This window comes from Proteiniphilum sp. X52 (genome assembly GCF_003712195.1).
Taxonomy (GTDB): Bacteria; Bacteroidota; Bacteroidia; order Bacteroidales; family Dysgonomonadaceae; genus Proteiniphilum.
In genome coordinates this window covers 1-57,671 of sequence record NZ_RDSD01000021.1, presented here as the reverse complement: position 1 = coordinate 57,671, position 57,671 = coordinate 1, and the positions used below count along the sequence as shown (strand labels likewise).

Below are 57,671 nucleotides of genomic sequence, written 5' to 3'. Positions count from 1 at the left end.
ATTCGAACATGCCACCAATATCAATGTGGAGGAGGTGGACCTGCGCACTTTCCTGAATGTCCTCTTTACCGGAACAAACGTCACATGGCGGATCGACAATGGCGTCTATATCATAGGAAGCCATACCGAAGGGGAGCCCTTATCCACTGTCCAGGTTTTTCCGATGAAATACCGGACGGTAGACAAGGTGTCGGAATATATACCTGCCGAACTAAAAGCAAATGTGGAAATCATTACTTTTCCCGATTTAAACAGTCTGGTCATCAACGGAGACCAGCGCTCGGTGATAAGGATCATGAATTTCCTGAATGAAATCGACAGGAGTGTCCCCTTGATTTCCTTTGACGTAATCATTGTAGACGCCACCGATAAAACATCGCAGTCCATCGGTTTATCCATGGGGGTTGGAAATGAACCATCGGTGGGCAGGGGAACAATAAGCCCCGGGATTGATTTCTCGATGAGCGCGTCCTCCGTGAACAGGATCATCAACTCGTTTAACGGTTTCGGATCGATCAATCTGGGTAGGGTCACTCCCAATTTCTATGCGGACCTGAAATTCCTGGAGGATGCCGGGAAGATTGTTTTAAGGTCAACTCCCAGATTATCGACCTTGAACGGGCATAAAGCGGTGTTGAAAAGCGGGGAAGTCAAATACTATAAAGAGAGCCAGATCAACATCATAGGCACACAAAACCCGCTCCAGTCGGAGTCATACCTGTGGAAAAATGTGGAAGCCAATTTTGTGCTGGAAATCACACCCTATGTCAGCCTTGACAGTGTAATCACCCTTCAAATCAATTTAGACCAGGCCGAATTTACCGTCCGTGAGAGCAGTGATGAAAACGCTCCTCCCGGGATGACAAAGAGAGGGTTTAATTCCATTATAAAAGTAAGAGATCAAGAGATGGTGTTGTTGGGGGGAATTGAGAAAAACCTTACCGACACCTCAACTCGAGGATTACCTTTCCTTGCACGGGTTCCGGTTTTACGGCTGCTTTTTGGCAACACCACCAAAGTCAGGTCATCGGAGAAACTGAACGTTTTTATCAGACCCATAATCATTCAATAGCATGAACTTACTTACCCCCATATTGAGTGAAATTTTAGTCTTTGAACTCAATGCAAGCGGTGGCGTTACCTCTGCTAAAACAAGCACGGCCAGATATTCATTAAAGGATTCCGCGATTATCCTGCGGGAAATCGACAAAGAAAAATTCGACTGGACGAAGAAAAAAAATGGGATTGCCCTAGTTTTTATTACCGGGAGTGACGTGGGTTCAAAGGAGTATGAAGCTTCCGGTAACGATGCCATCTCAAAAATAGTTGAAAATGAAAATCTCTTATGGACGACACATGAGGTAGGGGGAAATAGAAGAATTGATTTCATACGTAAATCAACACTGGGGGGCGACCTTGACGAGACGGAAGCCAAAGGCCTTTATATTGCCGGCACTACAGTTTCGAGGCAAACGGATATCGATATGTATGTCGCGCTGCAGGAATTCTATGAAAAGAAAGTGAGTTTTGACCTCATAAAGAAGTCAAGAGAATTCCGGGCATTTTTCTTTGACAGCCTATTCGAGAAGATCAAACTGCCAATGTTGCTCTTTTTCTTCGCGCTCCTTTTTGCCAATTATGTGGTATTTTCCAATATAAAGGAAAAATATGACATCAGCGAAACAACTTATAATATCCGGCTTCAGAAAAATAAGATAGAGACGGAAAACCGTGAAAAGACCAACCGTTTGTTCAGTGAGTACAATAAGATCCAGTCATATCCCCTCGCATTGATATCAGACCGGATTGCGTCCTATATGCCAAAGGATATCCGTTTGTCGTCGATGGTCTTTTTCCCTGAAAAGACACCTGCGGCGAGAGGAAAAACCGGGAGTAACACCACCAATGTGATTGTCATCAGGGGGAAAGCGGGAATCGCCGGCACGGTTCTGCTGTTCGCGCAATATTTGCAGGAAGACAAGCTGTTCAGTAAAGTTGACATCATCAATATCAACAACCTGAAGGATACCGGATCGTATGATTTTGAAATAGATATAATACTATGAAATACTACATCGGAATAATCAAGGTGGCGGCATTGATCATACTTTTGCCCATCATACTGGGGAAAAGTACATTTTCCAAAACCATCCAATTGCATAAAGATTACAAACACATCCAGACTCTGGAAGAACAACTGGAACAGGCCGCGTCGGAAAAACCGGTGTCAACACCGGCGCCGGTGCATAATCAAAACCTTGTCAGCAATGGACGGTTGGTTGAATTGATCAGCCGGGCATGTGAAGGGAACAATGTCTCGGTAAAACAGTATGAGCCCGCACTGTTGGATATGGAGGGAGATTATAAGCTATATGCGGCTATCTTGATCTTATCGGGGAATTATGTCGACCTGGTGAAAACCCTGAAATACTGCGAAGACAACATACCATCAGTTAAAATATCAACCATTCAATATGAATATGATGAAAAGAAGATGAAAGACAGAAAAGTGGAGATGTCGTTGTCGATCAGACAAATTGAGGAGTAATTGATTCTCGCTTTATAATATAAAAGCCTGAATTACAAGTTGATCTTTTGCTACATTGCGAATATACCGAAATAAAATAATCATATCAAAATATCAACTGTACCGGACAATACAAACAAACTCTATGATACGATAAGCCAAATCTTCGAAGAAACGCAATACCGTTTGCCGATGGGAAGGATTTGTTCGCGGGGCATTTCCCTATTTGAATATTCTTTTCTTTAAGAGCTTGATCAGGTTGACAATCATCGATTTCTCTTCTTGTGCCATGGTGACATATACTATAATGACAAATGAAATGGTGGTCATTCCGGTGACAAACAGTAAACGGGGAAAGGATTCTTGCAACCAATAAACAAGTGTGGCTCCTGTCATCAACATGCCTATGGTGGGAATCACAGAGGGATAGAACACCTTATGCATGAAATCGGAAATCTTAAGCCCGCATTTCAGCTTCGCAAAATAAACGCAAACGCCGCCACTTATGACGCCTCCTACCAAAATCCAGATAACATATAAGTAGTACGGTGGAAAACCAAGAGAGAAAAACAGATATGTTAAGACAATGGGCAATATATTCAGGAACGATTGCAACGCGAAATAAACTTTTATGTCTCCTTGCACCTCCACGGATCTGCCAACCATGAGCGTTAGCTGCTCGACCAATAAAAGAATTAATTGTAGCCTGACAAACAGCACAGCCCAATCAGGAACTTCCTCCAGCCATATATCGAGGATATAGGGGGTCTCCAATAAAAAGGGCACGGCGAAAATGGCGAATAATAAATAACCGTATTTGGCAGATAGCAACGACGCATTCAGCATTTTATCTCTCTCTCCCGCACCCTCGCTTTTTGCAATGGCAGGGGAGACTGCCTTTATCATCGTGTTGGAAAAGGCCATCAACTGACCGGATATCTGATTGGCAATACCTTGCGCTGCATTAAGAATGGCCCCGAAAAAATTGTTTAACACAACACTTAGCCCGTATTGCGAAATCATCCTGCTGGCATTGTTCAACAGATTCCACCCGGCAAATCGGGTCATTTGTCTCATGAGAAACCTGTCCCAATAGCGTTGGGGCGCAATGGTGCATTCCTCATAGTTTCGGTGACAGTAGATGCACATGACCGCCATGATCAGCAGCGAAATTACCGTCATCAACACACCGTATACGATCAGCTTGTCCTGGAGGGCATACACTACGACAAAAGCCACCGCCAGCTTTAAAAAGGATTCTATGACACCTATGATGGCATAATAGAGCATGTTCTCATGAGAGTTCAGCACGGCCTCATAGGGAACGGTCATCACGGTAAACATTGTGCTGACAACCATACTGGCATACACTACCTTGGCAGCAAACACCCTGTCGTCGGGAATATTTAAGATGCCATTGAAGAAAAAGTAGCCTGCTATCAGTAGTATTATTCCAAGTAGAATGGCAATAAGCACATGCAATACCACGCTGAGATTGAAAATAATTTTCTTTTTCTCCGGCTTGCCTTCTCCTTCGGCAATGCTCATGAAGCGTTGGGTCGCGCCGGCCATGGCCGCATTCAAAAAACCCAACATGGCAATGGCACCACCCACCACATTAAAAATACCGAAGTCGGAAGCTCCCAATGAACTGAGTAATAACCGTGTGGTATAGAGTGACACAAACATGGTTATCCCCATCTTGGCATACAGGAAACCGGTATTTTTTATGACCCTGTTGGCAGCATCCACTCTTTTATTGAATTAATATATCGCACTTTCCAGAAATGTCTGAAAAGAGCTAGAAGGGAAAAGTAATGTTTTTAAGTCTCTGTGATTTTATACTATATTGGCATCCACCAAGGTTTTGTCATTGTTCCGGATTGTTGTCCCACCAGGATTCGAACCTAGACTGGCTGAACCAAAATCAGATGTGCTACCATTACACCATGGGACAATCCTTAACTGCTTCGTGAAAAGCAGTGCAAAAGTAGTATATTATTTGGAACGTTCCAAATAATTCCGGCTATTTTTCAATTGAATCGGTAATCACTTTGTCGGTTTATAGAGAACGTTTTCTCTAAATCACCTTGCCTTCAACGACTCACCTTTCAGAGAACCCGCACACCGGCACTATTCCGCAATCAACAGGAAGTAGTTCTTTTTTCCCCGTTGGGCAAGAATATATCTGTCACCGATAAGGTGGGAGAGATCGATAGTTTCGTCGAATGATTCCAACTTCTCCTTATTGATCATCACACCTCCCGACTGTACGGTCTTGCGCATCTCGCCTTTAGAGGGAAAAACAGCGGCTTCTTCGGTAAGCAGATCCACTGCTTTGATCCCTTGTGCCAGTTTCTCATGTGAAAGAATGAATTGGGGGACTCCTTCAAATACCTGTAAGAAGGTCTCTTCATCGATGGCACGGAGCGTTTGTGAAGTAGATCTGCCGAACAGTATCTCCGAAGCATTGACAGCCATCTCATAATCTTCGCGCGAATGGACCATCACAGTGATCTCTTCGGCCAACCGTTTTTGTAATGGACGAAGATGGGGGGTTGTTTGCTGTGCTGCCACCAATGCCTCTATTTCCTCCTTCGGGAGGGAAGTGAAGATCTTGATATATTTTTCCGCGTCGGCATCGCTTACATTAAGCCAGAACTGGTAGAATTTATAAGGTGAAGTATAACGACGGTCGAGCCACACATTGCCACTCTCGGTCTTGCCGAACTTACCCCCGTCGGCCTTGGTGATAAGCGGACATACCAATGCATAGGCCTCACCCCCCTCTACACGGCGGATCAACTCCGTGCCGGTAGTGATATTGCCCCACTGGTCCGAACCTCCCAACTGGAGGCGGCATCCCTTCTCCCGGTAGAGATGGAGGTAGTCGTATCCTTGCAGCAGCTGATAAGAGAACTCGGTGAACGACATGCCCTCGCTCGATTCTCCGCTCAGCCTCTTCTTGACAGAGTCTTTGGCCATCATATAATTGACGGTGAGATGCTTGCCGATATCACGGATGAAATTCAGAAAAGAATAGTCTTTCATCCAGTCGTAGTTATTCACCAAGATGGCTCTGTTGGGGATTTCACTTTCGAAGTCGAGGAATTTCGCCAGTTGTTTTTTTATGGCTTCCTGGTTATGGCGCAATGTCGCTTCGTCCAGCAGATTACGTTCGGCCGATTTCATCGATGGATCGCCGATCATTCCGGTGGCACCGCCCACCAGTGCGATAGGAGTGTGGCCTGCGCGTTGAAAATGCTTCAGCATCATTACGCCCACCAAGTGGCCGATATGTAACGAATCGGCTGTGGGGTCGATCCCCAGGTATCCCGCTGTCCGCTCTCTCAATAACTGTTCTTCCGTTCCGGGCATTATTTCGTGTATCATGCCACGCCAACGGAGTTCTTCCACAAAATTCATCATTTGATTAAGTCTATATATATCGATTTTTTAAGTACGCAAAGGTACTATTTTTTATTCAACTTTATTGCTATTCGCTCATTGAGCGAGTGTGATTTGGCTACGCCGTTATTACCGAATAACTGCTGAATAACTATCTCATAGAATCTTATGTCTTGTGTCTTGTGTCTTGGTTCTTGGTTCTAATCTTTCCTGCACAGCAATAAGAAAAGAGCGAATACGTTCATAATTTCCAGACGTCCCAACAACATGTTGACTGAAAGTATGTATTTGGCCGCGTCAGGGAGCAGGCCGTAATTGCCGAATGAACCCACATCCCCGAAACCCGGACCCACGTTTCCGATGGTGGCGATGGAAGCCGACAAAGAAGTCATTCCATCTATGCCCATGGTTGTAAGCAGCAGGATTGTGGTCATCATCGTGATAAGATAAGCGACGATAAAGATCATAACCTGTAACTCAAGGTTGTGATCGATGATTTTTTTATCCATTTTCACGACATACATTCCTTCGGGATGAATGATCGATTTGAATTGCTTTTTCGCGGATGCGAAGAAGAGATAGATCCGGTCGAATTTAATACCGCCGGCTGTAGAGCCCACCATCCCACACTGTATGGAATAATACAGAAGCAGGATGATAGAGAACAAGGGCCATTTCGCCGTATCCACAGTCGAAAGACCGGTAGTGCTTACCAGTGAAATCACCTGGAAAGACGCGTACCGAAGGGATTCCCCCAGTCCATATACTTTTTCCTGTGCCAGTTGAAAAGTTATCAGAAGAATGCCGATGAATATGACAACCATATATATGCGTGTGGGACGGGAAGTGAAAATAGTTGTCTTCCGGTTCGTCATGGTACCATACACCAGACCGAAATGCATACTGCTGATCAACATGAAAAACATCACGACCAGTTCTATCCAGATATTGTCATAAGCGGCAATACTCAGGTTTTTCGTGGAAAAACCTGCTGTCGCCACCGTGGAAAATGAATGACAAATGGCATCGAAAAAAGGCATGCCCAGCAGTTTCAACAGGATTGTCTCCACCACGATTAACGTGAAATAGACGGTGGCTATCATGCGGATGATATATCGGGAGCGGGCCCGGAAATTCATTTTCGACAGGTCCGATACTTCCGAGCGATAAAAGCTGGCTTGTACCCCTTTCTTTTCCGGTAGAACCAGCAGCACAAAAAGAATAATACCCACACCCCCGATAAATGTGGTGGAAGAACGCCAGAATAACAATCCTTTCGGAAGCGCCTCCACATCACTCAAGATGCTTGCCCCGGTTGTGGTATAGCCTGAGACGCTCTCGAAAAGCGCATTCACCAGGCTGAATTCCCCTCCCCAGATGTAATAGGGGATCATGCCGACGATACAGGTAATGATCCAACCCATCACACTGATGGCCAATCCCTCGTGAAAAGATATCTCTTCTATCTTTTCGACAAAAATTTGCGGGAAAGCTCCCAACACCGCGGTTAACAAGGCGCTGAAAAGGAGCGCGCTCGCCGAGTCCTCATCATTGGCAAAGGAAATCACTGCCGAAATGGACAGGAATAAAGCATTGAACAGTAGTATGTAACCCAGATATTTGATGATTACCCTTGTTCGTATCATTGATCTAATGCTTATGTTGAGTTTTTAGTCCGCCGCAGACGGTATATCAACAGGTTGATTTCTTCTTCCAGTTTCTTAAACTCATCCTCGGATACTATTCCGGTGGACAATCGGCCTTTCTCCGGATAGTATTCCCTTATACTGTTGATCAGTTGTCTGACGGGCCGGATAAAATAAGTGCCGATAAAAAAGTAAAGCAATAGCGCGAAGATGATGGCGGCCGCGATAGAGACGATGGCAGGCATCATGGCCCGGCGCGATTGCTCTTTCACGATCGCCGACTGCCGGTACATCTGATCTTGATTCAACACCATCAGTCTGTTAATGGCCTCTTTTGTTTTGAAGAAAAGCGAATCCGTTCTGCCATAGTATATCAGTTTGGACTCTTCGGTATCATATCCGCCTTTCAATATTGTCATTACGGACGAATAATATTGCTCATACTCGTCCATAATAGCCCTTGCATACTGTGCCTCGTTGGTTTCGGTGATGTTTTCCTCTATATCCACGATTGCTTTCCTGATTATGGAGTCGGAGCACGAAACGGTTTCGATTCCCGAATCTTTATTCCCTATCAGCCATAACAATATACCACTATCTTCCCTTTCCACAGCATCGAGCATCTTCTTCGCTGATTCAATGGATTGGTAATTGTTTTTCAACACCACATCTACTGAATTTCCTATTTTTTTGAAATCCAGAATAGATATGACGCCGGCGGCCATCAACATAAGGATCAGCAGGGAGAGGCTGAGCACAATCTTTATTTTGAGTGATTTTATCATCTTGATTTCATTTCATGATGGGAGATCATTTACTGTTCGGCAAAGTTAGGTGTTTTTAGCTTCGTTCATTTCATTTGAATGGGGTTTTCACAAAAAAGAGAGACTGCCTCTTTGAAGTCAATCTTCATTTTGAGACGGCCTCTCTGTCTTATAAACCTTGTAAGGGGTAATGAGAACTATTCTTTCAGTGGTGGGATTTTATCTGACGATTGACATAAATTCCTGGTTAGCGCGATACTTCGCGAATTCCAGATCGTTCAGAGCCTTGGCGGCGACACTTCTGTCCCTGCCGATGGCGGTACGCAGATTGGATGCCACCTCGTTGAAGTTATTGGTTCTGGAGGCGATCACGGCAAGCAGGTAAGCCGTTGTCGCGTCGGGATTTTCCACTGCCTCAAGCGTTTGTTTTGCCCTGTTATAGTCTCTCACCAATAATTGCGCCAAGCCTGCATTGTTGCTTTTGCTTTGTCCATAAGCACCCACAGCCTGGTTGTAATTCCCCTGAAACAGGTTGAGGAGCCCCATGGCCTCATCAAGTCCGGCGGCACCGGCAGACCGTCCCAACAGTTCGTTGGCGGAGTTCAGGTCATTGTCCATTATAGCCAACAGGGCTTTGTTCATATTTACTTCCGGGGCGGAAGGATTCACCTGCGCCGCATGATCGAATGATTGTTTAGCTTTGGCATAATCCCCGCGTTTAAAGAACATGGTTCCGATATTGTTCCATCCCCTGTAGTCGTTGGAGAAATTCGCAGTCGCATATTGATAAATACTCTCTTTCAGGGTCTCGTCGCTGGTGAGCGTGGAGGCGTACAATAATTCTTCCACCGATAGTTCTTTCGGGTTTTGCTTCCATGCGGTCATGATTTCATCATCCGACTTGCCGATGATCTCGATATTGGCGATGATCCGTGAACGGCGCAGTTGAGGCAGGATGGTGCCTGCCAGCTCCTCGAACACATAAGAGATATTCTTGATTTCCCTTTCGCGGGTCTCGGAATCGGGATACATCTCCAGTACACGCAGGATCAGTTCTTTGTCCTGCAGATTGGAGGCGGAAACCAGTTGACGGAATCCTTCCCAGTCCTGGGCTGTGTAATGCGCATAGACATCGGTGTCGATTTTCCTTCTGCCCAGTTCACTTTCCAGATATTGGGATGTGTTGCGTTCCCGCTCAGCGGCCAGTCTTTCGTTAAGGGAGAGGCCTCCATCGGGTGACGCGTAGGCGGACACCTCCACGTTCACCTTCTGGCGGGGATCGTTGAACGCTTCTTCCACACGACGTTTCCATTCTGCCATATCCCGTTTGTTCAACTCACTCTGGCGCAAATTGGCTTGCTGGATGACGAACATGATATTGGCTTCCTGGGCGTCCTGAATGATACGCTGAAATCCATCAGGCGCCACGGAAGGGGTGGTGGTTGCCACATCGGCAAGGGCTGATGTGGCGATCACTCCGTCAGCCACTTTCAGATCAGGCAGATTCGCGCGTTTGTGCTTAATTCTTCCGTCGAACCTGAGGTAGAGCTCTGAGGATTGCATCTCGGGGGTGTAAGGGAATGAGCTGTTCATCGAGAAATTACCCCCCCTGTTTTGAGAAATGGTGATCCTGTTACCGGAGATATTCTCTCCCTGATAACTGTAAGGAGTGCCGGCAATTTCACCGCCGGCATACTTCAGAATGGGGGTGATGGTCACCGTGGCATTCTTGTTAAACCATTTTTCGGGGAAGGTGCCATTGATGGTCACAGGGATTTGGTTCCCTACTGTTTCGAGCGGGGAAGGTGTCACGTTGAAGTTGTTCTGCGTGAGCGGCTTTAATTTGCTGCTGCACGAAGTCGAGAAAATGGCGACTCCGACAATGAGCAGAAGGGACAAAATGGAAGATTTTCTTTTCATGTGTGAAATTTATTAATTTGTTTGCATTGATCAATTTTCCAAGAGTTCGCGAAAGACAAAAATACCCAATTCTACCCAATTAAAAAACAGGTTAATCTATATTTTTGCTATTTTATCAATCTTTTTGTATTGGGTTTATACACATCTCTGCCCCGATCGTCTTACATTATACTTTTTCAGCATATTGAGAAACTGTTTTGAATTTTACGAGTAATTATTTCACGCTTATTTTTCCACTCTTTCATATTGTTTTTTGCCCTTTTTCGCGCCTTTGAACTTTCATTTCTTTTAAGTGGCCCGCCACATTTCAATCAATGAAAATCCAAATCCATCAAAAAATGGCTAAAAAACAATGGATGAAAAAATTCAAAACAGCTTCTTAAAAAGTAAAGAGCAACTCCAGGGTGAATTTATCGGAATCCATCTCGTCATTTGCTGAAAAGATATCCATTCCATGCTTCACCATATACCATTCATAATCGAGCCGGAGAATAGAGGAAAAACGCTCATTATTAAATCCGAAACCGACACCTGTTGTCAACCGGTTGACGTCGGAACCGCCTACGTCGGGTTGCCCGTCAATGGCATCCCATCGAAGGGCTGGCCTGACAAATTCAAACATCTTCGTCCGCAGGGGTATCGTGTAGGCACCTTGCAGGTAATAAGAAAGCAAATCGCCATGAAACTCAGTTTTACTCTCTCTCTTCATGACTTCAGTCTCTACTTTCCAGTTACTTTGCTCGTAACGCAGGTCGGCACCATAGAAAAGAAAATGGGTGGTTTCGTCATTGGGATAGTCGTATATTTTTGCGGTCATGCGAAACCCCTGCATATTACCCAATTCCATTCTTCCTCCGTAAGACATGTTTTTTTTCCAGACCGGATGGTTGATCGCATTTCCATTAAACAGGCCAAACTCAAACTTCGAGGGAATGGTGCCGAGAAGAAAATCATATTTAGCCACAAAACCCAAATCACGGGTACTTAAAAAATATTTCCCCAGGAAAGCGCGGTTGGCAAACATCATTGAACCGGGAGTGACAATATAACTGTTGAATAAAGGTATACTGGTTTGTCCTAATGTGAGAGACAGGCCTTCGACAGGTTCCAGTGTCCCGCTCAGGTCCAGTACACTGAATTTGCCTTCGTTGCTGAGTTCCAGTTGTACCCTGTAGGCCGAATAGGAATTGATGTTCCCTGCCACACCGATACGGGAGTTACGGACAGAGAAACGGAACATGCCAGTCTCGGAGGCATGCTCGAATTTGTTTTTCAATGTTCCATCGATTTTAAAATTGGGGTATGCAGGTGTCCTGGCTTCTTGGGCAGGAAGAGAAAAAGAAGAGAATATAAGCCATATCGATAATGCTATGGATAGCTTTCCATTCTTTTTTAGTGCAGGCATTTTATTACACATCATCTTTTTTCACAAAAAACTGTTCAAAACCTTCAGAATGCTCTATGCCGAATGATCCGTCGGGTTTTTCATAAATGAAATAATAGTGCAACCCAGGTATTTGTTTGGCTGTTTCCACCGATTGCTTTAACCCCATGGCCATAAAAGCGGTGGCGTAAGCGTCGGCGCTCATACAATCGTCGGCAATTACGGTGGCTCCCAAAATATCGAGTTCCGCGGGATATCCGGTATGTGGATCGATGGTATGGGCGTATTTCTTACCTTCTTTTACATAGTAGTTGCGGTAATTCCCCGATGTGGCGAGTGATTTATTGCAGAGCGAAAGTATTGCTTGCAGGCTGTGTAACACGCCTGTGACATCGTCGATGGGTTTATCTATCCCGATACGCCAGCAGTTTCCCTTGTCGTTCACCCCTTTGGCCGCAATCTCTCCGCCAATTTCCACCATATAATTCTCTATGCCATAGCTTTCCAGCAGGTGGGCAATTACGTCGCACGCATATCCTTTGGCTATGGCGGAAGTGTTTATCTGCACCCGCGGGTCGGTTTTGACGATATTTCCCGCGGCATCGACCGATATTTTTTCATAGCCCACAAAATCTTTCAGGCTATCGATAATTTCCGGGGTGATGGTGTCCATATTCTGAAAACCGAAACCCCATGCATTGATAAGCGGAGAGACGGTTATGTCGAATTTCCCGCCTGTCGCGCGCGAGATCTCTTCCGATTTACGGAACACCTTCAGGAAGAAAGAGTCGAGTTCCACCGGTTCATTTCGATTTACTTTCGTAATGATAGAGTTCTCTTTGAAAGGGTTCAACGACCTATCAAACCTGTTGAGTTCCGCCACGATCTCCTCCTTCAGTGAGCGGTTGTAGGCATACTTGATATTATACCCGGTCGTGAATATCTCTCCCTGATCCTGAAAATAAAGGTCGTCGCGCTTGCTTCCCGAGGTGCTGCAGGACAGCACAAGAACCAAGAACAGGAAGAGATTGTATTGATGTTTCATTTGCATATATTTTAGAACTTAGAACTTAGAACTTGGAACTTGGAACTTAGAACTTAGAACTGGGAACTGGGAACTGGGAACTGAGAAGTGAAAGTTAGTTGCGGTTTAGCAGGTTGACCATCACATTGTTCGATTATTAAATCAACCAATTCTCAAAACTCCTCGTCTATCCGATAATGATTTCTTTCAGGCGCATTCCTTGATACCAGTTCACCCAGGAATCCGGCTAGGAAGAGCAGGGTACCCAGGATCATCATGGTAAGGGAAATATAGAAATAGGGTGATTCCGTCACCAACCGGTAAGGATTCCCGTGATGCATGTCATACAGTTTAATGACTCCCACAAGAATGATGGCAATCAACCCCAGCAGGAACATCAGGCTGCCCCATAGTCCGAAGATATGCATCGGTTTCTTGCCGAACCGGCTTAAAAACCAAAGCGTCATCAGATCGAGATAACCATTGACAAAACGGTTTGCCCCGAATTTGCTTTTGCCGTATTTCCTCGGACTGTGACGGACCACTTTCTCGCCTATACGGGTAAAACCGGCATTCTTGGCTAACACGGGGATCCAACGGTGCATGTCATTATAGACCTCGATACTTTTGGCCAGCGACTTACGGTAGGCTTTCAGTCCACAGTTAAAATCGTGGAGTTTGATGCCTGAAACCTTTCTGGCGGTAGCGTTGAAGAGTTTCGAAGGTAAGTTTTTGGTCAGTTTGTCATCATATCTTTTCTTTTTCCAGCCTGAAACCAGATCGTATTCCTCTTCCTTGATCATCCGGTAAAGTTCGGGTATCTCATCAGGGCTATCCTGAAGGTCGGCGTCCATAGTGATGATTACGTCACCTCGCGCTTTCTGGAAAGCACAATGCAAGGCCGGCGATTTCCCGTAATTCCGGCGGAATTTAATCGCCTTTACAGTATCATCTCTGTTTTTCAACTCTTTAATGATTTCCCATGACCCGTCGTTACTCCCATCATCCACGAAAATAACCTCGTATGATAGCTGGTGTTCGAGCATCACGCGCCGGATCCAATCGTGCAATTCCGTGAGCGACTCCTCCTCGTTGTAAAGCGGTATGACAACAGATATATCCATGTTTTCGTTTTATGGTGCAAATATACGAGATAAAAGTGAGATTTTATGCGCAAAAAAGAGACTAACGAGACTGAAAAGATAATCATCTATATGGAATGGCATGCATAAAAATAGAGGATCCATAAAAAATTTCGATGGGGAGATGTATGTCATTTGTTCAGGAATGGTTGAGGCATCACACGGAAAATTCACAGTAGAAGGATGTTTTGTTAAAAATTATTTGTATCATTGCAGCATGAAATCTTCTTTCAGGTTATTACTGCATCTTGGGGGTGCATTGAATGGTTTAATATATAGTTTTTTATTGCTTTCTCTCTTGGGTGTGGATGATTCAATCTGAAGTTTCTACGATATAACAGTATTTGCAAAAATCGACTTTCAAATGAATAAAAAAAGAAGAATACTTTGGTTTAGCTCCTTGCAATTTGCCACCGAAAAAATCAAAACCACAGGCACGTGGTTAATTGCCATGGGAAACGCTCTCGCAAAAAGTCCGGGCATTGAACTTTATAATGTAAGCTACGGAGATGTGAAGTCCATTACGCAAAATAACGTCAGTAATATAACTCAATGGATTATACCGGAGAAAGAAAGGGAAAAGTGCCATGAGGGTACCCGAGAGGTAATCTCGTTCATTAGAGAAATCAATCAGGAAATAAAGCCCGATTTAATTCAGGTTTGGGGAACGGAAAGCGGTTTGGGCTTTTCAATAATTAAGGCGAAACTTCAGACGCCCATAGTATTGGATATACAGGGTTTGTTATTCACTATTCCAAAAAATTATTACGGAGGACTATCCCGGAATGATCTGCTGGGATGTATCGGCCTGAAAGAAATACTTCGACCTCAAAATCATCCTTATTTCATCCGCAAAGAATTTGAAAAAAATGGAAAAGATGAATGGCGCTTGATTCAACAGATGGAGAATATATCTGTGCAATCGGATTGGGTAAACTCAATTGTTCAGCACGTAAGTCCCAAAAGCCATATCTTCCACACCGGGATCATGCTAAGGGCGGAATTTTACGAAACGCCTATTTGGGAATATCAAAATAACAGCGAAACGATAAACATCTTCACATCATGCTCCGGCGCTATCCCTTATAAGGGTTTGCAAGTTCTTTTTGAAGCGATTGTCCTGCTTAAAGATAAGTATCCCAATATAAAACTGAATATCGGTGGCGATATTCAAATTAATAAAAAACATTTTGGATTGATTCGGGATGGTTATACCAGTTGGTTGCTTAAGAGAGTGAAGAAGTTAGGTATTGCAGATTCAATTTCCTGGTTGGGAAAGATGGACGTAGATGCGATGATAGCTGAAATACACAGGTCATCCCTGGTAGTAATTCCTTCTTTTGTGGAAACATACAGCCTGTTTATGGCAGAATGCATGATGGTGGGCGCGCCTATTGCCGCGTCGTTTGCCGGAGCGATGCCTGAGTTGGCTGAACATAATAAGTCCGCTCTCTATTTTCCAACAGGAGACCATTGGGCATGCGCGCGGCAAATAGAGAAGATTATCACTGACCAGGAACTGGCCAAAAAGTTGTCCGCCGAAGCCCGGAAGACAGCATTGCAAAGAAATGACCAGACAAAAGTTCTTCAAATCCAGTTGGATATTTATGACAAAATAATCGATGCGACATGCTGACAATGAATAATTTAAAATATAGAAGACAGTTTTTATTTTCCCCTGTGGAGTGTAAGCGGCTTGAAACCTGGCAAATGGAAAAGAATGATAAATATTTCATATACGTTCACCCGGATTGTCCATTTGAGAAATCATCAGGATTGTATGATCTCTATTTAATCGGTTACATTTTAAATCCACATGCTCCCGGGGAAACATCAAAACAAATACTCGACGATCTTTCGAATCTGAAAGATATAAATGATTTTCCAAAAAGATTATATAGTTTGACCGGTCGATTCGTGTTAATCATTAAGACAGGAGACGACTTCATCTTCTTTCATGATGCTTGTGGTTTGAGGACAGTTTACTATACAAAAGAGGAGGATCATTTTTATGCGGCTTCTCAGCCATTATTGATCAATGAAGTTATCCCTCTGAAAAAAACAAGGGCATATGAGGAATATTTTAATTCTGAGTATGTTGCCACTGTCAGAGAGCATTATCTGCCGAGTGGTGTGACTTTGTATGAAAACGTTTTTCACCTGGTTCCCAATCATTATGTCAAGGTTTCCGAATTTGAACAAAAACGTTACTATCCCTTTCAGGAATTAAAAAGAAGAGATTATTCCGAAGGAGTAATAGAGTTTTCCACACTATTAAAAAAGATAATTTCGGTCGCGCACAACCATATGGATTTAGCCTTCAGTTTGACTGCGGGATGGGATTCCAGGATTATTTTAAGTGGTTGTAAAGATATTGCTCCCGATATTGGTTTTTATACGTTGAAATACAGGAATATGAGTGACAAGCATATGGATATAAGAATACCCATCTCCCTGTCCAAATCGCTAAACTTGAATTTTAATATTTGGGATTGTCAAAAAAGTATTACTCCCGAATTTGCCGAAATATATCGAGGCAATACCGATATGGCCCACATGAATGACTGGGGTGAGATTGCTTTTGGAATGTCGAAAATTTATCCACCCGGAAAAGTGGCCGTGAAAGGCAGTTGTTCGGAAATTGGTCGATGTGCTTGCTACCCGGATGGAAAGCATAAAGCCCATTTGACAGAAAATGATTTTTTACAAATGGAAAAAGGTTGGGAGGAATTGGATTTTATAAGAGAAGAAATAAGAAAATGGCGGGAATCAATAAAAGGAAATAGTTTTAATTACCTCCTGTTAGATTTGTTTTATTGGGAGCATCGTATGGGAGGTTGGCAGGCTCAGAGCCAGTTAGAATGGGATATAGTACAAGAAGTCTTCACCCCGTTCAATTCCAGAGAGTTGTTTGATATAATGTTGGGTATTGATCCGTTAAAAAGGAAATGCGAAAAACCTTCTTTGTACATAGATACAATGAAATATTTATGGAGTGATGTGCTGGCTGAACCGGTCAACCCTTACACTTTCAAACGGAGAGTTCGAATTTTTGTCTATGATATCATGTCGTACACAGGCCTCTTGAAAATGCATCAGGCGGCAAAGAAAAAGAAGAATGAAGCAAAGGGGAAAATTGTTTGTGACGGGAAATTAACCCTAAGAAAACCAATAGGGGGTAAATGCCCGTGAGATATGGAAAGTTTGACAAGGATGTCAAAAAACGAGGTGTGGAAAAATAGTGTGGAAAAGTGTGGAATTAATATTCATAACACAAAAAAATGTAAATTTACTTAACTGCGTTTGGATCAATCCTATACGGAGGATTATTTTTGATTTTTTATATTCTTAACATTTTTTTCTTGGTTAACTACTGTTTAAATATCGACCATATGTTATATATTTGCGACAACAATTAAAATCACAGTAAAATGCGAACCCAAGAAATTGAGGTGGGAATTGGTAATGAATATCCATTGAACGGCAAAATTGTAATTGACATCAATCAGATTCCCAGTCCCACTGCCATCTATATTCCTCTCAAGGGGGAAGTCGTATTAAACAAGCGCGCTTATGAAACGTTGGGAATGCAAGAGGGAGCCATTTTCGACCTGACGACATGGAGGAAGATCAATCCCTATTTGGGAGACTGTTCCCGAAAACTTAAGGATGACATGGTGAACGATCAGAAGGTGCATATAATTCTTCTGAATGGCAAGCACGAAATAATGAAATATTCTTTAAGTTGCATACACAATCCTTTGTTAGGAAAAGTGTATATCATTTACTTCTCAAAGGCATCGGAGAAATATTCGGTGGCCTCTATCTCATCGCTCTATTCGGTAAAAGAGGAGATTGCCAAATTGAAACCCTATTTGAACAGAACAGGAAAGAGCATGCACGAGAGTTTGATGAAGAAATATTTCAGGGAGGAGAACCAGCAACTGACCCTGGATGATCTGGTTTATTATGAAAGGGAATTACGCATTATCCAGAAAGCATATCCCTCACTGTCCCACCGTGAAGTGATCCTTTGCGGATTACTTGTAAACAACATGAGCAGCAAGGATATCGCCTCAATTACCAACAGGACCCTAGACGCGGTGTTCGTGACCATACATCGTATCAACAGGAAACTGGATATACTTAACAAAAAACAATTGATAGATACCCTCAAGGAGTTGGTGAACAAGCGCGATGAGGAGCAGCCCGCCAACACCGAGGTTTCCGCCATTGCAGGGATATAATCTTATTGGCTGATTCGATGTCCTTTTAACTGGAAAGTGTTCTTGTAAGGAGTCTCATCGTCCTCGAACTGTATCTCGAAGTAAATACTATCTGAATTCATTATCTTTCCATTCGAAATTTTGATTCCGATAGCTGCTTTACTCACCTCGCAATGAGATAGCTCTGTTTGGAAAGTGCCATTCTTTTCATCGACAAATGCCTTGGTTTGGAATTTCCAGAATTCAATCTCCGTATCTTGAATAGTGATCGAATCACTTATAGTGGAAGGATCTTTCAGCGTGATCACCTTGAATGGTCCCGATACAAAGGTGGAATCATTGTAGGCGGTTACTTCCCATTGCCCGATGATGTTGACCGGCTTGGATACATCACCTGTTGCACCGTTATCCGCTTCTTTTTCACAAGAAGCAATGATCCCCAATGTGAGGAATCCCAGTAAATATATTATTTTCTTCATACGATAGTTTTAGGATTAGATGGATAGAAACTCACTTGAGTCACTATTGTTAAGTGATGGATAATAAGCTCGTTATGATGTGATTTCTCCATCAGGGAACATACAGCGTTTTTAGGTGTGCCTTATCCCCGTTCTTTACCAGGATGGTGTAATTGCCCGGGGCGGGTCTGTCAGGCAGCACGGTATGGAAACGCGTTAACGGGACCAGTAATTTGTTGTCGCCTTCAATAATTTCGGCTGTAGGTGATATCAAAGTTCCCACCACGTTCACACAAACCCGGTTGTAGCTGTCCAGATAAATCTGGATGGAAGAGTCCTCAGGGAGGAGGGTCGTTTCTTCTCCGGGATTAGATGGTGGAGCAGGTGAAGTTGACCCGGCCCTTCCGATAATTTTAGTCGGAAGGATAGATGCGGTTAGATTCTTGTCATATTTGTTAGTTTCTATACCCGCAACCGGTTTCATGTTGTCACCTATCCACCAGGATTGTCCGTTTACTCCGTGACTGTTCGTATAATTGACGATGTTATTTTCCATCCTGATAGTATGGGATTTGCCAAATTCCTTCTCATAATAATTTGTGGCGTAAAGAGCCACATTGGTGAAATATTGTTTTTTGGCATATATCTTGTTATTTCTCACAGTCATGTTATGGCCTCCTGCAATTCCAATTCCGTATTGCCCGGGATCGACAAGGATATTGTCCTCCGCAATTTGATAAGAACCACCGATATCTCCTAACAGAATCCCTCCACCGTTTGGCGATGGACCACCGCCTCTGATCCAATTTCCTTTCACCATGATGGGGCTTTGTGGTGTCCCGTCGGATTGATTCACGTTGATGATATCACCGGGAGAACTATCTCCAAAAATGTTTTCGATGGCATTGTAACTGATACTGTTTCCACTTCCGGTTACCTTATCAAACAATGCGGCGAAGCCGTTAACGGTATTATCTGATAATGCCAAAAGGCCACCGACATTCAAAACGTCATTGTAGTCAAATTTCACAGTTTCTGACCTATGGGCTCTCAGCGCAGTACGTACATTGTCGAAAGCGTTATCCGTGATTGTGATGTTTTTACAATCAGTAAGATAAATGCCGATGTTGTTTGAAGAGAGAAACTTGTTGTTTCTGATGATTACATTTTCACAAGCATATAGAGAGATAATATCGCCTTGGGTACCTGAAAACTCTAATCCTTCAATTACAAAATTGGATTGACGTGTGTGTTGAATCACGCCAGATTTCTTGTATGATCCTGTATATCTTGATCCTTGACCGTGAGACAATTGTATTGGGAGGCATAATAATGTCAATCCCATGATGATAATGTAGTTGTTTGGTTTCATCTTTTTTTCTTTCTTGGATAGTGTGTTTGAAATTTAAGCCCGATTGATGCGTGTTATTTTCAGCTAAAAACCCAATAACGATTTCCTAAGAGTAACTTCTACCGAAAGTAATCGGTTCAATATAGCGTGTTGTTTGATTGCAGTGCAAATATAAGTGCTTTTTTTTAATCATCATGTTAAGAGACAAGTCGATAGATGTGAAAAATATTCAAATTAATAAGAATTAGAACCCATTAACGGAAAAAAATAAGTGTAATATAAATTCTCGCAAAATTGAACAGTTTCTTGGAACAAGAGGGAAAAATGAAAATGTTTAAAATAAATGCCACAACCGTTTATATAAAAAGTGTCCTTATTTTGTAATGTTATGTAAGCTTTTTTTTATGGATAATGACAGATACACTCCTTACATTTGCACCACTTAACTAATTTAGTTAAGAATATAGAGGTCGACAAAGTTAAAATGTTGTCATTGTGTAGAAATTAAAAATCACAGTTACTGGTTGTTGCATGTTTTTGTCCATATTTTGTCATAATATGGCTAAAATATGCAATTATCCCAAAAGAAAATTCAAAAAATGAAAAAGATTATTTATCTGCTGGCCTTTGCTTGCATGGGGGCTTCCTGTGTACAAGTAAAAGATATTGCCTACATTCAGCAAACCGGTCAAGGGCAGACCATCCCCAACAGTGAAAAATATGATGCCCAAATCAAACCCCGTGACATCCTTTCAATAGCCGTGGTGAGTAGTGAGCCCGCGGCCGCGAGTAGATTCAACCTCGTTGCGCCACAAATTGACGGGACGATGAGCTCTATCGTCTCCACGCCCGTATTACAAAATTACCTGGTGGACAATGAAGGACAAATCAATTTTCCTTCTCTGGGAAAGCTAAAGGTTGCCGGATTAACTACCAGGCAGCTGGAAGAGCATATCGGCAAGCAATTGGAGCCCTTTTTCTCTGAAGAGATGCCGGTGATAACCGCCAGAATTATGAATTACAGCGTGAATATACTGGGAGAAGTGCAGCGACCCGGGAAATTTGAGACCTCTAACGGCCGGATAACCATTTTTGAGGGGTTGGCCATGGCGGGAGATATGACCATATATGGCAAACGGAACAATGTGAAAGTCGTGCGCGAGAATGAGGATGGAGAAAAAGTAATTTACACATTGAATCTCAACGATAAGAATGTATTTGATTCTCCGGCATTTTTCCTGGAACAAAATGATGTGGTTTATGTGGAACCCAATCAGACAAGAGCCAATTCATCCAGATTTGGGGAAGCGGATAATTTCCGGAACTCCACTATATCAGTATTGGTTTCGTTAGCCACATTGGGGGTCAGCATTTATACTTTGACACGCCGGTGAATATCTCAAAAAGGAAAATTATGAATAACTACATGGGGGTAGAAGAAGAGTTTATGGAGTTATCAGAGAAAAAGATTGATGTGACAGCCATTCTGATGAAGTATCTCTCTTACTGGAAATGGTTTGTCTTCTCCATCGTCTTTTTTCTTGGTATTGCGGCAGCCTATATCTATTTTACATTGCCAAAATACCAGATAACTACTTCCATCCTATTCAAAGACGATCAGAAGGGAGGTACTACCGAACTGAATATGCAACATAACATGGGAGTCGTCTTCAGACGGAATAACGTTGAAAATGAAATAGAGATTCTGAAGATGTCGCCGGTGGGTGAAGAGGTCGTCAGGAAAAACCATTTGTATGCCACCTATATTGAAATGAGTCCTCTGCTTGGTCTGGATAAAATTATCCCCAACATTCCCAAACGAAAGACCGCCGTATTATATGGAAACGAGTTGCCTGTTAAGGTTATGTTATCGGAAGAACAGCTAAACGCCTTGGGAAAAAATGGCATAACGTTCGATCTGACAGCCTATCCCGATGGTGATTATCTGTTGGATGGAAAATTTGACGGGCAAAAGTACCAGGTAAAAGCTTCCGGAAATGATTCCACTATACAATTGCCCTTTGGCCTGCTCAAGGTGTCGAAAGGCAAGGTGTTGCCGACAGAAGAAAGATGGATCAGGGTAATTATTCAGCATCCACTGAGTGTCGCCAATGGATTAAAGGGGTCTTTGGATGTGAAGCTAACCTCAAGAAACTCCACGGTGGCAAATATCACGATGACCGCCCCCAATAGGGAATTGGGGGTGAATTTCCTCAGAGACTATATTGAAGCTTATAATCAACAGGGGATTAGTGATCAATTAGAATTGGCTGAAAAAACAGCACAGGTGATTGATGAGCATCTTGCTAATCTGAGTAATGAATTAAGTAGTGTGGAAGATCAGGCGCAGCAGTTCAGGCAATCACAGGGTCTGACGGATATTTCTTCCCAGGCCAACCTCTATACCTCGCAACTGGCGAGTGTCCGCCAACGAAAAATGGATGTGGAGACACAATTGGAAATTGTCTCAAGCTTGTTAAGTTCTGTGCGCCAAATGAGCGGCCACACCCAACTTATCCCGGCCAATACCGGTATTCAAAGCAGCGTGTTGAATTCCCAGATCACGGCCTACAATGATTTGGTGTTGGAGCGAAACAGGCTGTCGCGAATTGCCTCCAGTAGCAACCAATCGATGATCAATCTGAATAATCAGCTGGCGTCCACTTTCAGTTCTGTTGTTTCCGGTTTGCAAGGAGAAAAAAATACGCTGGAGATCCAATTGAGGGATATCAATGATGAATATTCCCGTAATAACGCCATGGTCATGGCTATTCCACGACAGGAAAGGGCTTTGTCCGATATTAAACGTCAGCAGAATATCAAAGAAGATTTGTTTCTCTATCTGCTTCAGAAGAAAGAAGAACGTTACATGAACATGACGGCCGTACAGCCCAATTCTAAATTGGTGGACAATATACGGGTGGCCGGTGTGGCATGGCCAAAGAAAATATTCATTCTGTTTTTCTTCCTTCTCCTTGGACTGGTATTACCTGTAATAGGCATTTATATAAGAGATTTATTCCGTTTTCAATTGGAGAATAAAGAGGAGCTGGAGAAAATCTCCTCCATCCCGTTGTTGGGAGAGATACCTAAGACCGCACAAACGGAAACAGTTATGGTGAAACAGGACAATAACGACAGCTTTAACGAAATGTTAAGACTCCTGCGGGCCAACCTTATGTTTGTGGTTGACGGTAAAGGTAAAAAAGTGGTCAATATACTCTCGAGTGTCAGCGGTGAAGGTAAATCGTTTGTTTCCGTTAACTTGGGTATGAGTCTGGCACTCCTCGAGAAAAAGGTGTTATTGGTGGAACTGGATATCAGAAAACCGAAACTGGCCAAACTGTTGGGATTGGATAGCAGGCAGGGTATGACACTCTACCTCTCGGGCTATATGGATAAGGAGGAGCTGATAAGGCCATCGGGCATTCATCCCAACTTATCCGTCATCACTGCGGGATCCGTCCCTCCCAATCCGAATGAGTTATTGGCTAAGCCGGAGCTGGATGAATTGATCAGTGCTCTCAAATGTGAATATGATTTTATCATTATCGACACAGCACCCATAGGAATGGTTTCCGACGGCTTTTTACTGAACCGCATTGCCGATGTGAATCTGTTTGTCACCCGCGCCGGTGTCACTCCGAAAAAGTTCGTGGAAGACGCTGACAGGTATTTTAATGAGAACAAACTCAAGAGGATGTATTTCATACTCAATTCTGTGGATCTAAATAAAGCGTCCTACCGGTATAGCCTTTATAAGAAATATGGGTATGGATATGCATGATTGGCTTGCAATTGACGAGGGAGCGATGTCCTTTTTTTAAAATGTGTTGTCTTTTTTTTGTTGTGTGAATGGTGGATGTTTAACATGTGTTTTAAAGGAGTTGCAAGATGATATTCAATGAAGCGGAAATTATTCAACTTCCCAAGAATTTTGACAGAAGAGGAAATCTCTCTGTCATTGAACAGAACAATCATATTCCATTCAAAATTGAACGTACTTATTGGATTTATGATGTGCCGGGGGGGGAGGTGAGAGGCGGTCATGCCTACAGAAACACACAGGAGTTTATTGTGGCATTATCCGGAAGTTTCGAAGTGTTGATGGATGACGGCAAATCGAGAAAACTATTCTCCCTGAACCGCTCCTATTATGGATTGTATGTTCCTAAAGGAGTATGGAGACAGATGCAGAATTTTTCCACCAATTCGGTGGCCTTGGTGCTGGCATCCACAAAATTCGACTTGTCGGATTATATTTATGATTACAAATCATTTAAAGAAAATCCGCAATGAATAAACCGACTATTTATGATTGCTCTATCATTGAAATAGGCAAGCATCAACACGAAAAAGGTAATATCAGTGTGATTGAAAATGGAAAATCCATCCCGTTCGAGGTCAATCGTGTTTTTTATCTTTACGACATACCCGGAGGCGAGGATCGGGGAGCGCACGCGCACAAAGAGTGCCATCAGTTCCTGGTGGCGGTGAGCGGCGCATTCGATATCATCCTCGATGACGGAAAGACAAAACGAACCGTGACTCTGAACCGGCCCTATCTCGGGCTATATATTCCGCCTGGCATATGGGCCGGGGAGATCGGATTTTCATCGGGATCGGTATGTCTGGTGCTGGCATCGCACTTATACGATGCCGGTGATTATATCAGGGACTACAATCAATTTTTAGCGTACAAGAATGGAGATGATAAAATTTCTTGATATACAAAAAATAACGCGACAATACGCTCCGGAAATCCATGATGCCGTGTCACGTGTGATTGATGCCGGCTGGTATTTGTTGGGAGAAGAGGTGAAGCGGTTCGAGAAAAGCTACGCCGAATATACCGGAACCGATTACTGCGTGGGGGTAGCCAACGGGCTGGATGCCTTGCGGATTATTTTGCGCTCTTACATGGAATTAGGGGTAATGCATCCGGGTGATGAGATCATTGTCCCTGCCAATACCTATATCGCTTCTATTCTTGCCATTTCTGATAACGGGTTGGTGCCTGTGCTGGTGGAACCGGATATGACTACCTACCAGATCGACGACCGAAAAATCGAGGCAGCAATTACTTCAAAGACAAAAGGGATCATGATCGTCCATCTCTATGGACAATGTGCTTATACTGATAAGATCGGTAACCTTTGTGAACAATATGGTTTAAAACTCATTGAGGACAATGCTCAAGCACATGGTTGTGAATTTAACGGGAAGAAAACCGGCGCATTGGGCGATGCCGCGGGACACAGTTTTTATCCGGGTAAAAACCTGGGAGCACTGGGTGATGCCGGAGCCGTCACCACCAATGACAAGGTACTTGGCGAAGTAGTGAGAAACCTTGCCAACTATGGCTCATCAGTGAAATACCGATTCGATTATCAAGGATATAACAGTCGGCTGGATGAATTGCAAGCTGCCGTGCTGGATGTGAAATTGGCACATCTCGATAGTGAAACAGCCCGCAGGAGAGAGGTGGCTTCCTATTATCTGGAACATATCACCCATCCCGATATCACATTGCCGGTGGTCAATGATTGGAACGCGCATGTGTTTCATCTGTTTATCATTCGCTCGGCAAGACGAGACGAATTGCAGCGCTACCTCCGGGAAAAGGGAATACAGACACTGATCCATTATCCGATCCCACCTCATAAACAAAAGGCATATAGTGACTGGAACAATTTTTCATTCCCGATTACAGAGAAGATACATGCAGAGGTGTTGAGTTTGCCAATAAGTGCGGTGATCACCGACGAAGAAGTAAAAACAATTGTGGATGCTGTGAACGCTTTTTGTTGACGCATTCGTATAAAAAAATGACAGGAAAGAAAGATTCATACCGGCAGATCATGAAGGCTACTTCAGTTTTTGGTGGAGTACAGGTCTTCCAGATATTGATTTCGATCATACGTTCCAAGTTTGTGGCGGTATTATTGGGGCCGACCGGCATGGGGGTTGTGGGATTACTTACCACCACAACCGGTTTGGTGAACGGACTGACCAATTTTGGACTGGGCACGATCGCCGTCAAAAGTATTTCCGAGGCGGCTAATACCGGTGATGAGAAACGTATTTCCACCGTTGTCACCGTTTTACGTCGTATGGTATGGATCTCAGGAATGCTGGGCGCGTTGGTCACGTTGGTCTTTTCTCCTTGGTTGAGCGAGGTCACCTTCGGAAATAGGGAATACACGCTCTCTTTTATCTGGATCTCCGTCACATTGCTCCTGAATCAATTGGCTACAGGGGAATTGGTGACGCTGCAAGCATTGCGTCGGATACAGCATCTGGCAAAGGCCAATCTGTACGGAAGCCTGGTGGGGTTGTTTGTGACTGTTCCATTGTACTATCTGTTTGGAATGGATGGGATTGTGCCTGTTATTATTATCACGGCATTCCTTACATTCTTTTTCGCATGGTATTTCGCCCGGAAGATCAAACTGGAGAAAGTAACAGTCTCGGGGGAGAAAACCATTGCTGAGGGGAAAAGTATGATGGGAACCGGTTTTATAATCAGCCTGAGCGGATTGGTTGCCTTGATCACCGGCTATTTGGTCAGGATCTATATCAATCATGCCGGTGGTGTGGATGATGTGGGTTTTTATACTGCCGGTTTTACCTTGATCAACACTTATGTGGGGATGGTCTTCACAGCAATGGGAACCGATTACTTTCCCGGTTTGTCGCGAGTTGCCACAGATAACGCCCTATGCAGGGAGAGCATCAACCAGCAATCCGAAATAGCACTGCTCCTTTTGGCTCCTATCCTCATTGTTTTTCTGGTATTTGTGAATTTAGCAGTTTTGATCTTGTATTCCTCGGAGTTTTTGGTCATCTCCGGCATGATTTACTGGGCGGCACTGGGGGTTTTTTTCAAAGCTGTCAGCTGGGCTATCGCCTTTGTGTTTCTGGCCAAAGGTGAGGGAAAACTGTACTTCTGGAATGAATTGGGAGGCAGTTTGTATATGCTGGTCTTTGGCGTTCTTGGTTTTCGCCGGGGAGGATTGGATGGGTTGGGATTTGCGTTTATGGTTTCCTATATGGTTTATCTTATACAGGTATTCATCATTGCGAAAGTGAAATATAATTTCTCGTTTGATTCTGTTTTCAAAAAGATTTTTACAATACAATTCCTTTTGGCTTTACTCACTTTTGTGGTGGTGAATTTTATCGGACGTCCTTATAGTTATTTGATGGGCATATGGCTAATTGCCATCTCCTCGTGGTACTCATTCCGCGAACTGGAGAAAAGGATAGGGATAAAGGATCTCGCTCAAAATTTTATACGAAAAATCAAAAGAAAATAAATAGTTATGAAAGTAACGGACAATCCATTGGTATCGGTGATCATTATCACATACAACAGCGCAAGGTATGTAATCGAGGCTCTCGAAAGCGTGAAAGCGCAAACCTGGGGGAATCTTGAGCTGATAGTGAGTGATGACGGATCCCGGGATCAAACTGTTCAGCTTTGCGCGGATTGGATAGTGCAAAATAAGGATCGTTTTTCGACGACAAAATTGATCACCGTACCGCGTAATACCGGCATTTCGGCTAACTGTAACAGGGGAGTCCGCGCGTCGGTGGGTGACTGGATCAAAGTGATCTCCGGAGACGATATCCTTATTGATAGTGCGATTGACGATAATCTAACCTATACAAGGCAATTTCCAGAGGCTTCCTTCATAGCCTCCGATGTCAGAGAAATTGATGAAAACGGTGTCTTGATCAGGGATAAGGTGCTTAACGAGGGGTTGATCCACTTTTCAAGTCTGTCCACGGCCCAAAAACAGATGAAGACCTACTCCCGATGGCCGGTCTTTTTGAATACTCCCACTTTCTTTTGCAAGAGGGAAATGATCGTGAAAGGGATGTTCCTGGATGAGGAATTCAAGATATACGAGGATATGGTCATGGTGATAAGAGCATTGGAAGAGGGGTACAGGCTGCATTATATGGAGAAGCCCACAGTAGCCTACAGGGTGCATGGCAATGCAACTTCCAGAAGCACGAAGTTGGAAGAGATCAGAAAAAAGGAGGGTTTTAGGGTTTTCAAAAAATACCTGACCCGTCACTTAAATGTTTTCAATCCACTTGACTTGTCGGGCTATTATGAGAATTGGTTGAGATTCCGCTATAAGGGGATAAAAGGTTATAACGGCAGACGATTTTTACGAAAGTTGAGTCTCAATTACTGGTATATGAAAGCCAACGGTGTAAAGGACTATTGACACTGTGAAATGGCTGGTACAATTATGGAGGTGGATGTGGTAACATCCAATAAGCGATAGAATGTTGAAAGCATTTTTTTAAAAGAAAACCAATGAATAGGGTAAATAAACAGATTCTCAGCCATTTTCTCCCGGTTACAATTTTATTGTTGGCGGTCTATTCTGTAGTTCCTTTTCTTAAACCGGGAGTACCAATGGCGGGAATCTTAGATAATACAACGGTTTGGTGGGCTGTTTCCTTCCTGATCCTGTTAGCTTTCTTCCTTTCCCGTCGTTATTTCTTCGATAAAAGAAACCAGGACAATATGCTTGTTGTATGGATCTATTTGATATGGAATCTGGTTTGCATCATAAGAGGAATGTTTGCCGCTGAAATTTATTGGGACTGGAAAGGGTTAATCGGAAATGCCATGGCGTTGATGTTACCGGTGGTGATATTTGCATCAACCAATAAAATGATCGTGCAGTCGTTACTTTCATTTTTCATGAAATATGCCTTGCCATTATTTGTGGTGTTCGCGGTGATCGTCAGGACAGATGCTTATGGATTTTACCTGATCCCGGTCAGTTTCCTGATCCTGTTTTTACCGGTATTTACCACGCGACAGAAAGTGATTTTGTTGGTTGTCACAGTGTTCACTATCCTGGTTGATTTTGGAGCCCGGAGTAATGTGATAAAATTCGGCATTCCCTTCTTTGTCCTGTTACTTTATTATTTCAGAAAAAGTATTTCGGTGAAGATGATGGAATGGATACGTGTCGCGTTATTTGTGATTCCTCTCACTCTTTTTGGCTTGGGTGTTTCCGGCATATTCAATGTCTTTAATACGGAAGACTATGTCAAAGGTGAGTATACAGGTAAAGGTGTTGATGCGCAAGGGAACCGTGTGGATGAAGATTTGATGGCAGATACCCGCACCTTTCTCTATGAGGAGGTGCTGGAATCCGCGATCCTTAATGACTACTGGCTGCTGGGACGTACTCCCGCCCGGGGAAATGACTCTTACACCTTTGGCATACGTGAAGCGGAATTGACCGGGAGATACGAACGGCTTACCAACGAAATAGGCCTCGCCAATGTCTTTACCTGGACAGGTATCGTGGGGGTAATTCTTTACTCATTTATCTTTTTCAGGGCGTCGTATCTGGCGGTCAACCGATCCCGGAATATTTATGCCAAGATGCTGGGAATCTATGTGGCATTCCGCTGGCTCTATTCCTGGATAGAAGATGTGAATAGCTTTACCCTCAACTATTTTATGCTGATGGTGATGCTGGGACTTTGTTTTTCAGAATCATTCAGGAGTATGTCCGTGAGAGACGTGACGATTTGGTCGCGTGGAATCTTTGATGTCCGGTATGTACACCTTCAACAATATTTATTTAAAAAGGAGAAATATGCAAAAACAGAATATAGCAGTCTTGCTAACGTGCCACAACCGGAAAATTAAGACGATCGACTGTCTTTCCTCCTTCTTTAAGGCAACAATCCCGACGGAATATGAACTCGACATGTTCCTCACGGACGATGGTTCTTCCGATGGAACCGGAGAGGCCGTAAAATCACTCTTCCCCCAGGTGAAAGTGCTGAAAGGTGATGGAAACCTTTTCTGGGCAGGAGGAATGCGCCTGGCATGGAAAACGGCCATGGATGAAAAGTCATATGACGCTTATTTACTCATCAATGACGATGTGGTGTTGTGTCCCGATTTTTTTGTCCACCTGTTGGAAACCGAGGCCTATTCGCTTGCACACACGGGAAAGAGGGGAATCTATTCCGGTGCCACAACGGATGATGAGGGTAGGGTGAGTTACGGAGGCTCGGTTATTAAAAAAAACCATTTTATAATGACCGCACAGAAACTGGAGCCGGCAAGTCAACCCCAAAGGTGTGAATTCACCAACGCGAATGTGTTGTGGATCAGCGCTGATGTGGTGGATGAAATTGGCATATTCTCGGAAAAATATACCCATGCCATTGCTGACTTCGACTATTCCCTGCAAGCGGTCAAAAAGCAAATACCGGTATGGCTGGCCCCCCATGTTTGCGGTGTGTGTAATTATGATCACGGAAAAAAATGGAAAGACAGCGCCGTCCCCTTGAAAGAGCGGATTGCCTGGATGAAAAGCCCCAAAGGACTTGCCTATAATGAGTATATGTATTATATCAGGAAGCATTTTCCAATGTATCTGCCTTACTCATTCTTCTTGATGTGGATGAAGGTGTTTTTTCCTTTTATTTGGGAGCGTTTCAAAAAATAATGTCCCAACGGGCTTGTGAATGACATGTGTGAAAATGATTGAATTTTATTTCCGGATATCTTCCTATGATGATGCGCGCACTTGGGCAGACAGGATTCAACGCCGGTTGTTTGGTCCGGTGTTGCGTGAGCAAATGGGGAAATGGCAGAACGAAATAAACGAAATGAGGGGGAAATTTCGCGCTCCCTGTTTTGAGCAAAAATACCAGATATATTATTACAGGAAGTTATTAATAAATAGAAGAAATGCTTGTAGCAGTATCACAAGAAGAGTACAGAAGACGTTTCACTTCCGATCCGCATCTGTTTATATCGGAAACGTTTATCGGGATGGTGGAGAACAAATGTGACCGAGTGGTTAGGTTGATAAAAGAGGATGATTCATCCATGGGTTTGATCGCGGGTATAAAGGATGGTATCCTTAAATCGCCTTTTTCCGCGCCTTTCGGCGGATTTCATTATTCGCACGAACATCAGTTTTATTATACGATATCCAATTTTCTTACCGACCTGAAAGAGTATGTCAGAAAAGAAGGATTGGAGAAGGTGTCTGTCACATTGCCCCCCGACCTTTACCAGACCAATATGAATGCCAAGCTGGTCAATGCGTTTATCAAAATCGGATTTACCATGGCCACACCCGATATCTGTAATTGGGCTGACTTAAAGAATTTTGACGGCAAATGGGCCAAGTATGTGGTGGAACAAAATTGCCGCAAGGCACTCAAGCATGGTCTCTCCTGGTCGATGGTGACCGATAGGGGTTCGATGGAAGAAGGGTATAGGGTGATTCTCCGCAACCGTGAGGAGCAGGGACGTAAAATACACATGTCATTGGATGACCTGCTGGAGATGAATCGCATTGTGCCTGTGGACTTCTTCTGCGTGAAGGACAGTGACGGCCATGTCTTAGGAGCCGGCGTTTTTTATCGTGGACATGAAAAGATCGTTCAGGGAATCTTTATGGGCGATGATATGGAAAAAAGAAATTTGGGCGTCATGAATCTTATGTACAAACATTGTTTCTACCATTACAAAGATATGGGGTTCGATTACATGGATCTGGGCACTTCCAGTTTCGAAGGAGAACCGAATATAGGCCTGATTCGCTTTAAAGAACTTCATAATTGTCTCACCTCATTGAGATACACTTTTTCTTGGACTCCTTAACCGGGAGCCATAAGTGTCGTTTACAGTATGTTTGAATGTTTTTAAAAATCACAGAATTATGTTACAGCAATTTGAACTGTTCAGTGGGTCTTTACAGGAAATAACTTCTTCCAAAAAGTTGATCACCACGTTGAATGCCCATTCATATAATACGGTTAAAAAAGACCCCGTTTTCCGTGAGGCGCTTCAGGCCAGCGATATATTATTGCCTGACGGCATCAGTGTGGTGCTGGCCACTCGGTTGCTACAAGGTAAAAAAATAAGAAAAATAGCCGGTGACGACATATTCCGTTATGAAATGGAAAGGGTGCATGCGGCACAGGGCAAATGTTTTTTCCTTGGCAGCTCGAAAGCTACCTTGAAGCTGATCAAGAAAAGAGCGGAGAAGGAGTTTCCCGGCCTGGAGGTATATAGCTACTCTCCCCCCTATAAACCGGAGTTCACGGAAGATGAAAACCAGGTCATGATTGACGCGGTGAATCAAGTTGAACCGGATGTGCTCTTTGTGGGGATGACCGCGCCCAAACAGGAGAAATGGGCATTTGACCATTTCGATCGATTGAATGCCGGCCATATCTGCTGCATTGGAGCTGTATTCGACTTTTACGCGGGTACCGTGCAACGCGCGCCGGCCTGGATGGTAAACGCCGGAATGGAGTGGTTTTACCGGTTGGTGCGTGAACCACGCCGTATGTGGAGGAGATATCTGGTGGGAAATACTTTGTTTGTCTCCCAAATCCTCAAGGAAAAATTTAAAAATACGGCCAAACATCCTGCTGAAAATCCACCGTTTACTGCTTTGCAATCGCAAACTGTGAAACGAAACGGCACTAAATCATAGAGGGAATTGTTTTTCTATCCTTTGACCCAAAGAGCCTTTGTTTAATGTACATTATGTTCTTTTATAATCATAACTTATGAAGACAGATCATCCAGGAGTGAGATTCCTCTATCTTCTCTTCGATTTATTACTTTTAAATATATCGGTTTATATGGTGTTTTACAATAGCCCCATGTATAATTATATTGATCTTCCGGGAAGAAACCTCTATATCTTGCACGCCAATGTTTCGGAATTGTTGGCCTACATTATCTATTCGAACAGAAATTACTTTTTTACCGATAGTTATACTGAAAGAGTAAAAACTTTCAGCATACGGTTTCTCATCCTTCTTGCCATTCTCTTTCTCTTGGCCGAGATTTTTCTCCCCACTGGATATCACAAGGGATTCCTGGTGGAATATACGGGATTTTTCTTTGTGTTCAAGGTGGTTGTTTTTTATCTCGTTTACAAAGTGCAACAGTACAGGTATAAAAACGGGCATGCATGCCAGAGGGTAGCTATTCTTGGGGCGGGGAACTCGGATCTGGTGTTGGGTAAGTTGCTCAATGATAATCCCTCTTTGGGCTTTAAACTGGCAGGCTATCTTTCAAGTAAAGGACTACAGTCCGATTTTGCCACATTGGGTAATTTGGACGATTTGCCCGCTCTGTCCGAAAAATACAAATTGAACATGCTCTTTGTAACTGATCCATCCTATTTCACCAAAGAAAACACCAGAGTGTTACTCTCCAAATGTAATGAAACGGGGTTGCGCGTAAGGTATGTGCTTACAAAAGGATATTGGAATGACAATAATCGGGTGGGCAGAATAAAAGAATCGGCTCGTTATTTTGAAATATTTAATCCACAGGAGATTCCATTGGACAGTTTGACATTACGCACAGAGAAACGTGTTTTTGATATTCTGTTTTCAGCTGCCGTGATTGTGTGTATGTGCAGTTGGTTATTTCCCATCATGGGCCTATTGATAAAATTAAATTCAAAAGGCCCGGTGTTTTTCAAACAACAACGCACAGGTATCAATAACAAAACTTTTTGGTGTTATAAATTCAGGACAATGACCGTGAATAGTGAATCCGATAGCAAACAGGCACAAGTGAATGATTCTCGTATCACCTCAATAGGTCACTTTATGAGAAAAACCAATATCGACGAATTACCGCAATTCATTAACGTATTTCTCGGTAACATGTCGGTGGTGGGCCCCCGTCCACACATGTTGAAACATACCGAACAATATTCCGAACTGATCCGCCATTACAAGGTGCGCCATTTCGTTAAACCCGGTATCACCGGTTGGGCGCAGGTCAACGGATTCAGAGGTCTCACGGACGAACTTTGGAAAATGGAGAAAAGGGTGGAGTATGATATGGAGTATCTCGAAAAATGGAATTTCATTTGGGATATAAGAATAATTTTTATGACGCTGTTTGGTAATAAAGCTTATGAAAATGCCGGATAGATACAGGATGATAGAACTAAGATTTTGAAAATTAAAAAGGAAATAATATGACAAAAGTAGCGCTGATAACAGGTATTACAGGACAGGACGGATCCTTTCTGGCAGAATTATTGATTGAAAAAGGATATGAGGTACATGGGATAATACGCCGCTCTTCCTCTTTCAATACAGGTCGTATAGAACATCTGTATTTTGACGAGTGGGTAAGGGATATGCGGCGTGACAGGCTTGTCAATCTTCATTATGCGGATATGACTGATTCCAGTTCATTGATCCGCGTCATCCAAACGACAAAACCGGATGAAATTTATAATCTGGCGGCACAAAGCCACGTAAAAGTAAGTTTCGATGTGCCTGAATATACGGCCGAGACAGATGCCGTGGGTACGCTCCGTCTTTTGGAAGCAGTCCGTATTCTTGGGCTGGAGAAAAAAACAAAAATATACCAGGCATCCACATCGGAACTCTACGGATTGGTCCAGGAGGTGCCTCAGAAAGAGACGACACCCTTTTATCCCCGTAGCCCGTATGGAGTGGCAAAACTATATGGTTACTGGATCACGAAAAATTACAGGGAATCATATAATATGTTCGCCGTGAATGGCATCCTCTTTAATCACGAGAGTGAGCGCAGGGGGGAGACCTTTGTCACCAGAAAAATAACCATTGCCGTGGCTCGTATCGCACTGGGAGAACAGGATAAACTCTACCTGGGCAACCTGAATGCCTTAAGAGATTGGGGTTATGCCAAAGACTATGTGGAATGTATGTGGCTGATGCTACAACATGACAAACCCGAAGATTTTGTAATCGCTACCGGCGAGATGCACACCGTGCGCGAATTTTGCACGCACGCTTTTGCCGAAGCCGGCATCCAACTTCGTTGGGAAGGGGAAGGCATAGATGAAAAAGGAATAGATACCGCCACCGGCAGGATATTGGTGGAGGTTGATCCCAAATATTTTCGTCCTGCTGAAGTGGAACAGCTTCTGGGTGATCCTACCAAGGCCAGGACATTGCTGGGGTGGAATCCCCGTAAAACCTCTTTCGAAGAACTGGTCAGGTTAATGGTCAGGCATGATATGAAATTTGTGAAAAAATTGAAAATAAGAGAGATAATCAACAATGAATGAAAATAGCAAAATATACATCGCCGGGCACAAGGGTTTGGTAGGATCTGCTATCTGGAAAAATCTGTTGTCGAAAGGCTACACCAACCTTGTGGGCCGCTCTCACAGCGAGTTGGATTTAATGGATGGTGTCGCTGTCAAAAGATTTTTCGACGAAGAGAAACCGGATTATGTGTTCCTGGCAGCGGCTTATGTGGGAGGAATTGTCGCGAACAATACCTTTCGTGCCGATTTTATCTATCGTAATCTTCAGATACAGAACAATGTGATAGGAGAAAGCTACCGCCACGGCGTGCGGAAGTTGTTATTCCTGGGAAGCAGCTGCATCTATCCGAAAGAGGCTCCGCAACCTATCCGGGAGGAAGATCTGCTTACTTCGCCGCTTGAATACACCAATGAACCTTATGCGATTGCCAAAATTGCCGGGCTTAAGATGTGTGAAAGCTTCAATATCCAGTACGGCACGAACTATATAGCCGTGATGCCTACTAACTTGTATGGGCCGAATGATAATTTCAATCTGGAAAAAAGCCATGTGCTTCCGGCGTTAATACGAAAAATGCATCTGGCCAAATGTATGAAAGAGAATAACTGGAGCGGCATACAAAAAGACCTCAGGCGCAGATCCCTCGAGGGGATTGACGGACAAAGCACTATGGACGATTTTGTCTTCACCCTCAATAAGATCGGTATATTTTCAAACCATCTGGAGCTATGGGGTACGGGTAAACCTATGAGAGAGTTCCTCTGGAGTGAGGATCTGGCTGACGCCTGCGTATTTATCATGGAGAATGTGAACTTCAGAGACCTGAGAGGAGATAACCAAGAGATCCGTAATTGCCATATCAATATAGGAACCGGTAAAGAGATCAGTATAAAAGAGTTGGCCCTTCTCACAGCCGATATTGTGGGGTATACCGGAAAAATCAAGTTCAATCCTTCCAAGCCCGATGGAACAATGAGAAAATTGACCGACGTTTCCAAACTGGAATCATTGGGTTGGAGATACAAGGTGGAACTCGAAGAGGGAATCCGACGGATGTATCACTGGTATCTTTCAGATCAGGTGGAAAATGCGTGGAATCGCTCTAATCCTATTAATATCGCGTGAGACGTACAATGAGACAACAGCTTGAAACAATAATAAACCTATGGGTATGATAAGGGAAAATGAAATTATTCCGGCTCCTTCGCAAAGAATGACGGTTATAGACGCTTTAAGAGGTTTTGCGTTATTAGGGGTGATTCTTATGCATATGCTGGATCATTTCGGCTACGCCACCGGCAATATGCCGGATACCGCTTTTTCCACCAGGTGGGACGGTGTCGTTCAATGGTTCACCAATACGATGATCCGGGGTAAGTTTATAAGCATCTTCTCTTTCCTCTTTGGCCTCAGTTTTTATATTCAAATGGATAGAGCATCGAAGAAAGGTGTTGATTTTCGTAAACGTTTTTTATGGCGAATGTTATTGCTCTTTTTCATTGGTTTGGTCGGCACTGCTTTTGCTTACGTTGATATCCTTACCATTTACGCGGTTTTCGGCGTGGTGCTGGTATTCCTGTTTCCGTTGAAGAATTGGGTGCTCATGGTTTTGGTGTGTTTGCTGTTGACAGGTGTTCCAAATTGGTTTATAGTCGGTTTTGACAATACACGTTTTGATGATGTGATCATTGAACAGCCTTCAGCGACCGTTTCCGGAGACATACCGGAACGACCGGCCGGGAACACCTCTCCCGAAAGTAGAACCTTCTTTCAATCAGCCAAGGAGAACCTGACTGTTAAAACACTGGATAAACTGAAATTTCAATTCATGTATAGTAATACAGGATACATGATCCTGGCATTGTTTATCATGGGATTTATCGTAGGGCGGCTTCGTTTTTTTGAGCATGTGCATGCCAGAAAGAAGAAAAATGTCCGGTTGTTTTTTTTATTCCTGCTGGGTAGTTTTGCCATTTTCATGGCCATCAAATTCATGCCGGATGTGCCATCCAACTTGTCAAGATTGGGAGTGGAGGGGGACACCATTCCGTTTAACACGCTTCTGATCTCGGCTTTGAGCACCATCGGCACTGTCACCCTGTCAGCAACATTGGCGATGGGATTTATCACTCTTTACCAAGTGGACAGTATCAGGAAATATTTGAATTTGCTAACTCCATATGGCCGTATGGGACTTACCAATTATGAAATGCAAAATATGACAGGTGCGATTCTTTTCTCGGCGTGGGGGTTTGGATCGGTATTCGGCAATATGGGAGCGGCCGCGCTTTTCGCCTTGGGACTGATAATATACACATGGCAGATCATCCTCAGCCGGTACTGGGTCAAAAGCTTCCTCTATGGTCCCCTTGAATGGCTTTGGCGTTCGGGAACCTATCTGAAATGGCAGCCATTCAAAAGAGCACAAAAGCGTCAATTCATATTTGCAATAAAAAAATAAAATATATTATGGAATACAGGAGAATTATTGATGTGGATATCAGGGAATTTGATCGTAAGACTTTTGAAAAGTCTTTGGAATGGTTGAGTGATCCGGAAATCAGGGCACTTACGCTGACTCCCGAATCAGACCGCGAATCGAAAGAAAAATGGTTTGAGAACCTCAAGGACAGAGAGGATTATTATATTCGTTCTGTATGGCGTGATGAAGACCCAATCGGGGTATTGGGCATCAAGCATATCACTGATTCAGATGGCGAGGCATGGGCCTATATCGGAGAAAAGAAGTATTGGGGAAAGGCGATTGGCATGGAAATGTTTCAATATCTGATCGATTATGCCGTGTCAATACATTTAGAGTCACTATACATCAAATTTATCAAATCAAATCATTTTTCTTATAAGATAGGGAAAAGATTCGGCTTTGAAGTGGAGGAGGACAAATCGAATGGTGATTTGATAACCATGCGACGCTTTTTATGAAAAGAGATAAATGACATGCCGAATCATTGATGGGTCATCATTACAATAAAAGGAATTTGTTAAAAATGTTTTATGATAACGATAAAGTTTTTTGCGGACATAGCACCTCATTATAGGAGACCGATATGGAATATTTTGATCAACCATCCCGGTTGGGATATGCATTTTTTCTTTGGAGACAGTGAGAATGGGGTTGAAGCGATCGATTTTGAAAAGGAAGGATTTTTATCGCACAAACATCGGCTGCATAAAGTGAGAAATTATTGGTGGAAAAGGGAAACCCTCCTTTGGCAGACAAAAGTCATACGCGAATGCTGCGGCTCTAAATTTGATTACGCCATTTTCACCTCGGAAATGTCCCGCCCATCCACCTGGATAGCTGCCGCAATCTGTCGGCTCCGTGGCATCAAGGTCTTTTTCTGGGCACATGGATTGTACGGACGTGAGAAAGGATTCAAGTTGAGGTTGAAAAAGATTTTTTTTCGACTTGGACACAAGATGCTACTTTACGAAAGACGATCGAAAAAATTCCATATCGAACATGGATTTAACCCCGATAATTTATATGTCGTTTTCAATTCGCTGGACTACGATGCCCATAAATTGTTGAATCAGAAACTGAAAGGATTGGAAAAGAACGAGGTGTTTCCTTTTTTCGGGAATCCTTCTTTGCCTGTTGTCATTTTTATTGGAAGGTTGACCAAAGTGAAAAAATTGGATATGCTGTTGAAAGCGATCCATCAGATAAATAATGAGGAACCCAGGGCTAATCTTGTGGTGATGGGAGACGGTCCCGAAAGAGGGATACTGGAGGAGATGGGAAAAAAAGGTCTCGAGGAAAAATGGTTGTACTTTACGGGTGCATGCTACGATGAAGAGGTGATAGGCAAATTTCTATCTATGTCCGACCTGTGTGTGTCCCCCGGAAATGTGGGATTGACGGGGATTCATTCCCTGAGTTTCGGCACGCCTGTGGGCACACACGATAATATGGTGAATCAAATGCCTGAAGCCGAAGCCATAGAAGATGGATATAATGGCTTCTTCTTTAAGGAAAATGACGTGAACGATCTCAGAGTTAAAATTGAGAAATGGATAAATAACATGGATAGGAACCTCTTGAGGGAAAGATCACACGAAATAATCGATAAGTATTATAACCCTTATTATCAGCTGAGTGTGTTCGAAAGAGCATTTGCAGAGGAAAAGCCTGAGTTGTGAGAAATATTAAAAAACAGATTGCGCTGTTGGATATTATTAAATAAAAAAGTGAAATAATCGTATGAATATAGCTATTATTGGCACGGGGTATGTGGGACTTGTTTCCGGAGCGTGTTTTGCAGAGATGGGAGTAGATGTGACTTGTGTGGACATCGACTCAAAAAAAATAGAGGATTTGAAACGGGGAATCATTCCTATCTACGAGCCGGGATTAAAAAACATTGTTATTCGCAATACTGAAGCGAATCGTTTGCATTTTACCACGGATCTGGCCTCGGTGATAAACGATATGGAAATAGTTTTTATCGCCGTGGGCACTCCCTCTGATGAGAAAGGGACAGCCGACCTGTCTTACGTGATGACTGTGGCCGAGAATATCGCCGACAACATGACAAAACCACTGCTGATTGTTACCAAAAGTACTGTTCCGGTAGGCACTTCATTTCGTATAAAGGAGTTGGTGAGAAACCGTCTCGATAGCCGTGGAATGCGGAATTTGAAGTTCGATGTGGCATCCAATCCCGAATTTCTGAAAGAAGGCGCTGCCGTTAACGATTTTATGAGTCCCGACCGCGTGATAGTCGGTGTGGAATCCGAGACGGCAGAGGAATTGATGACACGTCTTTACCGTCCGTTTGTGATAAATAATTTCAGGGTGATTTTCATGGATATTTTATCGTCCGAAATGACCAAATATGCTGCCAATGCCATGCTTGCCACCCGTATCAGTTTTATGAATGACGTGGCCAATCTTTGTGAATTGGTGGGGGCAGATGTCAATATGGTACGTCGTGGTATAGGAAGCGATAGCCGTATCGGCCGTAGTTTCCTCTATCCCGGATGCGGATATGGTGGCAGCTGCTTTCCGAAAGATGTCCGGGCATTTATAAAGGTGGGAGAAGCTTTTGGTTACGAAATGAAACTTTTAAAAGCGGTGGAGGCCGTCAATAATAACCAGAAAAGTATTCTTTTCCGCAAATTCAGTCAATATTTTAACGGGGAAATAAAGAATAAAACTGTTGCTGTGTGGGGATTGTCATTCAAACCTGAAACCGACGACATGCGTGAAGCGCCTTCACTCACACTTATAGACAGCCTGCTGAAGGCCGGTGTGAGGGTAAGAGCTTATGACCCTGCCGCGATGAACGAGGCGCGTAAATACCTCAACAATGGGATTTATTACGCCGCCGATATTTATGATGCGGTACAGGGGGCTCACGCTCTCATCATTCCTACTGAGTGGAAAGAGTTCCGCCTGCCAGATTGGAACAGATTGAAAAAAAGCATGGATGATTACCTGGTGGTTGACGGACGCAATATCTATCATAAAGAAGAATTGGCATCTCACGGTTTTACATATAGTGGGATAGGATAACAAGAGGCTTTGGAGCTCTTTTTCCTTTCCGAAAACATTGCCCTGCGGATTATTGATTCAATATTAAACGAAAACTTGTCAAACAATAAAGAAATGAGAAAATTAAACGTCCTCATCAATGCTTATGCTTGTTCTCCAATGAGGGGCAGTGAACCCGGCACAGGATGGAACATGTGCGCCCATTTAGCGAAACATTGCAGCGTGCATGTCATCACGGAAGGTGAATTTCGGGATGAAATAGAAGCTGTTCTTGTCACTTTGCCCCAAAGGGATAATATGCGTTTTTATTATAATCCGGTTTCGGAGAGAGTCAGAAAGATGGCTTGGAATCAGGGTGATTGGAGATTCTATGCCCACTATAAAAAATGGCAGAAGAAAACATTGGAAATGGCAAAGCTGATTGTTGCCGATCACAAAATAGATATCCTGCACCAACTCAATATGATTGGTTACCGGGAACCGGGCAATCTGTGGGAAATAGAGGACATTCCTTTTGTTTGGGGACCCATCGGAGGCCTGAAACAATTTCCGGCAGCTTATCTGCAGGGTGCGGATTTAAAGTTGCAACTTTTTAATCGTCTCAAAAACAGCATAAATCTATTACAGTTAAAGTATGATTATCGGGTCAACCAGGCGTTCAAAAGAGCAAGTTTGCTGATGAGTTCAATCCCTGTTTCATACGAGGCAATAAAAAAATACAAGAAAAGAGAGTCTGTGCTGCTTTCCGAAACAGGATTGTTTGTAAAGAGCGATGTGCCCATGGAAAGATTCTATAACGACGGCTTTCATGTGATGTGGGTGGGGAAATTCGATTTTCGCAAGCAATTACCATTGGCCTTGAAGGCATTGGCGGCTACCCACAATAAACAAATTATTTTAGATGTGTATGGTCAGGGCAACCAAGCGCAGGAAAAGGAAGCAAAACAGCTCGCGGCTGATTTGAAAATCTCCGACCAAATAGTGTGGCATGGTAACAGACCCCTTGCCGAGGTACATCAGGCAATGCGCGAAGCGCAACTTTTTTTCTTCACAAGCGTGAGTGAAGATAACCCTAACGTTGTATTGGAGGCGCTAAGTAATCGACTTCCTGTATTGTGCTTCGACACCTGTGGCTTTGGTGCCACAGTCAATGATAAAGTCGGTCGTAAAATTCCGCTTACAAATCCTGAAAGATCCATTATTGATTTTGCTGAACATTTAAATAGGTTTTATGAGAACCGGCCATTGCTGGAAGAATTATCGCTGAATTGCAAGTTACTTCAGGAACAGCTCTCATGGGACGAGAAAGCAAAAAAAGTGGTGGATTTATACCATCAGGTGTTGTCTGACTTTGTCCTGGTCGAGAAAGGCAAAAGATAATTTGTGGCGAGATTTTGAATAACATGATGAGGAAGAATTACATAGACATTCTAAAAGGCATTGGTATTTTTTTCGTGGTGCTCGGACACGTGACACGAATACCTGAGTTACGTGTCTTTATCTGGAATTTTCACATGCCATTGTTTTTTTTGATATCGGGTTTTCTGTATAATCCGGATAAATATCCTGATTTTAAAGGATTCTTCAAATCAAAATTTAAGTCTGTTTATATACCTTATGTGCTGTTTTTCCTGGTGACTTTTTTATATTGGGTGGTCATAGAGAGAAGGTTTAGAGGTGGTGAATATGGTATTTTTCACCAATTTGTCGGGCTCTTTTACGGAACTTTGGAAGGAAACCACTTATATTTTAATGGGCCATTGTGGTTTTTACCTTGTTTGTTTGCGACGGAATTGATTTTTTATTTTATCTCAAAGATTAAAGACAAAATAGGAATATTATCAGTCTTAATCATATCTTTCACAATCGGCACCTTGGTGCGACTGTATGATCTGAATGTTTTCCCTTTTGGCTTGCATACGGCCTTTTTTGGTTTAGTTTTTTATGGAACAGGGTTTATCTTGAAAGAACGGGAAGGGAGCTTTACGAATCTTGCATTGGTTTTTAAAATCTTACTATTAGTCGGCTGTATGCACGTTCAAATTATGGCTGTTCAAAATGGATACAGCGGCGATATTGAGACATCTCCCATTTATTTTATTCCAATAGCATTATGCGGCATTCTGTTCTGGGCTGTATTGTCAAAACTGGTCAATAAGAATAGAACGCTTGAGTATATGGGGGTTAATTCGTTGATCATTATGAGTGTGCACGAGCCCATTTATCGGTTTCTAATTGGCGGGTTCAGTAAGTTGTCAGGTATGGAAGTCAATATGATAAGAACCAATCTGACTTATTCTGTTTTGATTTCAATTACCTGTATAATAGCCATTATTCCAATAATATACGTCTACAATAAATATGTGAGAAAGAGGATAAGCACTTTATCTTTATTTTGATCCATGTAAAGCATATCCTTCCCCGCTAGGTTACCCCGGCCTACTCGGTTGAAGTGGGCTCCCACTTTTTAAAAGCGACCCTGACATCCATGTGCTCCTTGACATTTTCAAAGGTTTGATCTGGCGCAACCGAACGGATCATTTCTCCGTTTATTTTCCAGTATTTGATTTCCCACGACTTGGAATGGGTCGCTTTAAAGACAACGGTTTTTCCTTTTTCAATTTCGGATCGCGAGTCAATTTTCACACCGTCCACGGTTGCCTCAAGGGTGCCTTCTCCCCAATCAACGCCAAACATAATTATTATCTTTTCGGGTTTTTCGGGTTGTGGTAAAGGGGTATCGTCTTTGCTGCAAGAAGAAAAAGCCAATGACAAACCGATAAGAAGTAACAATGTGGAAAATAATCGGAAGCCCTCCTTCTGATTATTCGATTTAAATTGTAATGTCTCCATAGCACGTTTTTTTTGTTTCCTATATTAAAAAGATGGGAAAGTCAAAAAAGTTGCATGGAGGGATGTTAAAAAACGTTAATTATTCTGCGGTCAGAAGTCCGGAGCCAATCGCCGGTGTATTTTTTTACCGGTGATTCCGTATATCGGCAATGATTAATATCACCAGCATAAATACAATAGTTCCCACAATATAGAGCGTGGTCGATAAGTCCCATTTGCGGTACAATTCACGGTTCCTGTCGAAATGATGGAAAATGTCCACATGTTTCTTTTTTCTGTAGAGAAGTAAATAATTCAACAAAGCCAATAAAAACATAAGGAGTAATGCGTTGTATTTACTGTCGAAGTACGAGAGAGGCCAAAGAAAATCAATCATTGCCAATATTATAAAAATATTTAAGAACAATAGAGTTATACAGGCAAAAAAAGAGGCTATAGCAGGAGTGCTGTCTTTTCTTCTCTGATAAAACTTGTAAATTCTATAATTCAAATAATAAAACCAGTTCATATCCGCTTTTCATTGTTCATTCCAAAAATCGTTTCCTGTAGCTTCGAGCAGAAACTTTCCGCCGAAATAGATGCCTGCGGCAGCCCATCCCCAACCCGGAACAAAACCGACAAAACCCATAATTAAATCCACTCCGCCTTCACCAACTAATTCTTTATGACCCTCTTTTATTTCCAGAAATGTCATGCCAACTCCTATTAGTCCGAGAGTATTCCCTCCAATTTTCAACGCACTCGACGATCCTTTCACAACTCCCGTAGGTATATACATATTCCCTCCGGGAAGTTTAAACATTACCTGGGAAGCTTTTGTCGCCGAATTTGAATAGGTATAGGCAAGCGTTCTGTCCAAAGCCCTTCCGGTAGAATGCGCCAGGCCTCTGGCAACAAAAGCAGCACCGTTGAGGCCATGTCCGAAATCCTTCCATGTGTCACTTCCTGCAAAGTCCGTTAATTCATTCAAAAACCCCTCCATTCCCACCGCATGTTCTATAAACCCTTTTCCGGGAATCCAGGTCAACTGGCTGACAAGTGAACCGCCCACACCATAGTTGTCGAGGAACCACAACTGCCCGGTTTTTGAATTATAGTTCAATCCGGCGGAATAGGCTTCCCCGTTTCTAAATTCAAGCATGGGAAAACCCATGCTTGAATTTAAAACAGCACATCTCTCCTATACCGTATAGGTAGGCGTAGGCGAAACGGAAGGTGTGGAGGTAGGGGGGTAAGACGCTCCACAATGCCGAACCGTACTCCATGAGTTGCATTCCAAAATTCCGACACTTATGGGCGGAATTATATACCGGAATGACGATGCTTATTATTTTTTCTTTTATACCCATCGTTTAAAAACTTGCTTCCGTTTTTGTCCCGTCGTAGGCCACCGCATACACTTTGGTGTGGGCCGTGGCCGGATTATCCAGGGTAAACGAGGCGCGGTTGGAAACAAATACCAGGCTCTCCCCCTCATATACTTCGTAGGCCACCGCGTTTTTCCAGCCGGTCATGGTTATTGTTTTACCGCTTTTTGTCGTGGATCCTGCCTTTACCGGCAGCCGGTTTTTGAACACCTCCCAATTGGAGTCGCAGATATACTCCACTTTTTCGGACAAGAGGGGATAATTTTTCGCTTTTATATCTGCCACAGTCCGGTCTATTTGGCTTTGGGTGATAAGTATGCGGGCGTTGCCGTAATCGTCGATCGTTTGGTCGAAAGGCGACAGGTATCCCCATTTGCGGAAAAAACCGGTCAAATCGGTGCGGGTGACGTCGCACATCATTTTCACAAACTCCAGTTGTTGTTCTCCGGCATTGGGTTTGTCGGGCGAGGTGCGTACTTTCTCATAGAGATCTTTGTAGGTATCTTCTTGTCCGCGGGCGTTGGAGAAATAGAGCTGTAACTGCCACAGCGAGACCAATTTGCAAAACACATCATTTTCGCCCGGATGAGGCGTGTTTTTCACGAAAGAGTTGTGGAAGGCTTTCTCGTACCGGTTGTTATAGCGTCCCTGATTTTCTTGTTCTATCCGCGAGGGATTTCCCCATTGCGTCTGCACCCAAAGGGAGTGGACGTTGTTGGACACTTCGGTCATGCCGTGCCATTTGAATCCGGGGCGGGTTTGAAACGTGTGTCCCTGCTCGTGCGCCGGCCCCCAGGGAGATTTCTTTAATTCGTTTACGTTCAGAAGTACTCTTCTTTCATTTTCTCCGGTAATATTGTATGCGGTGCGGTACGCGGTAGAGTAAAAATAAGAATGATACATCGCATGAAAATAGGCGCGGTTCACTGTCGGGCGGTTGTATTTCATCAATCCCATGAACTCTTTTTCCAATCGCACCAACTCATCGTAAGCATCGATCAATTGATTGCCGTTGTTGGCCGCATATGTTTTAAAATGGGCGGTGGGGAATGTGAGATGAGCGTGTTCGCCCATTACATCGAAATAATCGTCCACGGCGGCATTGACCAGGCGGGTCCAGTCGGCGGCGTTATGTTTCCGCGAATCGAAGTAGCCGTTTACTTTTCCGGTGGCAAAATGGATGGTTACGGGAGGAGCGGTTTGATAATCGGGCGTGTGGTAGAAGACGTAAGCCAATCCTTTGTTGCGTGCCTTGAATTTGTTTATTCCTTTCGACAAGGGGTAATAAGAAGCGTTTCCGTAGCCGTCACCGCCGGGTTTGTCGAGATTCTGCACTTTGAGGTTTAACGGATAACCTCCTGTCTCGCCCACGAAAACAACCATCTCTTCGCCTTCGGCAATACTTATTCCGGTGGGGTTATCGAGCAGGCTGAGCGTTGAAGTTTTGTTTGCGTGCGCCCAATCGTCGGGATGCGGCCAGGCCTTGTAGTGCTGAATGCGGAACTCTTTCGGATAGATGTCGTTAAAAAGGTAGAGGGCGATATTGCGGTAGAGGTTGTTGGATATTTTGACAATATCTTCCGCCGTGACACCGGGTTTGAGTTCCGAACAGGTAAGGTCGGTGAAAAGCGTCAAGGGGTCGAAGTTGTCGGGATTCTTGCGGTAAAACTCCATCTCGGCACAGGCGGCGAATCCCTGTCCATCGCCATGTCCGGAACGGATGATGAATTTCACCGACTTGGGTTTCACCAACGGTTTTTGGAACGACACTCTGGCTGCGATGGACGCGCCTTTGAAGTCATGATCCATCACTTTCTCGTGGGTCGGCTTCTCTTCCGTCGCCACCCATATCTCCACCTCCTTGAAATGACCGTTGTGCCCTTGCTGACGGGGATAATAAAGGAGATAATCGATACTCTCTTGGTTCTCAAAGAAATATTCGAGGGTGATGGGGAAGTAATTGGGTCCACTGTTGTTCCATGAGGAGTGATAGATGGAGCTGTAATCGCCGTCGAACGATTTTTCGATTTCGCCGCCCGGCTGGAATGAACTGGCCGTTGCGCGGCTCACGGGAACTTTGATATCGTCCTTGATGTCGTTTTCGGAAATGCCTTCATAGTTTCCCCGTGCTTTCTGGTGAACCTGTGCTTTCTTCTCGAGCGTGCCGTTTTTTTGGCGGATGGTGATTTCGGTTTGCCGTTCGCCCGGTTGCAGGTTCCATTCCACTTCGAAGGAAAAATTCTTTTTCACCATGTCGTTGGCGCGGGTTCCCGATTTTATTTTAATCCATGTTGCCTCGTCGGGAATCACGATGTCGTAATCTATATTGGAGGTGACTTCCAATTCCATGGTGCCGCCGTCGGCCGACAGCGAGAACGTTTCGGCAGAGAGCAAAATGGCCGGATCTTTTCCCAACTGTTCCACGACAATGGTGCCGTTCAGGTTTCCGGCAGTGATGATGATTTCTCCTTTCCGCACATCCAGATCTTTATTCTCATCGGCGCTGATACGCAGCAATCGGCTTTGCGGGGTTGCCTTGAGCCATGATATGGCATTTTCCGAGACGGTCGCCTTCCAATCGTCGGTATGGCATTTGACCGTGACCTCGCGCGAGGAAGGAGTGTTGTTAAAAGAGACCGTTTTGTTTCCTATTTCAAGAAAAGGGGGTATGTTTTCCGTTTTTTCCGAACATGCCGTAAAAAACAAAAATGAGATGACGAGCATCCCAAGATAAAAGAAGGGGTGATACCGTTTCATGATGGTTTAATTTTGGAGGGATTCTATGCTGTCGTTGAGGTTGTTCAGTATTCGGGATATATCGTCTTCCAGAATCTGTTTTTCAATCATTTTGATTTGGGTGATCAGTGCGCGCGGTTTGACCCGCCGGCTCATTTCCACTTCCAACAGACGGTTTGGAAACCGTTTCCGGATGGCGACGATGTCGGACATATAGAGCGAATCTTCTCCCTGGTAGAGGGAATAAGCCGCCTGTTGCAGGATGAATGCGCCCAGACTGTCGGGATACCGTTTTAAAACGGCATTCAGATAGTCGTTGCTGCGTTTGAAGCTGCGGGATGCCGCTTCGGGTTTTTCGGCTACTGCTTGCAGCAGACCGAGTTGGAACAGGTATGTTCCGTCAATGGCGCCGATGGAGTCGGCGTAACATTGTACGGAGAGTGCCTCACCGGGATATCCCATTTCGGTAAGCAATCTGGCTTTTACCCCGTAGTAATCGGGGTTTAGGCTGTCGATGGCAATGGCCCGGTCGAGCAGGTGTATACATTCTTGGGCAGAATCAAGTTCATGGCTTGATTCCGCCAATCTCAACGCTTGCCGGTAGATAATGTCCGCTTCCCGGTTAACGGGATGCGGGGTAATATCGACCGGGCGGGAAAAGCGACAAGCGGTAAAAAGCGTATAACAGATTGCAACGGTAAAAAACAATTTTTTCATCGACTCTCCACTGTTGAAAAGGATAAGAGGCGGATAGCGCCTCCTATCCTTTTGATTAAAGGCTCTTATTCGCTGAAGGTGTAGAGGTAAAGTTCTCCCATGTTCCACCAACCGTTGGAAGTGTTGGAAGCATCGAGGGGATCTTTGTTTCTCCTCGCTTCCGGAACAAAACGGATGTATTGACAGGGGGTATCGAATACGGCTACCTGGTCGGATTGAACGGTAACGGCTCTTCCCGAGGGAAGCGGAAAAGTGACGGTGGCTGCCTTGAACCATTCACTATCCACATCTTTTCCGCTTTCACTGACCCATATTCCGGCGCGGGTAACGTCTCCCCCCCCGTCGCCGTTGTGTCTTGAACTGTACGCAATCCGGAGGTATTGAACCGGCTCGTTCAGGTTCATCTGTACAAAATGAGGCTTTCCTCCGGGAGATACCTTGCTCCAGAGCGTATGGTAAAACGTGTTTTTGACGCCGTCCACCAGACCGGGAAGTCCGTGTCCGTCATTTTCCTGAGTGGCATTTGCGGACAGCATGTCGGATGTCAACGGAATTTGAACCCATACTTTCGGATCCTGCGCGATGGAGAACGAAGCCTTTTGGTTCACATACTCGGACGATTGTACCGTAACGGTCGCGGTTCGTTCCTGATCCGAAAAAGAGGTGTCAATTTGCAGGGTGATGATCTGTTCGTTGCCGCTTCCTTGCTCAATCTTGATGAGTTTTATCCAGGTGTTCTCAAAATCCGGTGTGACATAATCGATGTTCATTTCTGAGGATGCCGTCACGCTGACGACACCTCCCTTGTCGGTTACATTGATTACCGTTCCTTCCGTTTTACCCTCGATCGTGATGGAGGGTACCCCCGTGTTGCCCGATTGCGACACTTCGATGGTATATTCCTGATGTCCGTAGGCGATGGAGATTTTTGCCGTACGTGTCATATACAAGTTGTTTGTTGTGGCCGAAACCGTGACTTTATCCGCATTTTTTTCCACCCGGCACCATTCCGCATTGGAGCGAGCATTCCATTTTTCGACCGGCAGATTGGTCTTTACGGGAATTTCTTTTTCACCGCCGTTGACGGGAAAAGAGATGATACCGCGGTCGTGGTAGTCGACAAGTAGCTCTTTCACTTCGAAATCGGTTTCATAGTCCGGTTTACAGGAAATAATCCCCATGAAACAGAGAGCACCGATAAGTAATGTTGTAAATAAAGTATTTTTTTTCATGTTGATTTCTTTTGTTTTAACGGTTCGCATTATAACAGATCGGCTCTCGGATTGTATTCTTGGCGCAGAATCGCCTGTACCTCGCGATAGGGATCGGTTGCGGTCAAGCGGTATTTGTAGTGCAATCTGAACTCCTTGTAATAGTTGGCCCGGCCGTCGGGGGTGGAAACGACGTTAATCCTGAATGTGTTGTCGTATTCTCCCGTGGGGGGCATCGTCTGCACGTCGATGGTGCGATAGGGCGAAATCGTCACTTTCCGGGCATTCGGATTCTGCGGTGTTTTTTCACCCACTTGAAGCACGATGCTTCGTTGGTTGATTTTTTCCAATGCCGATTTGTATTCGCCGAAGGTTTCATCTCCTGCCATCAGGCGTACGGAATTCACACCCAGGGGGAATACCTGGTTGGAACTGGTCGGACGTCTGGGTGTTTCGCTTCCTGTGTAGATATAGGAAGAGGTGTAGTTGTAGAACGTGTTTGTTTTTGTCGTGGCAAATTCATTCTTTTTGTAAATTCTGAAAAGCACCTCTTTCTTGTTGTCGTTGAAAGCATCCGTGCCCACCGGGTCAATCCGGTAGTTCAGGAAATAGATGCTGTCCGGAGAGAGTTCTTCCAAGTCTTTCAGGATAACCGGAAATTTCACCTGAAATTCGCCTGGTTTGATCACGTTGGATGTTTCGGGGATGGAATAAAACTTTTTCGGGAGCAACTTGGCGAAGCGGGCGTGGTCGATATCGAAATTGGATTTGTTATATGCCTTCAGCAGCGAATCGGCCTCCATGATGGAGACCTTCATCGATTTCCCGGATGGCTGGGAACCGCTCAGCCCGGCAACCAGGTACAATGTGTCGCCTTCGCCCTTCAAATCGGCCACCTGGCGGTCGTAAATCAGGGAGCTGTTGCTCAGCAAATTGATTTCATTTCTGTATTGTTCTTGTTCAAAGTCGTAAGAATTACAGGCATGCAGTGCCAGTAGGGCGAGAGTGACAAGAATGACGGATATATTATTCTTCATAATTTGTATAGGATAAAAATATTCAACCTCATCTGTTCCATCCCGGATTCTGGTCCATGGCAGGAACTTTTAATAACTCATCGTGCGGAATGGGAAGAAACATCATTTTCGGTTCGGCAATCCGGTCCCGGATATTTTGCAGATTGATCGTGACAATATTCCAGAATCCACCGTTGTTGTTGGCATCGGTTCGTTCTTTTTCCACATCCAGCCCGCGCCAGTTAGACGAATTGGCGTCTTCGTCCAGGTAGATTCCCCAACGGCGGGTGTCAAAATAGCGGTATCCCTCGTTGAAGAGTTCCACTTGGCGTTCATTCATCAGGATTTTCCCGAAGGTGTTCTTGTCGGCCAACTCAGCGTCGGTAACGCCGGCCACTCCCCCCCTATAGCGGATCATATTGAAATAATACTTCATCTCGTTTGTGTTGCGTGTCACGGTAACGGTGGTCGTATCGCCTATGGCGTTCAGCACTTTCACCGAAGGAGAACCTTCCACATTGTTCAGCGCTTCCACATACTCCAACAGCACCTCCGCGTAACGGATAATGGGGAAAGGTTTCGGTGAGGTGCGGAAGTTCGCTTTTACGTTCCCCTTTCCGTCCGCCCATGAGTCATCCGGATGGATGTATTTTACAGGTACGTACCCTGTTACGCAATAGTCGTTGATGTTGCTGCCGGCGCCGGTAATCCCGGAGGGGTCGTCCTTGGAGAACCACATCTGTCTTTTGGAGTAGGTGAGGTCTTGGGAGGCGGAGTTCATCGGCCAGTAACTTCCCGGGAATCCGATGGAGGCGTAAAACCGGGCTTCCCGATTACCGTACATCTTGGGCACGTTCCCTTTTAAGAGGTATGCGCCCAGCATTTTATCATTACCGATGGTTTTTGTCAAATCAGGTTCATAGGGATACTCTTCGGAGGCGTTATGGATATCGCGGCCATCGGCCATCAGGTAGCAATCGATTACTCGCTGCGGCACGGACATGCCGCCCCAGCCTCCGTAATAAACGGGGAAGCAGTGTTTGGTGTAGTTTGTGACATTACTCGACTCGTGAGCCCAGATAAACTCCTTGTTGGTCTGAATCACCCCCTCGCCGTTAAACATGTGGCTGTAGGAGTAGTAGGGGTCGATTCCGCCGGCGCCGAGGGGAAACGGGGCGGTCGGCACATTCTCCGCCAGGGGATAGGGATTTTTGGTATCCATCTCCACTGTGTGCAGTTCATACAACTGCATGTCAATCACTGATTTGGCGGCGGCAGCTGCTACCGCCCAGCGGTCGGGATCATATACTTGGTTTACATAGAATTTATCATCGCTTTTTCTTTTCCATGTGCCGAAACAACGCTTGGCGGCATCACCTCCGTTAAAGAGCGGAGAGGCTTGATAGAGACGCAACCGGGAAATCAACGCCAACGCTGCGCCCTTGGTGGGGCGGGCGAAATAGTTGATCGATTGCTGGGCGGAGGTGGGCAATACCTTTGCCGCTTTGCCGAACTCCCCGCAGATATAATCGACGCTTTCATCGTAGGTGGCCCGTTCCCGGTCGTAAAATTCGGCCGATTCGGAGTTGGGGATGACATCGTCTCCCACAATCAAACAGGGGCCCCAGTTCATCAACAGGTGGTAATAGGCATAACCTCTGAGGAAATGCACATATCCCCGATATTTTTGTTTGTCGAGCGTGTTCATGTCTTCCACCTTGTCCACATTGGCCAGCATAATGTTGCAACGCCGGATTACGGAGTACATGGAATACCAGATATTCATACGTGAAGGCACATTTCGTTCGTTGATTTCACCCACGGTAAAGCGTATGCCCGAGAATTCGGTGGTACGCCAACGGGCGGTCAGTTCATCGGAAGCAAACTGTCCCGGAGTCCAGGAATTACCCCAGATCGCGCCGGGATCGGGAAACCGTGTGGGTGTGTTCCAGAGATATCCCTCCGCATTTGCCTGGCTGTGAAAAATGGAGTCTTGCTGGAAGGTGGCTTCAAAATAGCTATCCACATCCAGGAAGTTGCAGGAGGTGAACCACGCGCTCAACAGGATGCCGCACAGTACTATTGTTTTTGAAAATATTTTCATAACTTTCGTGTTTTTAAAAATTAAGATAGAGTTGGAACGTATAGGATGTCGGTATCGGGTAGGCTCCTCCGTTATAGTGTGCCTGCTCCGGATCAAAAAATTTCACCTTGTCGATGGTAAACAGGTTGTTGGCCACCAGTTCCAGATCGATGGAGTTTAGTCCGGCGGTTTGCAACCATTTGTGGTTTTTCAGTTTGTATCTTACACTGACTTCCTGCAGACGGATGTAAGAGCCGTCGCGCTTCCAGAACGTGGAAAGTTGTTCGTTGTTCTGGTTGTTGCCGTAGGAGAGGCGCGGGAATTCGGCATCGGGATTCTCCGTGGCGGGGTCGCCCGAGTACCAGGCAGGTGTCCATCGGTTTTTCGGATTGTTCACCAATTTCAGCACATTGCCCAAGTCGCCGTTGTAGAAGGGTATCCATCCCGGCGCGTTAGGCCCGTAATACTGGATGTCGATACCCGAACGGTAATATTCCACTTTGGCGGCCCCCTTGAAAAGGAAGGCGAGAGTAAGGTTTTTCCAGCGGAAATCGGCACCCGCACCGTACATCATGCGCGGGACCTGATTCCCGTAAGAAAGAGGAACTTTGTCATCTTCGTTGATGCGGCCATCGCCGTTCACGTCGCGGTATTTGATGTCGCCCGGGCGGACACGGCCGAAAGCGGACTGGTCGGGGCTGGTTTCAATCTCTTCGCGGCTGGCAAAGAGCCCCTCCGCGATATAACCCCTTAAAACGCCATACGGTTTACCGGTAACGCTCAGGTAGTCGTACGGCAGTTTGTTCTCTTCGTAATAGTCGATGATGTTTTGCGAGAAGGTGTAGTTGGCGCGTACCGTAAAGCCCATATCCTTGTTGATGGTGTGGTTGTATTCGATATTGCCGTCGGATCCGTAGCTGTGCATTCGTCCCACATTGGAAAAGGGCAGGTTCACCAATCCCAGGTAAGAGGGTAACGTCACGCGCGGCATAAAGATATCGTCACGCTGGTCGCGGAACACGTCGGCCACAATTTTCAAGCGGTCGTTCATAAAATTAACCTCGACTCCGGCATTGGCTTTCTTGGATACCTCCCATCTCAAGTTGTCCGCACCGACCTGTGTTTCGGTGATACCAAAGCCTCTGTATCCCCAAGTTGTGCCTGCGTTGTTACTGATCAGGGTGAGGTAGGGAAAACGTATGGCTCCGGCCAACTGGTCGTTTCCCGATAACCCGTAGGAGCCGCGCAGCTTGAGGAAACTGATCCAGGGTAGATTTTCCTGGACCCATTCATAACCTGTGGGAATCCACGATAGCGCGACGGAAGGGAAAAAACCGAAGCGCTGCCCTTTTTTGAACTGCGAGGAGCCGGTGTATCCGAAATTGGCATCAATGAAGTAGGTGTTGTTGTAACCGTAGGAGAGGCGTCCGGAGAGGTTTTGGCGGCGGGCCGGAATGGACTGGATGCCGAAAGCTCCTATATCCCACCGTCCGTCCTGTACATCTTCCATATAATAAAAGAGCAGGGCTCCTACGTCATGCGCGTCAAACGACCTATTGTAATCCGCTTTGGCCTGGAAATAGTATTTTCTCCAGTGGTTGCTGCCTTTGAGATATTGCAGGTTTTCTTCTTTCCGGGTAAGCGATTTGATAAGCTTTCCTTTCGAGTCGCGGCCGGTGGCGCGGTACATGTTGGGTCCCAGTGTCCGCGATTCGGTCACAAAGGTTTGCAGATGGGATTGTACCTGTGCCGAGAGTTTCAGCCCCTCCAAAAATCCTTTTAGCTCCTGTTTCACTTCCAGGGTCAGCATGTTGCTGTTGTTGTTTGTCTGGCTGTATCCGGTATAATTGAGGTTGGCATACGGGGAAGACAAGTCAGAAGTCCCGTAAGTGGGCAATGTCCCGTCGGAATAGGTTACCGGAAACATGAGCGGCGTAAGCATCCGTGCCGCATTCCAGAGTTGGTTGGTGTTGGCAAATCCCGGCTTGATCTGATTGGTGATATGCCCGTCCGTTCCGAAATAGAGCGAGGTGGAGGGAGTCAGGTTCATGTCGATGTTGGCGCGGTAGGTGATCTTGTTATAAGACATCGGCTTTTTGAACCGCACTTCCGCCTGGTTGTAGGCTGCATTTTCAAATTGCGCTCCCATCGACACGAAATAGCGGGCCATTTCTCCTCCGCCCTTGGCGCTTAGATAATAGTTGTGTTTAAGGGAGGTTTTTTTTATAATCTCATCCATCCAGTTCACATTGGGGAATAAGTCAGGGTCGAGCCCCGATTTGATGACATCCAGTTGAAGGGGGGTATAAATGTCGGACTCACCGGACAAAGCGCGGGCTTCGTTGGCCAGTTTGGCATAATCATAAGCTTCCAAGTATTCGGGTAACCGCTTGAGTTGGTTTACCTGAAAGGTGCCTCTCCCCTGTATCTGCAATTTGCCCGACTGTCCCCGCTTGGTGGTTATCAACACCACGCCGTTGGCGCCGCGCACACCATAGACGGCTGTAGCGGCCGCGTCCTTGAGCACGGAGAAAGATTCCACGTCGTCAGGGTCGATATTGTCCAGGCTGCCTTCCAGTCCGTCGATCAACACAAGGGCGCCGGCGTTTGCGCCGAAGGTGCCGATGCCGCGCACCCAGAAGTTGGAGATGTTCTGTCCGGGTTCTCCCGAGGTCAGGCTGGTCATGATGCCGGCTACGCGGCCCCCCAGCATGTTGTTCAAAGATGTGGCCGGCGTCTTCAGCTCCGCGACGTCCACCGTGGTGATGGCTCCGGCTATGGATACTTTTTTCTGGGAAGTCAACCCGGTGATTACAACCTCATCGAGGACTTGCGTGTCTTCTTTCATTTCAATAATGATGTTGGTCTCGTTATTTTGTACCAACCTTTCAACGGTTTGCATGCCGATCATTTGAAAAACGACGATTTCGTTTTTTGCCGCGCTGATTTTAAACCGGCCGTTGGCATCGGTGTTGGTTCCCACACCCGGCGCATTTTTGATAAAAATGGAAACTCCCGGCAGCGGTTCATTGAGTGTGGCATCCATCACCACCCCCGATATTTCCAGATTCCGGTTTTGCGCCGGCACAAGGGTTACGTGCAAACAGCACAGGATGGCGATACAAGTTATTATTTTTTTCATACTCTTCTTGGGTTTAATTATTCAATGGAAAGTTTGCGGATCACGTGGTTCATTTTGTCCGCGACATAGATTTCGCTTCCGTCACTGTTTACCGCCACGCCGATGGGAAAGTGAAATTTGGCGAATTCCGGTCCTCCGTCTTGGAAACCGGCTGATTGCGGCAATCCGATGGCGGTGTTGACCGTTGCTTTCTCTTTGGGCACTGTGGTGTCGATGATACGGATGCAGTGGTTCCCCGTATCGGCAATGTAAAGTTTGCCGTCTGAGGTGAAAGCCACCTGCTTGGGTGAGAAGAATTTGGCATTCTGCAGCAGGCCGTCTTCCCAGCCGCGTCCGTTGACAGGCCCGTCGATCATGGTGAGACCGGCATAGTCTTCTCCCCGGTAGGTCGTTTTATCTTTGTCTCCCAAATCGGAAACATCTAACCGCTTGATCAGATTGTAGTCTTCCAACACCATATACAGCATATCGGGCTCAATGGGTGAAAAAGCTATCCAGGTGTTGGCGCCGCGTTTCCCGTTCCGGGCATTCACGTATTCCGGCATGATGTTGTCGAGCAGGATTTCCACATTGCGGGTCACGGGATGGATGCGGACCAGTTGACCGTTATAAAGCACCGAATAGATTTGGTGATCATTTTTGTTCACCACGAAAGAGTACCACCAGTTATTTTGAAAGATATTTCCCGTACCGGTGGTAATCACCTGCCGGCGCCGGGGGGCATAGCTCAAACTCTTCAGCAACTGGTAAAAGCCCCCTGCCTGGTCTTCGGGCAGATAGACCGCTTCATTGTTGGTTTCGCCGGAAAAAGCGGGAGAGTTGAGGTTGGCTGAACCATATCTCAAAACAATCAGCGACTGGTTTTTTTGGTCGGCCATCAGCAGGTTGCCATTCACACCTTCGTTCTTGTCGTTGCGGGCTCCTTGTCCTCCGTTAAGACCTTGTCCGTCAAAGGTTCGCTCGGTAATGAAGATGTTATCCTCATCATCGAGGCAGATACCGAAAGGTGCGGACAGGGAAGAGTTGGTCAGGTCGCCTCCGAGGGTCGGCACGTTGTTTTCTCCAGGCATCGGTTTTCCCACCACCGTGCTGACGGCCGTCTGCGTCTTGTAGAAAAAATTGCGCGCTCCGGTGCCGGAAACCACTTTGCCATCGCCCGTAGTCCGTTCCACAATAATGTCCATTTTGCGCAGGAAGGTCAGTTTGGGCACCATCGCGTAAATCTTCCTGCCGTTGGAGCCTACCAAACCCGCCTCATGCTTCACATTCAACGTGTCCACAAAGTAGACCTTCATTCCCGTGGTATCCGAACCGAAATTTTCACCCTCAATAATTATGGGGGTGGCAATACCTCCCGAATCGGGATAAAATCCCGTCACTTTAATCTCTTTCGATGGGTCGAAAGGTTGAAAGTTCACCGGCTTATCTTCCTTACAGGATAAAAATATGCCTGCAAGAAGTAAAAACGGCAAACCGAAAGAAATGATTTTTTTCATCTTGATTTGTTGTTTTTTAATGAATGGTGTTGAATTGTTATCGATTAAATGAAAGTATTGAAATTAAATAATTTCCTTATGGATGATCAAAAATAATCAGACAGATGGTTAAAATCCTGACATATACGATGTTGCTGTCTTTCTCTCCTTTTTTGTATACCGATGCTTCCTTCTGAATAGATAGATGTTTCCTCTTCTCACAATTGGGAGGAAATGGGATAAAAGGGTGATAACTATCCGGCGTAAACGGCCAAAAAAATGTATGCCGGATTTCCGGCAATATGAGGTAAGTCAGGCAAAAACCGCGAAACGCATATTTCGTTTTGGGAAATAGTGTGGTGGATTTTACAAGTTTTCGGTTCCTTGAGAAAAAAAAGATGAGCGTTTGCCCCGGTCTTTTGCAGAAAAGATGGCGTGTGGGTTTTATTCCCTTTTTTCCACAAGGGATGAATATAGGTAAGTGTCTGTTAATCAGTGTTAACGGGGGGGGGGGGGGGGGGGAAAAAAAAAAAATTTTGAAAAAAATTTTTTTAAAATTTTTTTTATTGGTTTTTGGGTTTTAATGGGGGCTTTTTTTTTTTTTTTT

At 44.7% G+C, this 57,671-nt stretch carries 47 protein-coding genes and 1 tRNA gene (1 of these 48 running past the window's edge); 26 read left to right on the top strand and 22 right to left on the bottom strand.

All coding sequences use genetic code 11. From position 1 onward, the window contains the following. The 3 genes in view from D7D25_RS14325 to D7D25_RS14315 are tightly spaced (at most 1 nt apart) and all read left to right on the top strand, a layout consistent with a single transcriptional unit that may run on beyond the window. Nucleotides 1-1,072, top strand: partial view of a type II secretion system protein GspD gene (locus D7D25_RS14325; protein WP_122969624.1) — the 3' portion only. 794 nt of this gene lie to the left of the window's left edge; 1,072 of the gene's 1,866 nt are visible here — the last part of the coding sequence; its start codon lies off the left edge, out of view; its stop codon occupies nt 1,070-1,072. 1 nt (nt 1,073) lies between these two features. Further along, on the top strand, nt 1,074-2,066 hold the full coding sequence (locus tag D7D25_RS14320; RefSeq protein ID WP_122969623.1) for a hypothetical protein: 993 nt from the start codon (nt 1,074-1,076) through the stop codon (nt 2,064-2,066). Then, entirely contained in the window at nt 2,063-2,548 is a 486-nt protein-coding gene (locus tag D7D25_RS14315) for a hypothetical protein (RefSeq protein WP_122969622.1), read from the top strand. The genes D7D25_RS14320 and D7D25_RS14315 overlap by 4 nt, the downstream gene beginning before the upstream one ends. A 201-nt stretch (nt 2,549-2,749) precedes the next feature. Here the strand turns inward: D7D25_RS14315 and D7D25_RS14310 are convergent, their stop codons facing one another. The 9 genes from D7D25_RS14310 to D7D25_RS14270 form a co-directional block, all read right to left on the bottom strand. Next, nucleotides 2,750-4,279: an oligosaccharide flippase family protein gene (locus tag D7D25_RS14310; protein WP_122969621.1), complete on the bottom strand. Its 1,530-nt coding sequence runs from the start codon at nt 4,277-4,279 to the stop codon at nt 2,750-2,752. A 134-nt stretch (nt 4,280-4,413) separates the two neighbouring features. Next, nucleotides 4,414-4,484: transfer RNA gene (locus D7D25_RS14305), tRNA-Gln, on the bottom strand. A gap of 176 nt (nt 4,485-4,660) precedes the next feature. After that, complete coding sequence (gene tyrS / locus D7D25_RS14300; RefSeq protein ID WP_122969645.1) at nt 4,661-5,953, bottom strand: tyrosine--tRNA ligase; 1,293 nt, start codon at nt 5,951-5,953, stop codon at nt 4,661-4,663. Between the two features lie 182 nt (nt 5,954-6,135). Then, complete coding sequence (locus tag D7D25_RS14295) at nt 6,136-7,581, bottom strand: TrkH family potassium uptake protein (protein WP_122969620.1); 1,446 nt, start codon at nt 7,579-7,581, stop codon at nt 6,136-6,138. A gap of 11 nt (nt 7,582-7,592) precedes the next feature. Then, nucleotides 7,593-8,366 carry a hypothetical protein gene (locus tag D7D25_RS14290; protein ID WP_122969619.1) on the bottom strand — a complete coding sequence of 258 codons (774 nt, stop codon included), beginning with the start codon at nt 8,364-8,366 and terminating at the stop codon, nt 7,593-7,595. Nucleotides 8,367-8,564: 198 nt separating this feature from the next. After that, on the bottom strand, nt 8,565-10,265 hold the full coding sequence (locus D7D25_RS14285; RefSeq protein WP_122969618.1) for a lipopolysaccharide assembly protein LapB: 1,701 nt from the start codon (nt 10,263-10,265) through the stop codon (nt 8,565-8,567). A 379-nt stretch (nt 10,266-10,644) separates the two neighbouring features. Then, a complete protein-coding gene (locus D7D25_RS14280) occupies nt 10,645-11,685 on the bottom strand; it encodes a hypothetical protein (protein WP_221408014.1) in 1,041 nt (346 codons plus the stop codon). Further along, nucleotides 11,675-12,700, bottom strand: a complete 1,026-nt coding sequence (locus tag D7D25_RS14275; protein ID WP_122969616.1) for an FAD:protein FMN transferase — start codon at nt 12,698-12,700, stop codon at nt 11,675-11,677. The genes D7D25_RS14280 and D7D25_RS14275 overlap by 11 nt, the downstream gene beginning before the upstream one ends. Nucleotides 12,701-12,846: 146 nt before the next feature. Next, the gene (locus D7D25_RS14270) at nt 12,847-13,797 is read right to left on the bottom strand and encodes a glycosyltransferase family 2 protein (RefSeq protein ID WP_122969615.1); all 951 of its coding nucleotides are present in this window, start codon (nt 13,795-13,797) and stop codon (nt 12,847-12,849) included. A gap of 382 nt (nt 13,798-14,179) precedes the next feature. Between D7D25_RS14270 and D7D25_RS14260 the strand changes: the two genes are divergently transcribed. The 3 genes from D7D25_RS14260 to D7D25_RS14250 all read left to right on the top strand — a co-directional run bounded on the left by D7D25_RS14260 (nt 14,180) and on the right by D7D25_RS14250 (nt 18,062). Then, nucleotides 14,180-15,451, top strand: coding sequence for a glycosyltransferase family 4 protein (locus tag D7D25_RS14260; protein WP_122969613.1), 1,272 nt, complete (start codon nt 14,180-14,182; stop codon nt 15,449-15,451). A gap of 266 nt (nt 15,452-15,717) precedes the next feature. Further along, on the top strand, nt 15,718-17,007 hold the full coding sequence (locus tag D7D25_RS14255; RefSeq protein ID WP_148038943.1) for a hypothetical protein: 1,290 nt from the start codon (nt 15,718-15,720) through the stop codon (nt 17,005-17,007). Nucleotides 17,008-17,246: 239 nt separating this feature from the next. Beyond that, the gene (locus D7D25_RS14250; RefSeq protein ID WP_122969611.1) at nt 17,247-18,062 is read left to right on the top strand and encodes a hypothetical protein; all 816 of its coding nucleotides are present in this window, start codon (nt 17,247-17,249) and stop codon (nt 18,060-18,062) included. 2 nt (nt 18,063-18,064) lie between these two features. Here the strand turns inward: D7D25_RS14250 and D7D25_RS14245 are convergent, their stop codons facing one another. Together D7D25_RS14245 and D7D25_RS14240 are read right to left on the bottom strand one after the other, a co-directional pair. Next, on the bottom strand, nt 18,065-18,520 hold the full coding sequence (locus D7D25_RS14245) for a lipid-binding protein (RefSeq protein WP_122969610.1): 456 nt from the start codon (nt 18,518-18,520) through the stop codon (nt 18,065-18,067). Between the two features lie 91 nt (nt 18,521-18,611). Next, a complete protein-coding gene (locus D7D25_RS14240) occupies nt 18,612-19,871 on the bottom strand; it encodes a right-handed parallel beta-helix repeat-containing protein (protein ID WP_122969609.1) in 1,260 nt (419 codons plus the stop codon). Nucleotides 19,872-20,449: 578 nt separating this feature from the next. Between D7D25_RS14240 and D7D25_RS14235 the strand changes: the two genes are divergently transcribed. The 20 genes from D7D25_RS14235 to D7D25_RS14135 all read left to right on the top strand — a co-directional run bounded on the left by D7D25_RS14235 (nt 20,450) and on the right by D7D25_RS14135 (nt 42,863). Beyond that, the gene (locus D7D25_RS14235) at nt 20,450-21,244 is read left to right on the top strand and encodes a polysaccharide biosynthesis/export family protein (RefSeq protein ID WP_122969608.1); all 795 of its coding nucleotides are present in this window, start codon (nt 20,450-20,452) and stop codon (nt 21,242-21,244) included. A 20-nt stretch (nt 21,245-21,264) separates the two neighbouring features. Further along, complete coding sequence (locus D7D25_RS14230) at nt 21,265-23,637, top strand: polysaccharide biosynthesis tyrosine autokinase (RefSeq protein ID WP_122969607.1); 2,373 nt, start codon at nt 21,265-21,267, stop codon at nt 23,635-23,637. Nucleotides 23,638-23,744: 107 nt separating this feature from the next. Then, on the top strand, nt 23,745-24,149 hold the full coding sequence (locus tag D7D25_RS14225; RefSeq protein ID WP_122969606.1) for an FdtA/QdtA family cupin domain-containing protein: 405 nt from the start codon (nt 23,745-23,747) through the stop codon (nt 24,147-24,149). Continuing rightward, nucleotides 24,146-24,577 (top strand): FdtA/QdtA family cupin domain-containing protein, encoded by a 432-nt coding sequence (locus tag D7D25_RS14220; RefSeq protein ID WP_122969605.1) that lies wholly within the window; start codon nt 24,146-24,148, stop codon nt 24,575-24,577. Before D7D25_RS14225 ends, D7D25_RS14220 begins: the two co-directional genes overlap by 4 nt. Beyond that, a complete protein-coding gene (locus D7D25_RS14215; protein WP_122969644.1) occupies nt 24,561-25,661 on the top strand; it encodes a DegT/DnrJ/EryC1/StrS aminotransferase family protein in 1,101 nt (366 codons plus the stop codon). The genes D7D25_RS14220 and D7D25_RS14215 overlap by 17 nt, the downstream gene beginning before the upstream one ends. Before the next feature lie 17 nt (nt 25,662-25,678). After that, on the top strand, nt 25,679-27,169 hold the full coding sequence (locus tag D7D25_RS14210) for an O-antigen translocase (protein ID WP_122969643.1): 1,491 nt from the start codon (nt 25,679-25,681) through the stop codon (nt 27,167-27,169). Nucleotides 27,170-27,175: 6 nt separating this feature from the next. Continuing rightward, the gene (locus D7D25_RS14205) at nt 27,176-28,093 is read left to right on the top strand and encodes a glycosyltransferase (protein ID WP_122969604.1); all 918 of its coding nucleotides are present in this window, start codon (nt 27,176-27,178) and stop codon (nt 28,091-28,093) included. A 194-nt stretch (nt 28,094-28,287) separates the two neighbouring features. Continuing rightward, complete coding sequence (locus tag D7D25_RS14200; RefSeq protein ID WP_255417324.1) at nt 28,288-29,544, top strand: hypothetical protein; 1,257 nt, start codon at nt 28,288-28,290, stop codon at nt 29,542-29,544. Further along, nucleotides 29,492-30,355, top strand: a complete 864-nt coding sequence (locus D7D25_RS14195) for a glycosyltransferase family 2 protein (RefSeq protein WP_158602630.1) — start codon at nt 29,492-29,494, stop codon at nt 30,353-30,355. Before D7D25_RS14200 ends, D7D25_RS14195 begins: the two co-directional genes overlap by 53 nt. Nucleotides 30,356-30,600: 245 nt before the next feature. Beyond that, nucleotides 30,601-31,524 carry a hypothetical protein gene (locus D7D25_RS14185; RefSeq protein ID WP_148038941.1) on the top strand — a complete coding sequence of 308 codons (924 nt, stop codon included), beginning with the start codon at nt 30,601-30,603 and terminating at the stop codon, nt 31,522-31,524. Nucleotides 31,525-31,582: 58 nt separating this feature from the next. Continuing rightward, nucleotides 31,583-32,365: a WecB/TagA/CpsF family glycosyltransferase gene (locus D7D25_RS14180; RefSeq protein WP_122969599.1), complete on the top strand. Its 783-nt coding sequence runs from the start codon at nt 31,583-31,585 to the stop codon at nt 32,363-32,365. A 76-nt stretch (nt 32,366-32,441) separates the two neighbouring features. Next, on the top strand, nt 32,442-33,830 hold the full coding sequence (locus D7D25_RS14175) for an exopolysaccharide biosynthesis polyprenyl glycosylphosphotransferase (RefSeq protein ID WP_255417323.1): 1,389 nt from the start codon (nt 32,442-32,444) through the stop codon (nt 33,828-33,830). 47 nt (nt 33,831-33,877) lie between these two features. After that, nucleotides 33,878-34,963 (top strand): GDP-mannose 4,6-dehydratase, encoded by a 1,086-nt coding sequence (gene gmd / locus D7D25_RS14170; protein WP_122969597.1) that lies wholly within the window; start codon nt 33,878-33,880, stop codon nt 34,961-34,963. Continuing rightward, nucleotides 34,956-36,071: a GDP-L-fucose synthase gene (locus D7D25_RS14165; protein WP_122969596.1), complete on the top strand. Its 1,116-nt coding sequence runs from the start codon at nt 34,956-34,958 to the stop codon at nt 36,069-36,071. The genes gmd and D7D25_RS14165 overlap by 8 nt, the downstream gene beginning before the upstream one ends. A 40-nt stretch (nt 36,072-36,111) precedes the next feature. Further along, a complete protein-coding gene (locus D7D25_RS14160) occupies nt 36,112-37,407 on the top strand; it encodes a DUF418 domain-containing protein (protein WP_255417322.1) in 1,296 nt (431 codons plus the stop codon). An 8-nt stretch (nt 37,408-37,415) separates the two neighbouring features. Beyond that, nucleotides 37,416-37,889, top strand: coding sequence for a GNAT family N-acetyltransferase (locus D7D25_RS14155; protein ID WP_158602629.1), 474 nt, complete (start codon nt 37,416-37,418; stop codon nt 37,887-37,889). A 72-nt stretch (nt 37,890-37,961) separates the two neighbouring features. Further along, a complete protein-coding gene (locus D7D25_RS14150) occupies nt 37,962-39,110 on the top strand; it encodes a glycosyltransferase (protein ID WP_122969594.1) in 1,149 nt (382 codons plus the stop codon). A gap of 61 nt (nt 39,111-39,171) precedes the next feature. Then, the gene (locus tag D7D25_RS14145; protein WP_122969593.1) at nt 39,172-40,485 is read left to right on the top strand and encodes a UDP-glucose/GDP-mannose dehydrogenase family protein; all 1,314 of its coding nucleotides are present in this window, start codon (nt 39,172-39,174) and stop codon (nt 40,483-40,485) included. Nucleotides 40,486-40,578: 93 nt separating this feature from the next. Then, nucleotides 40,579-41,844, top strand: coding sequence for a glycosyltransferase family 4 protein (locus D7D25_RS14140; protein ID WP_122969641.1), 1,266 nt, complete (start codon nt 40,579-40,581; stop codon nt 41,842-41,844). A 23-nt stretch (nt 41,845-41,867) separates the two neighbouring features. Continuing rightward, nucleotides 41,868-42,863: an acyltransferase family protein gene (locus D7D25_RS14135; protein WP_122969592.1), complete on the top strand. Its 996-nt coding sequence runs from the start codon at nt 41,868-41,870 to the stop codon at nt 42,861-42,863. Nucleotides 42,864-42,903: 40 nt separating this feature from the next. Here D7D25_RS14135 and D7D25_RS14130 read toward each other — a convergent pair whose 3' ends face one another. From D7D25_RS14130 to D7D25_RS14085, 11 genes are all read right to left on the bottom strand, one after another. Beyond that, nucleotides 42,904-43,317, bottom strand: coding sequence for a hypothetical protein (locus tag D7D25_RS14130; RefSeq protein WP_122969591.1), 414 nt, complete (start codon nt 43,315-43,317; stop codon nt 42,904-42,906). Between the two features lie 124 nt (nt 43,318-43,441). Further along, the gene (locus D7D25_RS14125) at nt 43,442-43,693 is read right to left on the bottom strand and encodes a hypothetical protein (protein WP_148038940.1); all 252 of its coding nucleotides are present in this window, start codon (nt 43,691-43,693) and stop codon (nt 43,442-43,444) included. A gap of 141 nt (nt 43,694-43,834) precedes the next feature. Continuing rightward, nucleotides 43,835-44,458, bottom strand: a complete 624-nt coding sequence (locus D7D25_RS14120) for a hypothetical protein (RefSeq protein WP_148038939.1) — start codon at nt 44,456-44,458, stop codon at nt 43,835-43,837. After that, nucleotides 44,451-44,666 (bottom strand): hypothetical protein, encoded by a 216-nt coding sequence (locus tag D7D25_RS17880; RefSeq protein WP_148038938.1) that lies wholly within the window; start codon nt 44,664-44,666, stop codon nt 44,451-44,453. Before D7D25_RS17880 ends, D7D25_RS14120 begins: the two co-directional genes overlap by 8 nt. Nucleotides 44,667-44,669: 3 nt before the next feature. Beyond that, on the bottom strand, nt 44,670-47,441 hold the full coding sequence (locus D7D25_RS14115) for a M60 family metallopeptidase (protein ID WP_122969588.1): 2,772 nt from the start codon (nt 47,439-47,441) through the stop codon (nt 44,670-44,672). Between the two features lie 6 nt (nt 47,442-47,447). Next, nucleotides 47,448-48,137, bottom strand: coding sequence for a hypothetical protein (locus D7D25_RS14110; protein ID WP_122969587.1), 690 nt, complete (start codon nt 48,135-48,137; stop codon nt 47,448-47,450). Nucleotides 48,138-48,202: 65 nt separating this feature from the next. Beyond that, nucleotides 48,203-49,369 (bottom strand): BACON domain-containing protein, encoded by a 1,167-nt coding sequence (locus D7D25_RS14105; protein ID WP_158602628.1) that lies wholly within the window; start codon nt 49,367-49,369, stop codon nt 48,203-48,205. 29 nt (nt 49,370-49,398) lie between these two features. Then, nucleotides 49,399-50,385: a BT_3044 domain-containing protein gene (locus D7D25_RS14100; RefSeq protein ID WP_122969585.1), complete on the bottom strand. Its 987-nt coding sequence runs from the start codon at nt 50,383-50,385 to the stop codon at nt 49,399-49,401. Between the two features lie 28 nt (nt 50,386-50,413). Then, nucleotides 50,414-52,468 carry a RagB/SusD family nutrient uptake outer membrane protein gene (locus tag D7D25_RS14095; RefSeq protein WP_122969584.1) on the bottom strand — a complete coding sequence of 685 codons (2,055 nt, stop codon included), beginning with the start codon at nt 52,466-52,468 and terminating at the stop codon, nt 50,414-50,416. Between the two features lie 13 nt (nt 52,469-52,481). Continuing rightward, nucleotides 52,482-55,589, bottom strand: a complete 3,108-nt coding sequence (locus D7D25_RS14090) for a TonB-dependent receptor (RefSeq protein WP_122969583.1) — start codon at nt 55,587-55,589, stop codon at nt 52,482-52,484. A gap of 17 nt (nt 55,590-55,606) precedes the next feature. Next, on the bottom strand, nt 55,607-57,085 hold the full coding sequence (locus tag D7D25_RS14085; RefSeq protein WP_122969582.1) for a hypothetical protein: 1,479 nt from the start codon (nt 57,083-57,085) through the stop codon (nt 55,607-55,609). Nucleotides 57,086-57,671: the final 586 nt, after the last annotated feature.

Coding starts and splice junctions, on each gene's coding strand:
- D7D25_RS14320 (WP_122969623.1), top strand. CDS start 1,074: ATGAACTTACTTACCCCCATATTGAGTGAAATTTTAGTCTTTGAACTC.
- D7D25_RS14315 (WP_122969622.1), top strand. CDS start 2,063: ATGAAATACTACATCGGAATAATCAAGGTGGCGGCATTGATCATACTT.
- tyrS (WP_122969645.1), bottom strand. CDS start 5,953: ATGAATTTTGTGGAAGAACTCCGTTGGCGTGGCATGATACACGAAATA.
- D7D25_RS14295 (WP_122969620.1), bottom strand. CDS start 7,581: ATGATACGAACAAGGGTAATCATCAAATATCTGGGTTACATACTACTG.
- D7D25_RS14290 (WP_122969619.1), bottom strand. CDS start 8,366: ATGATAAAATCACTCAAAATAAAGATTGTGCTCAGCCTCTCCCTGCTG.
- D7D25_RS14285 (WP_122969618.1), bottom strand. CDS start 10,265: ATGAAAAGAAAATCTTCCATTTTGTCCCTTCTGCTCATTGTCGGAGTC.
- D7D25_RS14280 (WP_221408014.1), bottom strand. CDS start 11,685: ATGATGTGTAATAAAATGCCTGCACTAAAAAAGAATGGAAAGCTATCC.
- D7D25_RS14275 (WP_122969616.1), bottom strand. CDS start 12,700: ATGCAAATGAAACATCAATACAATCTCTTCCTGTTCTTGGTTCTTGTG.
- D7D25_RS14270 (WP_122969615.1), bottom strand. CDS start 13,797: ATGGATATATCTGTTGTCATACCGCTTTACAACGAGGAGGAGTCGCTC.
- D7D25_RS14260 (WP_122969613.1), top strand. CDS start 14,180: ATGAATAAAAAAAGAAGAATACTTTGGTTTAGCTCCTTGCAATTTGCC.
- D7D25_RS14250 (WP_122969611.1), top strand. CDS start 17,247: ATGCGAACCCAAGAAATTGAGGTGGGAATTGGTAATGAATATCCATTG.
- D7D25_RS14245 (WP_122969610.1), bottom strand. CDS start 18,520: ATGAAGAAAATAATATATTTACTGGGATTCCTCACATTGGGGATCATT.
- D7D25_RS14240 (WP_122969609.1), bottom strand. CDS start 19,871: ATGAAACCAAACAACTACATTATCATCATGGGATTGACATTATTATGC.
- D7D25_RS14235 (WP_122969608.1), top strand. CDS start 20,450: ATGAAAAAGATTATTTATCTGCTGGCCTTTGCTTGCATGGGGGCTTCC.
- D7D25_RS14230 (WP_122969607.1), top strand. CDS start 21,265: ATGAATAACTACATGGGGGTAGAAGAAGAGTTTATGGAGTTATCAGAG.
- D7D25_RS14225 (WP_122969606.1), top strand. CDS start 23,745: ATGATATTCAATGAAGCGGAAATTATTCAACTTCCCAAGAATTTTGAC.
- D7D25_RS14220 (WP_122969605.1), top strand. CDS start 24,146: ATGAATAAACCGACTATTTATGATTGCTCTATCATTGAAATAGGCAAG.
- D7D25_RS14215 (WP_122969644.1), top strand. CDS start 24,561: ATGATAAAATTTCTTGATATACAAAAAATAACGCGACAATACGCTCCG.
- D7D25_RS14210 (WP_122969643.1), top strand. CDS start 25,679: ATGACAGGAAAGAAAGATTCATACCGGCAGATCATGAAGGCTACTTCA.
- D7D25_RS14205 (WP_122969604.1), top strand. CDS start 27,176: ATGAAAGTAACGGACAATCCATTGGTATCGGTGATCATTATCACATAC.
- D7D25_RS14200 (WP_255417324.1), top strand. CDS start 28,288: ATGGCGGGAATCTTAGATAATACAACGGTTTGGTGGGCTGTTTCCTTC.
- D7D25_RS14195 (WP_158602630.1), top strand. CDS start 29,492: ATGCAAAAACAGAATATAGCAGTCTTGCTAACGTGCCACAACCGGAAA.
- D7D25_RS14185 (WP_148038941.1), top strand. CDS start 30,601: ATGCTTGTAGCAGTATCACAAGAAGAGTACAGAAGACGTTTCACTTCC.
- D7D25_RS14180 (WP_122969599.1), top strand. CDS start 31,583: ATGTTACAGCAATTTGAACTGTTCAGTGGGTCTTTACAGGAAATAACT.
- D7D25_RS14175 (WP_255417323.1), top strand. CDS start 32,442: ATGAAGACAGATCATCCAGGAGTGAGATTCCTCTATCTTCTCTTCGAT.
- gmd (WP_122969597.1), top strand. CDS start 33,878: ATGACAAAAGTAGCGCTGATAACAGGTATTACAGGACAGGACGGATCC.
- D7D25_RS14165 (WP_122969596.1), top strand. CDS start 34,956: ATGAATGAAAATAGCAAAATATACATCGCCGGGCACAAGGGTTTGGTA.
- D7D25_RS14160 (WP_255417322.1), top strand. CDS start 36,112: ATGGGTATGATAAGGGAAAATGAAATTATTCCGGCTCCTTCGCAAAGA.
- D7D25_RS14155 (WP_158602629.1), top strand. CDS start 37,416: ATGGAATACAGGAGAATTATTGATGTGGATATCAGGGAATTTGATCGT.
- D7D25_RS14150 (WP_122969594.1), top strand. CDS start 37,962: ATGATAACGATAAAGTTTTTTGCGGACATAGCACCTCATTATAGGAGA.
- D7D25_RS14145 (WP_122969593.1), top strand. CDS start 39,172: ATGAATATAGCTATTATTGGCACGGGGTATGTGGGACTTGTTTCCGGA.
- D7D25_RS14140 (WP_122969641.1), top strand. CDS start 40,579: ATGAGAAAATTAAACGTCCTCATCAATGCTTATGCTTGTTCTCCAATG.
- D7D25_RS14135 (WP_122969592.1), top strand. CDS start 41,868: ATGATGAGGAAGAATTACATAGACATTCTAAAAGGCATTGGTATTTTT.
- D7D25_RS14130 (WP_122969591.1), bottom strand. CDS start 43,317: ATGGAGACATTACAATTTAAATCGAATAATCAGAAGGAGGGCTTCCGA.
- D7D25_RS14125 (WP_148038940.1), bottom strand. CDS start 43,693: ATGATTGATTTTCTTTGGCCTCTCTCGTACTTCGACAGTAAATACAAC.
- D7D25_RS14120 (WP_148038939.1), bottom strand. CDS start 44,458: ATGCTTGAATTTAGAAACGGGGAAGCCTATTCCGCCGGATTGAACTAT.
- D7D25_RS17880 (WP_148038938.1), bottom strand. CDS start 44,666: ATGGGTATAAAAGAAAAAATAATAAGCATCGTCATTCCGGTATATAAT.
- D7D25_RS14115 (WP_122969588.1), bottom strand. CDS start 47,441: ATGAAACGGTATCACCCCTTCTTTTATCTTGGGATGCTCGTCATCTCA.
- D7D25_RS14110 (WP_122969587.1), bottom strand. CDS start 48,137: ATGAAAAAATTGTTTTTTACCGTTGCAATCTGTTATACGCTTTTTACC.
- D7D25_RS14105 (WP_158602628.1), bottom strand. CDS start 49,369: ATGAAAAAAAATACTTTATTTACAACATTACTTATCGGTGCTCTCTGT.
- D7D25_RS14100 (WP_122969585.1), bottom strand. CDS start 50,385: ATGAAGAATAATATATCCGTCATTCTTGTCACTCTCGCCCTACTGGCA.
- D7D25_RS14095 (WP_122969584.1), bottom strand. CDS start 52,468: ATGAAAATATTTTCAAAAACAATAGTACTGTGCGGCATCCTGTTGAGC.
- D7D25_RS14090 (WP_122969583.1), bottom strand. CDS start 55,589: ATGAAAAAAATAATAACTTGTATCGCCATCCTGTGCTGTTTGCACGTA.
- D7D25_RS14085 (WP_122969582.1), bottom strand. CDS start 57,085: ATGAAAAAAATCATTTCTTTCGGTTTGCCGTTTTTACTTCTTGCAGGC.